Genomic DNA, 57,671 nt, shown 5'->3' on the forward strand with positions numbered 1-57,671 from the left:
ACAAATCATTCTCCGATATTCTTCAGAAAATAAATGTCTAGTTTGTGTTGTAAATAGTTTTTGATTTGATTTCATAAGTTACACTTTTGTGTAAACCTATTTTAGGACAAGACAAACAGTCAGATTCATCTTTATATAATATATGAAAACACACTTTAACAATGAGGAAAGTGTATAAACAAAAAAAGCCTGACATTTCTGTCAAGCTTTTTGCTCCCCCTCTTGGGCTCGAACCAAGGACCCTCTGATTAACAGTCAGATGCTCTAACCAACTGAGCTAAGGAGGAATAACCTTATAGGTTACTATATTTTCAACATTTTAATTTTAGAACTTAAACTTCTTAGCTCGAACCAATCCCGATAGTTATCGGGACTCAGATTAACAGTCAGATGCTCTAACCAACTGAGCTAAGGAGGAATAACCTTATAGGTTACTATATTTTCAACATTTTAATTTTAGAACTTAAACTTCTTAGCTCGAACCAATCCCGATAGTTATCGGGACTCAGATTAACAGTCAGATGCTCTAACCAACTGAGCTAAGGAGGAATAACCTTATAGGTTACTATATTTTCAACATTTTAATTTTAGAACTTAAACTTCTTAGCTCGAACCAATCCCGATAGCTATCGGGACTCAGATTAACAGTCAAATGCTCTAACCAACTGAGCTAAGGAGGAAGGTATATAACCTTTTTTGCGAGTGCAAATATAAAGCGAAAAATGATTTATCCAAACAAAATGTACACTTTTTTACACTTTTATTTTATTATTTTCCGGTGACCAAATGCCAGATGTCGTTACCAAACACTAATGCCATCAATGTCAGCAAAATAACAACACCAATCGTTTGAGCCACTTCTAATGTTTTTTCGGTTGGTTTTTTACGGGTAACCATTTCAATCAGAATAAAGACAGCATGACCACCATCTAATCCCGGAATCGGTAACACATTTAAAAAAGCCAACCAAACTGAAAACATCGCTGTAAACGACCAGAAAAATGTCCAATCCCACGTTGGTTTAAAGATTTTAAACATTCGCAACGGACCACTGACTTGTTTGTAGGCCTCGGTTTTGGTATTAAAAATAACTTTAAATTGTTTAATTTGTCCGGTTAAAGTTGTAATCGTTTTATTAAAACCCGCCGGAATAGATTGTGCAAACGAAACTTCTTTGGTTACATACGCATTTTCTAACGTGGTAAAACGATTCAAGAAGCCAAGTTTTCCTTCTTCCGTTGTTTTAGTTTTAAGAACGAGTGTTTCGTTTCCTCTGATGACTTTTAGATTAACCGAATCGTTTTTATGTAGAGCGATAACCGTATTGTACTCATCAAAATAAGCAACATTTTTGTCATTCACACCGATAATTTTATCACCTTTTTTCAATCCGGCAAGATCGGCTTGCATTCCGGGAACTATCGAATCAACTACCGTTTCTTCACGAGCAGACAGAAAGTTCTTTCCTGCTCTTTTAATTACGTCACGTTTGCCTTCGTCAGACAAATCAAACGTTACTTCTTTTCCATCTCTAAGCACCGTAATATCATCACCAAATAAGATTTCCAAAGGTAATTGCTCAAATTTGGCTTGTGATTTTCCATCCACTTTTAAAATTTGATCCCCGTTTTTTAATCCTAAAATTGTTCCAACCGAGTCGACTGCAATACCGTGTGTGATTTTTGAATTATCAATGAAATTATCTCCGTGATTGATGAACAGACAGGCATAAATTATCCAAGCTAAAAAGAAATTTACGATTACACCACCCATGATGATGATTAAACGTTGCCAGGCCGGTTTGCTGCGGTATTCCCATGGTTGAGGTTCTTGTTTCAATTGTTCCTTGTCCATGCTTTCGTCAATCATTCCGGCAATTTTTACATAACCGCCCATTGGAAGCCATCCAATTCCGTATTCGGTTTCACCGATTTTTTTCTTTACCAACGAAAACCAAGGGTTAAAGAAAAGATAGAATTTTTCAATTTTTGTTTTAAAGTATTTTGCCGGTAAAAAATGTCCTAGTTCGTGCAATATTACCAAAAAAGAAAGACACAAAATTAATTGTGCTATTTGAATTAATGTTTCCATTGATGTGTTTTAAATTTCAAAATCGAGCACAAAAGTAAGGTTTTCACTTTACAATTGAATTGATTTTGTTGAAAGGCATTAGTTTTTTATCAATTTTTTATGAAAAGTCCCTTCGGAAGTAGTAATTGCAAGATAATAAACACCGTTAGATAATGACGATACATTCAACAACGGATTTGTAGTTTCCAAAACAAGTTGCCCTAGGTTAGAATACACTTGAATGTTTTCAAGATTGATGTTTTGAGGATAGTCCACTTTCAAAACTGCCTTCGTTGGATTTGGAAGAAGTTGAATTACATTGGCCACATCAATCGCATTTAAACCCAACGTAGCACTATTATTTCTTGCTATGATATGTCTATTGGGGTCAACATCAACATCCGTCACGATAAATGGAACATTAACGATAAATTGTTGACCATTTGTCGTGTGTTCCAACACCACATCTAACACCTGATTTCCTGATCCATAAAGTCGAATTTCAACAGGCATTTCAAAAAAACTCACACTGGAATGCGATTGACTTTGATTTATCCTAACAGAAGCTTGACCATTGCCGATATTACTTGCCGTGACAGTATAAGTTGGATGTCCTTGCCCGTATACCCAATCTTCAAAAAACTCCGTTAAATCCATTCCGGAAGTGGCTTCCAAGTGCATCTGTAGATCGTCTGTCACCGCATAACCAAACGCTAACAACGGATCGGCTAAGAAGTTTCTTAACCCTTGATAGAAATTTTCATCACCAATTTTCCAACGCAACATGTGCGACACCATGGCTCCTTTTTGATAACTCAAACGGTTGTTGAAAATTCGGTTAACACTTGTTGCTTCCGTGGCCGTTAAGTAAACTGCACCATTGTTAGAGGAAGTGATGTTGTTAATTAAACTGTTTTTCCAATTGACAAAACTGATTGGGCCATCAAAATTTTCGACAACTAATCCGGATAAATAGGTGGCTAAGCCTTCGTTTAACCAAATGTCTTTCCAAGTTCCGCACGTTACTTTATTGCCAAACCATTGGTGAGCCAACTCGTGGGCAATCAAACTTCGTCCAAAACTCCCCATAAAAGATACGGTAGTGTGTTCCATTCCGCCACCCATATTGGTTTGGGCATGGCCATATTTTTCATTGGCATAAGGATAGGGTTCAAACAATTCTTCAAATAAATCCATAATGGGAATTGTAACGGCTAAACTATTTTGTGCCGAAGTTAAATTCTCAGGATAAACATAATTCACAATTGGAAATTCATTGGGTGCCGTTCCTGCTTGTTGCGTAAAAACAGTGTAATTGGTCACTGCAATGGCTATCAAATAGGCCGGAATAAGGTAGTTGTGTTGAAAATGTGTAGTTTTTGTTCCATTCGCATTGTTAACCACACTTTGTTGTACACCATTGGCAACACTCACATACTGTGACGGGGCTGTAATAAATATATCAATGTTGTCAATTTTGTCGTTCAAATCTTGCTTGCAAGGCCACCAATCTCTTGCTGCAAAGGGCTGCGATAATGTCCACAAAACGGGAACACCGCCATGCGTACCAATTGAAAATCCTTGTTCAGTGGTGTTTGGTGCACCTGCATAACTAACAGAAATCGAATTAGTTGTTCCCGACAGAATAGTATTTTGGAAATCAATAATTAACTCTTTAGTTGCGGAATTATGTTCAAAATCTAACGATTGTCCGTTCATCATGACTGAACCTACTGTGATTCTGTTATTGAAATATGGATTGTTTGTATTGGTAATTCTCCCTAAATCAAACGTAATCGAATTCATGTTTTCCAACGCAACAAAATCGGTTGTCACATTTCCGCTGATAAAATAAACAGCAGGATTTACTTCAAATTCCAAACGATGGTAAATCACATCATAATTGGCGGTGTTTGGATTGGCTTGAATATCGAAAAGAGAGGATGAGGATTTTAATTCCGCTTCAGCAATTTCATTAATTTCGCTCAAATACTCTTGTGCAGTAATCGAAAAACTTGCAAAAAGCAAGAGATATAGTAGTATTTTATTCATTTTATTTAAAAATTGATTGCCAAATGTAGAAAATTGTATTGATTTATCATATTTCTTTCCGTTTTTTAGCATTTGTTTAAACGTATTTCATTTTTAAAATCCGTTCTTTTCGTTCCAAAACATTTATGTACATTTGCTTTCGCAAAAAAAACAATTAGTATGTTACAATTAGCTGTTATTCGTGAGAATAAGGAAAAAGTGATTAAAGCGTTGGCTAAAAGAAATTTAGACGCTAACAATTTAGTTGAAACGGTTTTAGATCTAGATGAAAAAAGAAGAGCTACGCAGGTAGAATTAGACAATATTTTGGCCGAATCCAATCTTCTTTCGAAAGAAATTGGCGAAATGATGAAATCGGGCGAAAAAGCAAAAGCTGAAATCGTCAAGAAAAAAACAGCTCAATTAAAAGAGAAAAGTAAAGATTTATCGGAAAAATTGGAAGGATATACCACCGCTCTTTCCGAAGAATTATATAAAATTCCAAACACGCCGGCGGACATCGTTCCCGAAGGAAAAACACCTGACGATAACGTAACGGTTCATCAAGAAGGAGCTATTCCGGTTTTGCACGAAGGTGCTTTGCCGCATTGGGATTTGGTCAAAAAATATGATATCATCGACTTTGAATTAGGTGTAAAAATCACGGGAGCAGGTTTTCCGGTTTACAAAGGAAAAGGAGCTAGACTTCAACGTGCGTTAATTGCTTATTTTTTAGATAAAAACACAGCAGCCGGTTACCAAGAATACCAAGTTCCACATTTGGTAAACGAAGCATCGGGTTTTGGAACAGGTCAGTTGCCTGATAAAGAAGGACAAATGTACCATGCAGGGGTTGATGATTTATATTTAATTCCAACTGCCGAAGTTCCGGTTACCAATTTGTTTCGCGATGTGATTTTGAACGAAAATGAATTGCCGATTTTGTGTACGGCATACACCCCTTGTTTCCGTAGAGAAGCGGGTTCGTATGGTGCTCACGTGCGTGGATTAAACCGTTTGCATCAATTTGACAAAGTTGAAATCGTACGCATTGAGCATCCGGACAATTCGTATGCCGCTTTGGATGGAATGGTAGAACATGTGAAAACCTTATTGCAAGAATTGAAATTGCCGTATCGAATTTTGCGTTTGTGTGGCGGTGATATGGGTTTTACTTCTTCGTTAACGTATGATTTTGAAGTGTTTTCAACCGCTCAAGACCGTTGGTTGGAAATTAGTTCGGTATCTAATTTTGAAACCTTTCAAGCCAATCGTTTGAAGTTGCGTTTTAGAGATAAAGACGGAAAAAACCAATTGGCACACACGTTAAACGGAAGTTCATTGGCTTTGCCAAGAGTATTGGCCGGAATCATAGAGAATTATCAAACTCCGGAAGGAATTGTGATTCCTGAAGTATTGCGTCCGTACACCGGATTTGACCTAATCAACTAAAAAAGTTAATCTTTATACAATCAATGTACTAATTGGCCAAAAAAAGCTATTTTAGTACATTGTTTTTTAAACGCTATGCACAAATTTATTATTCTACTCTTTTTGGTTTACTCGTCAATTGTTTCCTCACAAAATGAACAGTTGGCTCAACATTACTATGAGCGTGGTGAATTTGAAAAAGCATTGTTGAGTTACCAAGATTTATTGAAAAGTCAAGTTTCAAACGGCGTTTATTTTCTTCGTGTGATTGATTGTTATCAACAACTGCTTCAGTTTGATAAGGCAGAAACAGCACTTCAGGAACGATTGACCAAATTTAAAATGGCCAATTTGTATGTGGAATTGGGATACAATTATCAGTTGCAAAAGAATCAAGAAAAAGCCGATTTAAATTATAACACAGCGATTGAAAAAATAAGCGAAAACACTTCTAATGTGTATGGAATAGCCTCTTCTTTTGAAAAGAAAGTATTGTTAGAGTATGCCTTGAAAGCGTATCAAAAAGCCATTTCGTTGGATCCAAGATACAAATTTAATTATCAAATGGCTCAGCTTTACGGGCAAATGGGCAAACAAGATTTGATGATTGAGAAGTATTTGGAAGAAATGTATGAAAATCCGCAAAACAGTGTCATGGTTCAAAATCAATTGACCCGATTTATGAACGATGAAGCGGGAGATTCTTTTAATGAAACCCTTCGAAAAGCTTTGTTGGTCAGAGTTCAAAAAAACCAAGATTTGTTTTGGAATCAAATGTTAAGCTGGTTTTTCGTACAACAAAAAGAGTACGGAAAAGCCTTCATTCAAGAAAAAGCTATTTACAAAAGAGAACCGGATTCTTTTTCTAACATTGTCAATTTAGCTGAGTTAGCTATTGAAGAGAATGAAGATGAAATTGCTAGTGAAATCCTGACTTTTATATTACAAAACACCCAAGATTTAGATTTGCAGATTTTTGCCCAAGAGTATTTAATGCGAATTAAAATTGAGAAAGCCAAAAAAGCGGACTATTCTAAAATTGAATCAGAGATAGAACTTTTATTGAAACAATACGGCGTTAGTCCGTATTCATTGGATTTGCAGCGTTTACAAGCAGAATTTTTAGCGTTCTATCAAAACAATCCCGAAAAAGGAAAGTTAGTTTTGGAAAAAGCGATGCAGTTGCCGTTGAATAAATTTCAATTAGCTGAAGCTAAAATGGAATTGGCGGATATTTTGTTGTACGAAGAAAAATTCAATCAAGCCTTATTGTATTATTCACAAATTGAAGAAGATTTAAAGAACGACGTATTGGGTCACGAAGCCAGTTTGAAAGCCGCCAAAACCAGTTATTTTAAAGCTGATTTTGATTGGGCGTTAACGCAACTGAAAGTTTTAAAATCGGCTTCCACGCAACTTATTGCTAATGATGCGTTGGAATTATTTCTACTAATCAACGACAACACCGTAGCCGATTCGACACGAACCGCTTTAAAGAAATTTTCCAAAGGTGATTTTTACCTATATCAAAACAAAAACCAAGAAGCGTTAACACAATTTCAACAAATTTTAAAAGACCATAAAGGGGAAGAAATTGAAGATGAAACGATTCTGCGAATGGGGCAAACCTATCAAGAATTAAACGATTATAACAACGCTTTGTCGTTTTACCAACAAATCATAGACAATCATCCGGAAAGCATTTACCGCGATGAAGCTTTGTTTTTCTCTGCCGAAATCTATAACAAACACCTCAATCAACCCGAAAAAGCAAAACCACTATACGAAGCCGTTCTATTTAATCACCAGGACAGCATTCATTTTGTGGAAGCTCGAAAGAATTTCAGGCAGCTTCGTGGTGATTCAAATTTATAATATAAAGTTTCTTCAGCCGTCATCTTTCGTATGAATAATAGCTGAAGATTTTCTTAAAAATAATCTATGATTTTATACAACGTAACCATCAACATCGAACAAAGCGTCCACGACCAATGGCTTCATTGGATGCAATCTAAACACATTCAAGACGTTTTAGCCACTGGAAAATTCACTTCTGCCCGAATGGTAAAAGTATTAGTGGAAGAAGAAGGCAGTACGACCTATTCTATTCAATATACCGCAGAAAACAAAGAAAAATTAGACCGCTATTACCTCGAAGATGCTCCGCGATTACGTCAAGAAGGACTCGCTCTTTTTGCGGATAAGATGCTCGCCTTTCGCACAGAATTGCAAGTGATCAGCGAACATTTCCCAACATCTACCTTACAGTAACCTCAGAACCTTAGTACCTTAGTACCTTAGAACCTTAGCTTAAAATGGAAAAAGTAAAAGCAAAAAAACACCTCGGACAACATTTTCTCAACGATGAAAACATCGCTCAAAAAATAGCTGATTCACTTTCCCTCGACGGGTATCAAAACATTTTGGAAATTGGCCCGGGAATGGGAGTACTCACCAAATATTTGCTTGAAAAACCGATTACTACGTATGTGATTGAGATTGATACCGAATCGGTGACGTATTTGCAAAACCATTACCCAAAATTAGACGGAAAAATCATTTCAAAAGATTTTTTAAAATACAATCTATCCGAAGTTTTAGGAACTGAACCCTTTGCTATTATTGGAAATTTTCCCTACAACATTTCTACCCAAATAGTTTTTAAAACGTTAGAACTAAGAAACCAAATTCCTGAATTTTCCGGCATGTTTCAAAAAGAAGTTGCTGAACGTATTTGTGAAAAAAAAGGAACAAAAGCCTACGGAATTCTGTCCGTTTTAACCCAAGCATTTTATGAGGCAGAATATCTTTTTACGGTTTCTGAGCATGTTTTTATTCCGCCTCCAAAAGTGAAATCGGGTGTTTTGCGTTTAAAACGAAAAGAAAACTATCATTTGCCTTGTGACGAAAAATTATTTTTTACGGTGGTAAAAACTGCTTTTAACCAACGTAGAAAAACACTTCGTAACAGTTTAAAAACATACCAACTGTCTGATAATTTAAAAGAAGATAGTATCTTTGACCTCAGACCGGAGCAACTTTCGGTTGAACAATTTATTGATCTCACGCAAAAAATAGCCGCCGATGGAGTTTAAAATCAGCAGAGAATTTCTCAGTCAAATTGAGCAATTAATTAAGGAAAATAAGGAGCAGGAACTACACGACTTGCTGCACGAAATCCACTATGCTGATATTGCCGAAATCATGGAAGAACTCGATGATTACGGAGCTATTTATATTTTTAATACGTTAGATTCTGAAAAAACATCCGAAATTCTTCTCGAATTAGACGAAGAAGTCCGTGTAAAAATCCTTCGTAAACTTACGCCAAAAGAAATTGCCGAGGAGTTAGACGAACTTTCAACTGATGATGCTGCCGACATTATTGCCGAACTTCCACAAGAGCGAAAAGAACAAGTAATTTCAGAGCTGGAAGATGTTGAACACGCCAAAGACATTGTCGATTTGTTGCGTTACGACGAAGATTCCGCCGGAGGTTTAATGGGAAAAGAGCTCGTGAAAGTGAACGAAAATTGGAATGTACTCACGTGTGTGAAAGAAATGCGAATTCAAGCCGAAAACGTTTCTCGAGTTCATTCGATTTACGTTGTAGATGACGAAAATCGTCTCAAAGGCAGATTATCGCTTAAAGATTTATTAACCACATCAACTAAAACGCCCATTAGCGAGGTTTATATTCCAAAAGTAGATTCTGTAAAAGTCGATACCAAAGACGTTGAAGTGGCCCGAATCATGCAAAAATATGACTTAGAAGCCATTCCGGTTGTAGATGAATTAGGACGATTGGTAGGCCGAATTACCATTGACGATATCATCGACGTGATCAAAGAAGAAGCCGACAAAGATTACCAATTGGCTGCCGGTATCTCGCAAGATGTTGAGGCGGATGATAGCATTCTAGAACTTACCAAAGCTCGACTTCCTTGGCTCGTTTTGGCACTTTTAGGCGGATTCATCGCCGTAAAAGTATCCGGACAATTTGAAGGAGCCATGGAGGAATATGGTGTTTTGTTCTTTTTTACACCACTTATCGCCGCAATGGCCGGGAATGTGGGTGTTCAATCCTCTGCGATTATCGTGCAAGGTTTAGCTAACAACACGTTGGGCGGAACCATTTGGCAACGCCTTTATAAAGAAATGCGGTTGAGTCTTTTCAACGGTCTCATTCTCTCCGTCATTCTTCTTCTCGGGAGTCATTTTTTACTCGGAGTAGAATACATTATCGGCATCACTGTCGCCATCGCACTCATTTCCGTAATCGTAATCGCATCCCTCATCGGAACATTTGTGCCCATCACATTAAACAAATACGGCATCGATCCCGCACTTGCCACCGGACCGTTTATTACCACCAGCAACGACATTTTCGGAATTTTAATCTATTTTTCCATTGCAAAAGCCATCTTGGGTTTTTAAAAAGGGAAAAAACATGAACACAGATTAAAGAAATTTAAAAAATCTGAAAAAACAATCTGATTTTAGCAGATTAAAATTTGTATTTTTAGGGTGCCAAAACCTGCTATCCGCCGCCATCTTTTTCAGTCAGGCTTGTTTTTGTAAGCTCAAAATCCCGATAGCTATCGGGACCTTTGGTCGCTTTTTTTGAGCAACAAAAACTAAGCCCGCCTTTCAAAAGGATTCCTGCCTGCCGGCGGGCAAGGTCCGCTACTATCAGGGGCACAAACCGTAAATCAATCCATAAACCATGAACATTCATATCATCGGAGGAGGTAACTTAGGGGTTGCCATTGCAGTAGGATTAGCCAATTATTCCAAAGGAAATCACATCACGATTACCCGAAGAAATACAGCTCAAATTCAGCATTTATCTCAAAACGGAATCATCGTTTCTTCCAACAACATTGAAAACATCGATCAAGCCGATTTGATTATACTTACTATCAAACCCTATCAAATCGACACGGTTTTAAACGAAATTCTACCTCATATTTCCAACAAAATTATCGCTTCTGCAGTCAGTGGCGTTTCGTTGGAAACCTTACAACAAAAAGCAATAGGAGCACATCCTATCGTTCGAATCATGCCCAATATTGCGGCACAATTTGCCGAAAGTGCCACTTGTATTTCGTTTTCAGAACAAAACAAAGAAGCGGGTGAACACGTTGTTTCCCTATTTAACTACCTTGGCACCGCTATCGTCATTGAAGAAAAATTGATGGATGCTGCCACGGTTCTTGGTGCGTGCGGAACTGCGTATGCGTTGCGATACATCCGTGCTTCCATGCAAGCCGGTATTGAAATCGGTTTTGATGCTCAAACGGCTTTAGCCATCGCTTCCCAAACTGCCAAAGGTGCAGCCAAAATGGCTTTGGAAGAAAAAATTCATCCTGAACAATTAATTGACCGAGTTACTACGCCACAAGGGTGCACCATTGTTGGCTTAAATGAAATGGAACATCGCGGGTTTAGTTCGGCGTTGATTCGGGGGATCAAAACGTCGTTGCAGAAGATTAAGGAGTAAAATTTAAATCTTAGTATAATCACATTCATCCGGAACAGTAAAATAACGATCAATTTTAACCGCATTTTCCAATTGCATTTTAAAGGTAATCTCCCCTTTATAATTTTCATGATAAATAATGAAGGGTTTACCATTTGGAATGTTTCGCTCTTTTTTCCATTCTTCATAACAAGTAGGTTCGATAAAAAAAGGGGAAAAGTCAGGGCTATTCTTATCAACGATATAATGAATGGAAACAATTTTTTTCCTTTTTTGGTATTTTAAACCGCGATTGGTTTTTATGGTATAATGATAGTAGGATGTATTGTTAACCAAAGTATCACTCAAATTGATAAATTCATAATTATCCACTTGAAATTTATAAGGGTTTGATGATCTTCGAACACTTTCACATTCATTGTTGATGGTTTCAGCTTTAGAAAACAGATTTTTATCAACTGATGAATTGACGAATAAACCTTCTTTGTCGCTAAAAAACAGATTATAATTCTTTCCTCCATCTTCGTTTATAAACAAAATAAAATTGTTCTCCTTAGCATTAACTATGTAAAACCGAGTTGAATCTTTTTTGATTTTTTGATTTTTAATTTTGTGTGTATTGATTTTTATTTCAAACTCCAAAGCATAATCCAGATGATATTTCTTTTGAGCAAACCCCATTTGACTCAGAGCAATTAAGAAACAAACTAAAAAGTTTTTCATGACTTTGTTTGGATTAGAATTTAAATTCAAAAAGATTACCTTATTTTTGATTATAAATTTATAAAAAATTGAACACAAAAAATATAAAAATCCTTCACCTCGATTCCAATCATCCGCTTTTGTGGGAGCAATTGGAAAAGTTAGGTTTTGAAAATCACCAAGATTATACTTCTTCCAAAGAAGAAATTGAAGCCAAAATTTACGATTATCAAGGCATCGTGATTCGTAGCCGCTTTAAAATTAATCAAACTTTTTTAGATAAAGCTACCAATTTGCAATTTATTGCTAGAGTAGGAGCGGGCTTGGAAAGTATTGACTGTGAATACGCTATTTCAAAAAATATCCATCTTATTGCCGCTCCCGAGGGCAACAGTAATGCGGTGGGCGAACACGCAGTGGGAATGTTGCTTTCGCTCATGAATAAGTTGAACCAAGCCAATCAATCCGTAAAAAACGGAAACTGGCTTCGCGAAGGGCATCGTGGTCATGAATTGGAAGGAAAAACCGTCGGCATCATCGGTTATGGAAACATGGGAAAATCATTCGCTAAAAAGTTGAAAGGATTTGATGTAAAAGTGCTTTGTTGTGATATTCTTCCCAACGTTGGTGACCAAAACGCCAAACAAGTTACGCTTGAAGAACTGCAACAAAAAACAGACGTGCTGTCGCTTCATATTCCTTGGACACCCGAAACGGATAAAATGGTGAATGAACAATTTATCAATGCATTTGTCAAACCGTTTTGGTTTATTAATACAGCCAGAGGAAAATCGGTTATAACAGCTGATTTGGTTAAAGCCCTTCAATCCGGAAAAATTTTAGGAGCGGGGTTAGATGTGCTGGAATACGAAAAGCTCTCTTTCGAAAAATTATTCGAAGGAGAAAAACCGGAAGCGTTCACCTATTTATTAGAAGCTGAAAACGTTTTGCTTTCGCCACACATTGCCGGTTGGACGTTTGAAAGTCATCAAAAATTAGCGCAAGTGATCGTCGATAAAATCAAAAAAATCTATTTCCCAATAGATGAAACGGCGGAACTAAAAAGAGTAACCGGAATTGGCGGCTTCTTTTTTAAAGCAAACGATTCCAAAAGATTAGTGGAATGGTATGGGAAACATTTAGGGTTAAAAACTGATCAATACGGCTCTACTTTTTGGTGGAAAGATAAAGAAGGTAATGATTGTTCAACCCAATGGTCGCCGTTCGCAGCAGACACAACCTATTTTTCTCCATCCGAAAAACAATTTATGCAAAATTTCCGTGTAGAAAATTTAGAAGCACTTTTAGAAAAATTAAAACAAGAAGGTGTTACAATTGTTGGTGATTTTGAGACTTATGATTATGGAAAGTTTGGATGGATTTTAGACCCCGAAGGAAATAAAATTGAACTTTGGGAGCCAATTGATAGTGCATTTCAATAATTTTTATATTTTTATACTTATTTTTAACTTAATCAATCAAAATTTTATGGAGACAACACGACCAACAGAAGACTGGAATAACCCAAATCCAAATGTTCCAAAGGAGGAAAACAAAAAAATTTTAGCAGGTGTTTTGGCCCTGTTACTGGGAAGTATAGGCGTTCATAAATTTATTTTGGGCTATACTAAAGAAGGGATTATTCAGATTATACTTTCGGTTGTTACATGTGGAATTGCGGGTATTGTTCCTTTCATAGAGGGAATAATCTACCTAACTAAATCAGATGAAGAGTTTTACAATACGTATCAATTAAACAAAAGAGCTTGGTTTTAAGTTAAAAAAAAGTCCCTACAGGGACTTTTTTTATTCTTGACCAATCTCATTAATTTCAAGATTCGTATTTTTTGGATCAGAACCATATTTATTTTGACCATAATCACCTTCTGTACAAGCTAAGATAAAACTGTAAATTGGAATTAAAAGATACCAACCACTTTTTCCAACATCATGCATTCTTCTTACTCCAACAGATATAGATGGAATTAAAACTGCTAAAATATAAATAGTGTTAAGAAAAACTGTTTCTAAATAAACATCAACAAAGATGAGGAAATAATAGAAAATCAAATGAAATAATGTGAACATCCAATATTCTTTTCTTCTAGCCCTACCGTTAAAAACAGCATACTTTTTTAATACTTCTAAATAATACTTCATACTTTTTTTGGTTTTTGGTTAATATAAATTGGTTAGTTTTATCCTTTATCTTTTTTTTCCAATTCGGCTTGAAATTCTTCCATCACCGGCTTCACAGTACTTTCCGGAATATCGGAAATTCGAATGTACATTAATCCATCCACGGCATTGTTAAATAGCGGGTCCACGTTAAACGCCACCACACGAGCATTTTGTTTGATGTATTTTTTAATCAAAACCGGTAAACGCAAATTGCCCGGTTCTACTTCGTCAATAATTTTATCAAATTTATTCAAATCGGCTTCCGTTTCATTGAATACAAAATCCTTGTCGGCATCTTTCAGTTTCACTTTATATTCTTTTTTCGGATGAATGTATTGCGCAATGTACGGATCATAATAATGTGATTTCATAAACTCAATCATCAACGATTTCGAGAAGTCTGAAAATTGATTACTGATACTCACGCCGCCAATCAAAAATTTGTGTTCCGGGTAGCGAAGCGTGGTGTGCACAATTCCTTTCCATAACAAAAATAATGGCATTGGTTTTTGTTGATAGGCTTCGATAATGAATGCGCGACCCATTTCGATGGATTTGCTCATCATATCATATAGCTCCGGTTCAAAACGGAATAATTCATGTAAATAGAATCCGTCTATACCATATTTTGCATAAATCTTTGAGCCAAATCCCATTCGATACGCTCCGGCAATCATTTGAGCATCATCATCCCATAAAAACATATGGTGATAGTATTTGTCGTATTGGTCTAAATCGAGCGATTCATTCGTTCCTTCGCCAATGGCTCTAAACGTAATTTCACGCAACCGACCAATTTCATGTAAAATATTGGGAATTTGATCGGCGGTTACCAAGTAAACCTGGTAGTTCTTACTTTGCAACAATCGGCATTCGCTATTGCTTTTGATAACAGCCATTTCTTCCAGAATTTTATCTTGATTGGCTGGTTTGGCAATTTCTTTTGGGCTTTTTGGAAATTTTAAATTTGGTGCAGCCAATAGTTTGTTGCCTTTTTGAAAAGCATTGGCCAACATATAGGTTTTCTTGCGTAAAAATTCAGAATACGCATCCAAATTTTCATACTCATTTTGTTCGGCAACAGAAATTGGTTTTCCAATACGAACTTTTATCACACGTTTTTTCTGCGTTAATAATTCTGATGGTAATTTTGCTGTTCTTAACGTATCACTTAAACTTGACAAAAAGTAAAACAACCGACTGTTTTTTGCATGAAAATAAATTGGCACAACCGGTACTTGGGCTTTTCGAATGACTTTGATCGCTCCTTCCTCCCAAGGTTTATCCACCATTAAAACACCATCTTTGTAGGTAGAAACTTCTCCAGCCGGAAACATTCCGAGTGGTTTTCCATCGCTCAAATGACGAAGCGTTTCTTTGATTCCGACTACACTTGACTTCGCATCTTTGTGATTTTCAAACGGATTTACCGGCATAATATACGGTTTCATCGGTTCGATTCGATGCAATAAAAAATTGGCAATGATTTTGAAATTGGGTTCGCGTTCCAGCATTAATTTCAACAATAAAATACCGTCAATACCACCCAGCGGATGATTGGACACGGTGATGTATGGTCCTTCTTTTGGGAGGCGTTTTAAATCTTCTTCGGGGATTTCAAACTTAATAGAATACTCATCTAAAATAGCATTTAAAAAAGGCAGGTCAGACAAATGCTTATGCCGATTGTATACTTTGTTAAGCATCGAAATCCTTAACACTTTCATTAATAGCCATCCAATAAAAGTGCCAATAAAGCCGTATTTATCAACATTTATTGCTTTGGCAACTTCTTTCGCGGTAACTAAACCCATTCGTTATTTATTGTTTGTTTGGTTTTTGAGCAAGTAACAAATATAGTAATTCTAATAGAATCAATTTCAGAAAATTTTACTAATACCAAAAGTTGTTAAACATTTATTATATTATGCGGAAAGGGTTTTAAAACTCATCGTTTTTTCCCTATTTTTGAAAAACTTTAGATTAGAAATTAATGAAGATTATTTCCTATAATGTAAACGGAATTCGGGCCGCCATCACCAAAGGGTTTTTAGATTGGCTCCAACAAGCAAATCCTGATGTTATCTGTTTACAAGAAATAAAAGCGACTGAAGATCAAATTCCTACAGCAGCTATTGCCGAAGCGGGTTATCCTTATCAATATTATTTTTCGGCTCAAAAGAAAGGGTACAGCGGTGTAGCCATTCTTTCTAAAACAGAACCAAAAAATGTAGTTTTTGGCACCGGAATTCCTGAAATGGATTTTGAAGGTAGAAATTTAAGAGCCGATTTTGACGATTTCTCAGTCATGAGTTTATACCTTCCATCGGGGACAAACATTGATAGATTGGAGCATAAATTCAAATTTATGGATGATTTTCAAGTGTATATTAATGCACTGAAAGTTGACATTCCAAACTTAATTATTGGTGGAGACTATAATATTTGTCACGAAGCGATTGATATTCATGACCCGATTAGGAACGCAACTGTTTCCGGATTTTTGCCGTCTGAACGAAAATGGATTGATGGTTTTATGAAAAGCGGATTCATTGACAGTTTTCGTCATTTTAACAAAGAACCACACCAGTATTCGTGGTGGAGTTACCGTGCCAATGCTCGAAATAACAACAAAGGTTGGCGTATTGATTATCACTTGGTGAGCGAGCCCCTGCGAGACCGGTTAAAAAGAGCAGTCATTCTTCCGGAAGCCAAACATTCCGATCATTGCCCGATTTTAGTAGAAATTGATTAACAAAAACCTCAAATAAATAACAAAATGATTAAAAAAGTTTCATTACTCTTATTAGTTGCAGCCTTGTCTGCCTCATGTGTTTCCAAAAAAGTGTTCAATGAATTGGAAGGAAAATATGCCACTTTAAAAAAACAACAGCGTGAATTATCGGATGAAAATCACGACTTGGAAAAAACAAAAAATCAATTAGAAAATGATTTAAAATTAAATCAAGATGAATTAGCAAAAGTGAAGGCCGAACGCGATAAACTGCAAAATGATTACACGGCTGCTTCCAATAATTTAAAAACATTGCAATCGTCTTATAATGCATTAGAAAAAAATTCGGATGAGGCGTTGCAAGCCAACATGAAGAAAAACAGAGAGTTATTGGCTCAATTGGATGCCAAAGAAAAAGCCTTGGCCGCTGAGCAAGAGCGTTTGAATAAATTGCAAGCCGATTTAAAAGACCGTTCGCAACGGGTAACCGATTTAGAAAACATGATTTCTGCCAAAGAAGAAAACATGCGAAAATTAAAAGAAACCCTTTCTAAAGCCTTGAATAGTTTTGAAGGGAAAGGCCTTACTGTGGAACAAAAAAACGGTAAAGTCTATGTTTCAATGGAAAACAAATTACTCTTCCAAACCGGAAGTTGGGCCGTTGGAACCGAAGGAAAAAGAGCTGTTGTTGAAGTGGGTAAAGTACTCGCTCAAAACCCAGATATCACCGTTTTAATTGAAGGTCATACCGACAATGATAAAATTTTAGGTTCTATTGGTGGCGGAATTGAAAACAATTGGGATTTATCAACCAAAAGAGCAACTGCCATTGTGAACATTTTAGCCGAAAACAAAGGAATTCAGAAAGAAAACCTAACCGCTGCCGGTCGTGGCGAATTTGCTCCGCTAGCAACAAATGAAACAGCCGAAGGCAAAGCTAAAAACCGTAGAATAGAAATTATTTTGACTCCGAAATTGGATGAAATTTCTAAAATGTTGAATGATTTGTAGGGAGGGGCTGAGTTGCTGAGTTACTGAGAGGCTGAGGGGCTGAGTTTAACATAGCTCACTTTGAATATAATATTTAATTTTAGCTCACTGAAACGCTCAGTCAATTGCTGATTGAAAAAAGAAAACAGGCTCTACAACTTGTAAAGCCTGTTTTTTTTAATATTTTAATTCAGAAATTAATATAGTTTTGTATGTATCACAATCTAAATTGTCTCTTTTTTCAGGATCTATTATGCACTTTGGATCTTTAGAGCATCCCCAATTTCTTTGGTTGTCAAACACAAAAACTTCAGGATAGCAATCACTCTTGCCTACGCAAATAAGATAGGTTTGTTCAAACGAATCATTTTGATTGGTTTTGTTGTTAAAATACAATGCGTCTCCAATTAAATTAAGCCATCTTGCAATTCTAACTTTAGAATGATTATCTCTTATTAAAACAAAATAATATTCTTCTTGCAAATCTCCTAAGGTTTTTTGTTTTACTATTTCAACACTATTAAAATGGATAGGTTTGTCAAATGAAATATTTTCTTTTAATTTTTCTTTTAAAAGAGTTGTGTCTTGAATAATCTTTAATTCACCATTTATAATTTTCGCAAATGGTATTTCTAACCCAATATCTTCGTTATGATTTTTAAAAAACGAATAATACGAGCTGAGGATAACAAAAAGGGCGAATGAAATTTTAACACTTTTAATAACCATAAGATTATGTTTTATGTTTGGTATGGTCTTAATTCTATTGCTTTAAATAGGAAAAAAACAAAAAAATAAAGTGCTAAATTACGTTAAAAGTTATAAATTAAACAATAATTTTGTGAGATAAAATGTAGAACAGAGTTTTTTAGTAATATTTTGATAGGTACCTATTTACAGAAACAGAATCAATTTCAATTAAGTTGGATGAGCAATAGAAAGACAAGAGAAATTAAATGAGCGTATTTTGAAAAAAAAGCTTAACATAATAAAGATCAATCGTTAAGTTAAAGTTGCTGCCGAGTTTAATTATTTACAAACTAAATTTAAACCAAAAATAATCTTGACAAAAGCCAAAATAAAAAAATGGAAAAAAGTGCTAGCGGGGTTTTTACTAATCCCTCTGCTTTTTTTTGCCATTATATCAGTAGTTTTAGTGACAAAAAAAGATACACTAGTTGCCGAATTATTAGAAACACTAAACGAAGATTTTAAAGGCGAAATTAGCATAAAAAGTACAAAAATTTCTCCGTTCGAAAATTTTCCATACATCTCGATTGACTTACAGGGACTTAAAGTTTTTGAAACAAAAGACAACACCATTCAACCGATTATTAGTTTGGAAGATGTGTATGTTGGTTTTGATTTATGGACTATTCTGGAAGGAAAATATGATGTAAAAACCATTAAGTTAAAAGGTGGTTTTATCCATGTTGTTCAAGAATTAGACAATTCCTATAACCTTGTCAAAGCGTTTGAATCGCAAAAAGAGATTGACGATTTGGAAGAAGAATTTCATTTAGACCTACAAAAAATTCTTTTGGATAAAGTTGAGATTACCAAAACAAACAAAACGGATAGTGTTTCCATTTATGCTAAATTGGACAAAGCAGTTGTTCAATTTGAAAAAAATCCAACACATATTAATATGGGTTTGGATGCCGATTTCAGGCTCAATATTCTCAAACACAACGACACCACATTTTTCAAAAACAAACATTTTGACGTTAAAACGTCCTTCACTTTTAACAAAGATGATCACAAAATTAAATTTGCCCCTTCAGAAATTCAATTTGAAAATGGCTTGTTTGGTATGGAAGGCGAAATTGATTTTGATGATGATTTTGATGTAAATTTAACATTTGACGGTAAAAAACCCAATTTCGATTTGTTGATAGCGTTCGCTCCAACCGATTTAGCAGAAACCTTAAATACCTACGACAACAGAGGTGATATTTATTTTGAAGCTTCTGTCAAAGGTAAATCCATCAACGGACACAACCCCGCTGTTGAAGCAAAATTTGGTTGCAAATCCGGTTTTTTTGACAATAAAGAAACCAATAAAAAATTAGATCAACTATTTTTTAATGCTTACTTCAGCAATGGAGAAACACAGAATCTATCGTCCAGTATTTTTAAATTAACCGATTTTACAGCCAAACCCGAAGCCGGAATTTTTAAAGCAAACCTTATCGTAAAAAACTTCCTTTCGCCGGAAATTGACATGAAAATTGACTCCGATTTTGATTTGGATTTTCTTACTAAATTCTTCAATTTAAAAGATTTAAGCAATTTGACCGGGAAAGTAGACTTAGCGATGAATTTTCACGACATCATCGATTTGGCTCATCCCGAAAGAAGTTTGGAGAAACTAAATCAAGCTTATTATTCTGAATTGGTAATTTCAAATTTAAACTTTAAATCAGACAGTTATCATCTTTCCATTCGTGATTTAAACCTAAAAGCGACGATGGATGGTAATGATATTATGATGGATTATTGTCGACTAAAAGTAGGTAATTCCGATTTGTCTTTGTCCGGTTTTATCAGCAACATTCCTGCAATTCTTCACAAAACCAATGATGAAGTAAAGGCGAACGTGCAAATTGAATCGAAGCAATTTGACATTAAACAATTGACTTCTTTTGACACCACTAAACTAAAGCCCATTGATGAAAACATCAAAAATCTGCGTTTAGGGTTGCGGTTTCAAGGTGAAGCCAATACCTTTATTCAATCTAAATCGCTTCCGTTGGGTAACTTTTTCATCGAAGATTTTTACGGGAAATTGAGCCATTACCCACATACTTTTCACGACTTTGATGCAAAAGTTTTTATTCATGACAATCATATCAACATTAAAAACTTTGATGGAATGATTGATGATACAGATTTTCATCTCACCGGATCGGTAGAAAACTACAATCTTTGGTTGGCCGATGAAAAAATTGGCGATACCAAATTTGAATTTGATTTAACCTCCAATTTACTCAAATTAAAAGACCTCTTTTCATACAAAGGAGAAAATCATGTCCCCGTAGATTATCGTCAAGAAGAAATTAGGGACTTGAAAATTCACGGAACGCTTGCTCTTCATTATGACAAGGTTTTAAAATCAACCGACCTTGATTTGCAACAATTCAAAGGGAATTTGAAAAAACACCCCATAAAATTGGAGTACGGCAAGGGAAATCTTCATTTTGAAAAGGATCTGCTTACTTTCAATCAATTGAATGCCAAAATTGGTTCGAGCGATTTTGGGTTAAACGGCACTTATTATATTGGATCAAATCCGGAACTTAAAAAAAAGGATGCGTTGATAAAATTCAAATCAAACAACCTTGATTTTGACGAATTGTTTAGTTATTCGCCAACTAATCCAAGTAACGGAAAATCTATTGATCACGATGATGTGTTTAATATTTTTGAAATTCCGTTTCGAAACATGAAAATTCAAACCGACATCAAAAAACTCAATTATCACCGCTATCAAATTGCCAATTTAAAAGGAGATCTTAGGCTTCAAGAGAACCACATGGTTTTTCTGGATAATCTTCAATTAAATGCTGCCGGAGGAATTGTTGACTTAAAAGGTTATTTTAATGGTTCCAATCCAAAACACATTTATTTTAGTCCCGATTTAAAAATTCAAAAAGTAAATTTAGATGAAGTACTTTTTAAATTTGATAATTTTGGTCAAGATCAGTTAGTTTCTGAAAATTTACACGGCATTTTTACCGGAAGAATTACCGGAAAAATATTGATGCATACCGATCTTACTCCTATTATTAACGAATCAGATTTATCGATTGATGTTTCGGTGGTGAATGGAAGACTCGAAAAATTTGGTCCGATGGATGCTTTGTCCGACTTTTTTAAAGATAAAAACCTTTCAAAAGTTCTATTTGATAAATTAGAAAATCGCCTACAAGTAAAAAACGGAACGATGGTTTTACCGAATATGCTTATCAATTCTTCACTTGGATTTATTGAAGTTTCCGGCAAACAAGATGCCGATTTGACTATGGAATATTACGTTCGTGTTCCGTTGAAATTGGTTACTAAAGTTGCTTCTCAAAAATTATTTGGCAAGAAAAAAGAAGAAATTGATCCCGATCAAGAAGACCAAATAATCTACAAAGACCCAACTAAAAAAGTGAGTTATGTGAACTTAAAAATTTCAGGAACGCCTTCTAACTATAAAATTTCTTTGCAAAAAAACAAGGAGTTAAAACAAGGAAAAGGATTTGAAAAAGACGAATCATTTTTATTCGAATCTTTGGAAACCGATAGTTTACATGTTCAGGAACAGGATTCACTAAATTCGTCACACTAAATTAAAATGAACTATACTTTTATTCCACAAACCAACTTAAAAATTAGTAAAATCTGTTTAGGAACTATGACTTTTGGCGAGCAAAACTCCGAAAGTGAAGCCCATGAACAGTTGAATTATGCCGTTTCTAACGGAATTAATTTTATTGATACAGCCGAAATGTATCCCATTGCTGCCCGAAAAGAAACCTTGGGTAGTACCGAGCGTTTCATAGGGAGTTGGTTAAACAAAAGAGGTAAGCGTGACGATTTGGTGATTGCCACTAAAATTGCCGGACCTAATCGCGGAATGGAGTACATTCGGAAACCACTTGATTTTTCTGCCAAAAGCATCAATGAAGCCGTTGAGTTAAGTTTAAAAAATCTACAAACTGATTATATCGATTTATACCAAATGCATTGGCCGGAACGCGTGATGAATATGTTTGGGAAAAGAGGTCTGACCGAAATTGACACTCATTGGAAAGAAAATATAGCCGAAGTTTTATCTGTATATGATAAACTAATCAAAGCCGGAAAGATTCGGCACATCGGTGTTTCAAACGAAGCACCCTGGGCAGTGATGAAGTTTATCAGCGAAAGCGAAAAACACAATCTACCCCGAATTGCAACCATTCAAAATCCGTATTCGTTGCTAAACAGATTATTTGAAGTAGGTTTAACCGAAGTTTGTATGCGAGAAAATATTGGTCTAATGGCCTATTCGCCCTTGGGTTTTGGTATTTTATCCGGCAAACACTTAAACGGAACCAAATCTAATTCGCGAATTGACTTGTTTCCGCAATTTATTCGCTACACCAATGAAAATGCGACCAAAGCTACGCAATTGCACCAAGAATTGGCAGGTGATTTTGGGTTAACCTTAACTCAAATGGCTTTGGCTTTTGTACAACAGCAACAATTTGTGATGAGCACGATTATTGGAGCCACCTCTTTAGAACAACTGAAAGAGAACATTGATACGCACAGCATTATTCTTGCAGAGGAGATTTTGAAAGAAATTGAAAAAATTCATGAAATGATTCCGAATCCGGCTCCTTGAGTTGTTGTTGGTTGTCTGTTGTCTGTTGTCTGTTGTCTGTTGTCTGTTGTCTGTTGTCTGTTGTCTGTTGTCTGTTGTCTGTTTTCCAACAATCCTATAAAGATAATCATAGGCTTTGTGTCTTAACGTCTTTGTGGCTAAAAATACGTCACCACAGCCCTCTCCGAAGGAGAGGGAGACAGGGCGTAGTACTATTGCACTTAAGTAGTAGTAACAAATCTGCTTTAATCCATTATAGCGAAGCTATCAAAATCTGTTTAAACTCGCGTTTTGCAAAGCAAATCCGTTCAACCTGCCGGCAGGCAGGTCCGTGTTCCATTTCCGAGATGTTATTTCACAACCAATTTACTCGTAAAACTACCGCCATTTAGTTCTTCCACCGAAACAAAATATAATCCCGGAGAAAGGTTATCTATGCTAACCGTAGTCGACTCTAAATTATCCATTTTTTTGATGGTCACTCTTTTTCCCATCGAATCATAAATAGATAGTTCATATAAATTCAACAGATTAGCGTTTTTGATGGTAAATGAATTTTCAGCCGGATTAGGGTATATACTCAACCCATTTTGCTCAAAATCATTAGTGCTCAAGCTTGTGTCAATAATTCTAGAAACAATTCCGTTTGAAATTCCGGCCACATATAATTCGCCGTTTATATCTTCTCCAAAACTGGTAAAGTTTCCGCCGAAAGCACTTGTCCAAGTAATGGTTCCTCCATTATTTCCCACCCAGCCAATTCGGTTGGAGCAATAGTCTGCAAAAAAATATTTTCCCACCATATTTGAATACGTAGTACCACGATAAACATAGCCTCCTGTAATCGAACAATTACCACTTCCCAGATTATAGTTGGCTACCGGCATGAAATAATTTGATGCACTTTGACACCCATTTGTATTGTAGGGGATATTAGCCTCATAACAACGCCATCCAAAGTTCAGTCCAGCGGTAAGTGGAGCACTAACTTTATTGATTTCTTCACGTTCATTTTGACCAACATCGGCAATCCATAAATCGCCTGTTTGGGTATCAAAAGAAAATTTCCAAGGATTTCTCATTCCCACACCCCAAATTTCATCTGCACCGGCTACACCCACGTACGGATTATCTGCTGGAATTGCATAGCCTGATTCAACATCCACATCAATACGAAGCATTTTTCCTAACAAAGAGTTGATGTTTTGACCGTAATTATCCGGGTCGCCACCACTTCCGCCGTCGCCCATTCCAATATATAAATAACCATCGGGACCAAAATTAAGTGAACCGCCATTGTGATTAGAAAAAGGCTGAGCAATAGTTAATAAAACTTCTGCACTTGCAGGATTGGCTATGTTAGGGTCGGTGGTGCTTACGGTGTATTTTGCAATCACGGTAGCACCATCACCAGAGCGTGTATAGTTAACATAAAAACGACCATTCGTGGCATAATCAGGGTGAAAAGCCAAGCCCAACAAACCGCGTTCTCCGCCTGCTGTAATGATAGATGATAAGGATAAAAATGGCGTGGTGTTGATGGTTCCGTTTGCATTGACAATACGGATTAAACCGCCTCGTTGCACCACAAATAAACGGGAATCACCTGCATTCACAATAGCAACCGGACTCGAAAAACCGGAAGCAAATGTTTGCAGAGCAATTGTTTGCGAGAAAACACTCGACGCAAACAGTAAAACACCTAATTGTAGAATTTTTTTCATAGTATTTTTGTTTTTGGATTACGTAAAAATAGTAATTTTTTTTTAAATAGTTTTCATTATTAACAGGTTACAAAAAAAACCACCCCAAATTACTTCAAGGTGGTTTAACTACAATCCAACTAAAATTAATTCACCACTTTATAGCCTTTTGCTTTGGCAAAACTGTGAATAGAACTTGCCATGGCATTGCCTAAATCGTCTTGCGAGGCGGTATTTTTAGATTCGTTGTCAATAAATTCTTGTCGCTTTTTGGCCAGTTCCGCCATTTCTTTCTGAATGGTTTCGCGTTCTTTTGCCTTTTGAGTCACAATGGTTTTTATTTCTTCTTTCGATTTGTTTTTAAGCTCCGCCGGAAGTTCTTCGGGTTTAAGTTTTTCAATTGCTTTATCGTCTTTTTTGGCTTTATCCACTAAATCCCAACTGTCGTTTTTATATACTTCTTTCGATTTACTCACGGAACGCTCGGCATAATTGGCTCCGGATATCGATTGAGCATTGGCATCTTGCACTTCTTGGCTTCTTTTTTTCTCGATTCCTTTCGAACCGTAGCCAATGTAGGTGGTGTTTAACCGCACATTGCATTGCGAAATCTGATCGTCATACGGCGTCACGATGTAACGAACTTTGGCGTTGTAATCAATGTTGAAGTATTTTCCTTTGCCAACATCGGCACCGTCTTTCCAAAAAGTAGCAATGCCTTCGGCGGCGTTGCCACAGAAAATGGTATTGATAAAAATGTCTTTTTTCGAGGCATCGGCAATGGCTTCTTTATAGTTAACGCCACCTTGATTAAAGGGTTCGTTACCGGCAATATACACGAGTTTCATGCTTTTTTGATTATCGTCCCAGGTCAATTTATCAGAAGCTTCTTTAATTACGGCTCCGCAGTATTCGCTTCCGCCATTGGTTCGCAGGGCAAATAATTGTTCTGAAATTAAATCTAAATCAGTAGTTAACGGCGTGATTTGTCGAATGTAATTGGATTGCAGACTCAATCCGCTGTTGCCGTATTCGTATAATGCAATTTGAATTTCGGGACTTTTGCCTTCGTATTTTAATGTGGTTAATGTGTTGACGATGTTCCATAAACGCGATTTGGCTTGTTCGATCAAACCATCCATACTGGAGGACGTGTCTAACAATAAAGCGACTTGAATTTTGGTGTCGGTTGTTGCAACCATCGTTGGTTCCGGTTGTTGATTGATCGCTAAAGTTTCTTTTTTGTTCTCGCAATTGCTAAACAGCAAGCAAGACGATAAAAGGGTTAAGGTTAAAATTAGATTTTTCATACTGTTGGATTTATAAGTTAATTAAAATTATTTTTGAAGTGTGTTGATTTCGTTTTCCACCGAAAGAATCATCAAACACGTAGCCGTGCAAAACGCAGGACTGGTGATGCAGTGATGACCGTTCCAGCTGCCGTCTGCATTTTGAATTTGCATCATTCGCCCACCGATATTGTCGTACCATTTTTTCCAATCGTCGTCTTGGTTCACAATCATTGACTCGCCGGTTTGAAGGAAGCTTAGGAATTCTTCGCCGCCGTTGTTGCCAAAACCGGATAACACATCTTCTTTCATGGCGGTTACTTTTGCCGATTGATAGACTTTGTTGGCCACATCATACGACTTTGCTTTTTCTTTTGAATAGCCTAAACGTTCTAAATTTTGTTCGTTTAAAACCGCATCGCGTTCAATTTTACCTTCTGCTTTGGCTTTTTTAAAGAGTTGATCGGCTTCTTTGGCTTCTTCGGCACTGTTTCTCACCGAACTGCTCACGGCATAGAGCATGATTCCGGCTCCGTCTTCGGTTTTAGCTGATTCGCTCTGCGGGTTGTAATTGCTTTTTTGATATTCTCTGGCTTGCTGAATTTTTGCTTTATCTACTTTGATGTCTTTATTTTTAGATGCCATTTCTAAACCCGAATTCGCAAAAGACGATTGCAAAACGCCTGCCCAACCGGATCCTCCCACTTTGCCGGAATCGCCCATTGATTTTTCAATCTTATCAACACAAACTTGAATGCCGTCTTTCACTCTTGTTTTCATTGATTCGTCTTTTATTGTTGGAAGCAATTGATTAAAGAATTGCAAGGTGAGAATGGCATCAATGTGTTCGCCTAATTTTCCCTGAATTTGTGTTCCTCTTATTTGTGTGATGTAAGGGGAGTTTTGGTTTTTATCGATTTCATTCAATAGAAATAAAACCGATTTTTTAAGGGTTTCTTTGTGCTCGCCTTTTTCCATTGAAAAACCACAACGGTACAACGCCATCGCCGACATAGCTGTAGTGGCAGGATCGGAAGATACAGCGTGCGGATTTCTTTCTTTTTGATTGTTTCGGGAACCGGCTCCCCAACCGCCATCGGGATTTTGGGCTTGAATGAGCCATAATTCGCCTTTGGAGATGGTTTCTTCAAATTTCTTGCTTGATTTTACAACGGCAGCACCTTCAACGGATTGTTCGCCCATTAAGGACATAAAAACACAGGGTTTTTCATCGTCTTCCACAATTTTCCGTTGAGCGATTTCTTTTTTGGGAAGCAATTCTTTTGTTGGTTCAGAATCATTTCCCAACAAATAAATAAACGGAACACAACTTACTAAAGCAGATATTCCTAGCATGATTTTTGTTTTCATATTGTATTGATTTTGATTGTTATTAATTTTTTTGGCCGCTGATTCGCTGATTATTTTTGATGATATGCTAAAAAATCAGTGAATCAGTGGCTATTTTTATCATCTGTAAAAAATGATTTTGTTTTTATTTTTTGATAAAATTACTTGACAAGACAATTCAACTTTGATCCACTTGGTGAAACCCATTTCTGACTTGGTGAAATCGTTTTTTAAACCCGATTTTATTTTCGTACTTTACACTATAATATAAATGAGATGTATAATCGACTGAAAATAATACTGTTTGCTTTGCTTTTTCCTTTGGTGATGGTGGCTCAAGACACTACTAAAACCAAATTGGGAAAAACTTCGGTGAGCAAAAAAGCCATTGAACTGAAGGAAACTTTATCAGAAAGTAATCCTACTGCCACAGCGGATAAATATGTGGAATTGGCTAACGAGTTGGATAAAAAAGGTGATTACGCTAAAGCAGAAGATTATCTGAAAAGAGCTTTGCCGATTTATCAAAAGCAAAAGAATAAAGATAAAATAGCGAGTACAACACGTTCGATTGCTCAAATTCAGGAGAGGCAGAATAAAGTAAAAGAAGCCATTGTTAGTTATCAATCGGCGAGTGAAGAAGCGGTGGAAGTGGGTTATTCGAGGGTAAATTCGAATGATGCGAGTCGTTTGCAGAACACCAATCCACGAGTTCAAGCGGATTATTTAGATTCCAATATTAAAATTTTAGAGAAGGAAGGTAAAAAGGAGGAAGCTGCCGAAGTCTATAAACAAAAAGCAGAAGTCGATTTAAAATCGGAAAACAAAGGCATGGCGATTGAAAATTATGAAAAAGCAATTGCCGTTTCTAAAGATAAACCGGAAGAAGTGCTAAAATTGAAAAGCGAGATTTCGAAAGTGTATGCTTCTGAAAACAATTTAGATAAAGCCATTGAAATTACGAAAAGCACGATTACCGAGGCAGAGAAACTAGGAAGTGTTTCACAACAAATTGAGCAACAGCAAACGTTGGCGGGTTTATATTTTAAAAATGAAAATCAAGACGATGCGATTGTTTTGTTGGAAGAAACGTATAATTTGGCATTAAAAAACGGGCGGACATTTGATGCGAAGAAAGCGATGTTGGCTCTTTCGGATTATTACAGACAACAAGGCAATCAAACGAAAGCGATTGAATTGTATGATAAATTTCTGAATGATTTTGATCGGATGGTGCAAGCGGATAGTTCATTGGTGGATTCAAAGATTTTTCAAGTTACCGAAGAAAAAATCAAACAATTGGAAAAAGAACGGGCTTTAAAAGATGAGTTGATTACCAAGAAAAATAAGTTCAATTATGTCTTGATTGGTTCGGTGATTTTGATGTTGATTTTATTGGGATTGATTGCAAAAGCGTTGTTTTCCATCAAAACCAAGAATAAAAAAATTGCTTTGCAATCGTTGCGGAGGGAAATGAATCCGCATTTTATTTTTAACAGTTTGAATAGTGTGAACCAATTTATTGCTCAAAATAATGAGTTGGAAGCCAATAAATATTTGACTTCGTATTCTAATTTGATGCGTAATATGATGGAAACATCGAACAAAGATTTTATTTCGTTATACAGCGAATTAGAGCAGATTAAGAAGTATTTGGATTTGGAACATTTGCGTTTTCAGGACAAATTTGTTTATGAAATTGTGGTGGATGAAAAGTTGGATTCGGATGCGATTTTAGTCCCGAATATGTTGATTCAGCCGCATTTAGAAAACGCCATTTGGCACGGTTTGCGTTACCGAGAAACCATAGGAAAGTTGAAAGTAACTTTTGCGGAAGAAAATCAATTGATCAAAGTTTCAATTGAAGATGACGGTATTGGTGTCGAAAAAAGTCGCGAACTGAAAACACAAAATCAAAAAGTGCACGAATCCAGAGGCTTGAACAATGTGGAAGAACGGATTAATTTGCTGAACGATTTGTATCATCAACAGATTTCGTATACCATTTCGTCGGGAACAGATGGAAACGGAACATTAGTCACGCTTTATTTTTCTAAAACCACTAAGCCAGCATGAACGATTTTCAAAAAATAAAAAGTGTCATTGTCGAAGATGAATCGGCTGCTCGCGAAGCGTTGAAAAATTACTTGGCCAAATATTGTCCGCAAATCGAAATCATTGGCGAAGCACAAAATAGTCGGGAAGCGATTCCGCTGTTGCACGAACTACAACCGCAATTGGTTTTTTTGGATGTAGAAATGCCGTTTGGCAATGCGTTTGATGTGTTGGAAGGCTGCAAAGACTTGCATTTTGAAACCATTTTTGTCACCGCTTTTTCCGAATATTCGTTGAAAGCGTTGAACCAAAGTGCGGCGTATTATTTGTTGAAACCCATCAGCATTGAAGAATTGATTTTGGCTGTAAACAAAGTCCAACAACAATTAATGAAGCAGGATTTGTTTAACCGAAATCAAATCATCGTACAAAACTTTCGCGAACCCAAAATCGAGAAGCAACAAGTCATTTTACCCACGTTAGAAGGATTTGAAGTGGTGAAAATGGAAGAAATCGTTCGTTTGCGTGGCAATGGCAACTTTACCGACATTCATCTGTCTGATGGAACCAAAAAAATGGTTTGTCGTTTTTTGAAACACTTTGATGAAATGTTAGATTTTCCGTTTATGCGAGTGCATAAATCGCACATCATCAATTTGAATTTTGTGAAATCGTATCACAAATCGCTGGGCGGTTATGTCACGCTTTTTGATGAAACAGAGATTGAGATTTCGGTGGGTTATAAGGAGGAGTTTTTGAAGATGTTTAAATAAATACCATTAAATTAGTATATTTATTCAAAAACTACTATTTTTGAATAATATAATGGTATTTTTATGATTAACTCCATATCCATAAAAGAAGTCAAAATCCAAATCGGACAACTTTGTAAGGCCAAAAGAAAGGAATTTAACCTTACCCGAGAACAATTGGCAGATGCTTTGCAAATGTCGAGAGCTACCATTCAAAACATTGAAAGCGGCAAAAATGTAACTTTAGATAATTTACTCAAAATGGCCAATCATTTTCATTTGTTGGAAACTATTTTTGAAGGTGTTCAATCCTTAAAGCATTCTTCATCAGATCCACTTTCACTTTACTAATTATGGCAGCAACACCTTTAATAGCAGTAGATTTTTTTGGAATAGAAATTGGTAAATTGGGGTATGATGCTGATCAAAAAAAATGTTATTTTCAGTACAATGCTGAATTTTTAGATTCCGGAAAGTTTTCAAACGTATTTCCTTTTATTTTCAAACGCATTAAGCCCGTTCAGGTTTTTACCCAATTTGAAGGCGAAACATTTCGTGGGCTTCCACCGATGATTGCCGATTCGTTACCCGATGTTTTTGGTAATATTATTTTTCAAGAATGGTTTTCGAGGAAAGAACCCAACAAAAAGATTTCGCCATTGGAGCAATTGACCTATGTTGCCAATCGAGGAATGGGAGCACTAGAATATCGTCCGATTCAAGATTTACCTGATTCAGCGGCTATTGATATCAACGAAATGGTGCAGGTACTTGAAAAAATAATGCAATTAAAAGAAGAAACTACTGAAAATGTGTTGAATGATTTAGCTTTGTTAAATATCTTCAAAATTGGAACTTCAGCGGGTGGAGCTAGACCAAAAATTTTAATTGCAGAACATAAAAAAACGGGGCAAATCGTAGCAGGGGATAAACATTTTTCAACTGATTATTTTCATTATTTGGTTAAATTGCATTTGCCTGAACAAGCTCCTTATCATCAGGAAAAGGTGGAATATGCTTATTATTTACTGGCTCAAAAGGCCGGAATAGAAATGATGCCTTCTAAATTGATTGATAACAAACATTTTGCAACCCTTCGCTATGACAGAGAAAAAGGCGAAAAGCAACACGTATTAACTGCTTCCGGTTTAACCGGTTGGGATTTTACAAAACCGGAACAATCCAGTTATGAAAACGTGTTTAAATTGGCTGCTTCTTTAAAGGTGCCACACAAAGATTTACAAGAACTTTTTAAACGAATGGTTTTTAATTTGGTCTTTCAAAATATAGACGACCATTTAAAAAATCACAGTTTTATCTACAATAAAGAGGAGAATAATTGGCATTTAGCTCCGGCTTATGATGTGACGTTTGCTTTAAATCCGCTATTAAATTACACTTCTGTTTCAAGAGCGTTATCCATCAATAACAAACGTCAAAATATCAATTTAAAAGATGTTTTACTGATTGCAGAAGAATATGCGATTAAAAATCCAAAAGGAATTGTTGAAGAAATTGAAAAAGTCACTTCACATTGGCAATTGATTGCAAAAGAAGTAGAAATTTCAGAAAAAATCATAACTAGGATTGAAAATGACTTTGTCAATTTGAGCTGATTTACCCAAACAATTCCCCCACCACATCTTCAATTTTCGCCACTAATTTCACTTGAATCAACGTTTCTTTTAACGAAATTTTATTGTATTTCGAGACAAAAATCGTCGAAAAACCTAATTTTTCCGCTTCCAAAATGCGTTGTTCTACTCGGTTCACGGGACGAATTTCGCCGGCTAAGCCTACTTCTCCGGCAAAGCAAAAATCCTTTCCAACCGGAATATCTTCGTTTGAAGATAAAATTGCTGCTACTACTGCCAAATCAATCGCTGGGTCATCCACAGAAATTCCACCTGTCACATTTAAAAAAACGTCTTTTGCTCCCAAACGAAATCCGGCACGTTTTTCTAAAACCGCCAAAATCATATTGAGTCGTTTGGCATTGTAACCGGTGGTGCTGCGTTGCGGCGTTCCGTAAACTGCGGTGCTGACTAAGGCTTGAATTTCTATCATCAATGGTCGCATGCCTTCTAAAGTTGATGCAATGGCCGTTCCGGAAAGTTCTTCGTCTTTATGCGAAATCAGTATTTCAGATGGATTGGCCACTTCGCGTAAGCCTGAACCTTGCATTTCATAAATTCCAATTTCTGCTGTAGAACCAAAACGGTTTTTGAGTGAACGAAGGATTCGGTACACATGATTTCGATCACCTTCAAATTGCAAAACGGTATCCACCATGTGTTCCAGAATTTTGGGGCCTGCAATCGTTCCGTCTTTCGTAATGTGACCAATTAAAAGTACCGGAACATTCGTTTCTTTGGCAAATTTGATCAGTTCTGCCGAGCATTCCCGAATTTGGGAAATACTTCCGGCAGTCGATTCAATATAATCGGTATGCAACGTTTGAATGGAGTCAATAATTACAATTTCAGGTTCAATTTCCTGAATTTGTTTAAAGATATTTTGCGTTTTGGTTTCGGTTAGAATAAAACAATTATCGCCGTTTGGTGTAATCCGTTCGGCACGCATTTTTATCTGTTTCTGACTTTCTTCGCCTGAAACATATAAGGTTTTATATGGTAATTTTAAGGATATTTGCAACAAAAGCGTACTTTTTCCAATGCCGGGTTCGCCGCCTAAAAGGGTTAGTGAGCCTGGGACTAATCCGCCACCAAGCACTCGGTTTAATTCGCCATCTGTGGTATCTAAACGAATTTCTTGTGTGGAATCAATGTCGCTGATTCGGAGTGGTTTAGGCGCTTTTTTAGTTTCGGTTGATGAAGGTTTCCAAGATGACTTTTCTTCTTTTTGAATTACTTCTTCTACAATGGTGTTCCATTCATTACACGCATGACATTGGCCTTGCCATTTAGAATATTGGGTGCCGCAATTTTGGCAAAAAAAAGAGGTTTTAACTTTCGCCATTATTTCAATAGTTTCTTCATTTCTTCCGATTTATCATACATCATATCTTTGTCTAAATCGCCTATGGGTTCTTTTTGAAAAGCACTTAGATAGTATTTTTGTGCTCTTTTATAATCCTCTTTTTTCTCATACATCAACGCCATGTGATAATCGGGAAGCATTGTTTTTTTATAATATTTATCGGCCAAAATAGAAAGTTCATCAAATTCATTATAGGCTTTATTTTTTAAAATTGCCGCCTCAACGGCTTTAAAATCATTTAAACGAATGGGCATTTTTATGTTTAATGATTTTTCCAAAGCATCATATTTTTGTTTTAGGTACTCGACATAACCTGATTCTAATTTCACAATTTTTTCATTAAATTCATATACTGTAATGGGTTGATAAACCGCAAAAAATTGATACAATGCATTTGGAATCGAGTGTAAAACCAATGAATAATGTGAAGCTCCCAAAAATTCATCAAACTTATAATTCAACGTTTCTTTTTTGATAGCTTTTACTTTTTCATCGAGCTCTTTGATGCGTTTTTGAATTTTATTCAAATCACCATCCGCGGTAGATTGATAGTAATAAATTGGTTTAGTAATTGCATTTAATCGTTCAGGAATTCTGTTTTCCATGTCTAAAGCAAATTCCGGACTCAGAGAGATATAGGCGTCAAAAAGCGGATTTTCTTTATATAAAAAGAAATTTAAAAAACCTGCCGTTGTATCGTGTCCGGCAATAATTTTGAAAGGTGCAATTCGGTATGTTTTTTGCAAATAAGGCATTAATTCAGTACCTATAAAATCAAAAAAATTGGCTCCGGTTTCAATTGGCAAACCACTTTCTTCATCATATTCACTGTCGGCATAACGTTCATCTTGTTTATTTTGTGAAATCCCTACTAAAATTACTTCCGGTAAATCATCCCAATAATTTCCAAATTTCAGAGCTCCTTGAAAAGGATCAAACAAATATTCGCCATCCAAAACGAGCAATAAAGGAAATTTTTGATTTTTATCTTTTTCATAAGAGGGAGGAAGTGTGATGTAAATGTCTCTGTCTCCGCCTAATTTTTGAGAAGAAAAGGACTCAACGGTTTTTTGAGCATAAAAACTCAAAGAGCACAGTAAAACGGCAAGAATTTGTGGTAATTTCATCTGTTTTCGGTTTTGGAAATTAAGTAAATAACCTAATTTTATTCGAAAGCAAGATAGTAAATTATTTGTTTTTGTTTAAAATGGGAAGCAATAAAAATGAAAGAGTTCCTAAAATCACCACCATCAAGGTTTGTGAAGTCCATACCAACCAACCAAAAGCAGTTCCGGCAGTTTCGGGAACATTGTAAAGTAGAAGAATTTCTGCCATCAAAAATGGATAGGCTCCGAAACCCGAATTGGTCAGAGTAATGGCAATTCCGCCCACGATAAACGAAATGACAACTGTGCTTAAACTTAAGTTACTCGTTTCCGGCAGGGCAAAAATGGTAATGTAAAACATAAAAAAGTAACTTGCCCAAATCAATAAAGAATGAAATAGAAAAGCCCATTTTTTCTCCATTTTCCATATACTGAAGACACCATCAATTAAACCGGAAATTTTTTGTTTGATTGTTTGTATTACTTTAAACTTAGAATAACGGAACAGCAAAATGACACCAATCATTAAAGTTGTTGCAATTCCTAACATCACTATTAATTTTTGAAATGGAATTTTATCCAACACAAATGCTTTTAAAACATCAAATTCCAGAAAAAAAGCTAAACCAATGAATGATAATAGGAAAAAAGTATCTACCACTCTTTCGGCAATGATGGTTCCGAAAGCCTTGTCAAACGGAACATCTTCGTATTTTTTGAGAATCAAAGCACGTGAAACTTCGCCAGAACGCGGAATAGACATGTTGATGAAATAGCCAATACAAACCGCCATGACATTGGTGGAAATTTTTGGTTTATAGCCTAAATGTTCTAAGGTATATCTCCAACGATAACCTCTTGACCACAAAGCCACGGCACTAATTAACAGGGAAATTAGAATGTAGAAATAATCCGCATTTTTAAACTGTAGTTTAATTTCTTCTACTTGTTTGGGTGTAAACTTATTGTAGGTATAAATAACCAACGCCAATCCCAACAAAATTGGAAGTAAAATAGAAAGCCATTTACCAATTTTCTGTTTCAAGATTAGGTTAACGAATTGTCGTTTTCATTCGGAAATACTAAGGAAGGTTTGAAGGTTTTGGCTTCTTCAAAATCTAAAATTCCATAAGCGATAATGATAATAATATCACCTTTTTGAACTTTTCGTGCAGCCGGTCCATTCAAAGTAATTTCGCCGCTATTGCGATTTCCTTTAATCACATACGTTTCTAAACGTTCACCGTTATTGATGTTTACGATTGAAACTTTTTCCCCTTCTACAAGGTTTGAAGCTTCCATTAGGGCTTCGTCGATAGTAATGCTACCGATATAATTTAAATCTGCTCCAGTCACCTTCACGCGGTGAATCTTGGATTTTACAACTTGAATTTGCATGGTGCAAAGGTAATTAATTTAATGAAATAGTATCAATCAATCGAATGTTGTTGATAAAAACAGCGATAAAAGCACGGTATTTTTTGTTTTTCACTCTACGTAAACAAGGTTTTAGTGTGGCTTCATCGGCAATTTGAAAATATTCTAATGAAAATTGAGGATGCATTTCAAATGTTTTTTTAACAAAATCCGAAACTTCATTAGCAGATTTTGTACCAAATATTTTTTTGGCAGTAGTTAATGTTTTGAAAATTAAAGCAGACTCTTCTTTTTCGGCTTCAGAAAGGCGTTCGTTGCGGGAACTCATCGCTAAGCCATTTTTTTCACGATGGATGGGGCAGCCGACTACATTTACCGGAATGTTGTACTTTTGAGCCAATTTTTTAATAATTTGTAATTGTTGAAAATCTTTTTCCCCAAAATAGGCATTTTTTGGTTGTACGATTTCAAAAAGTCGCTTTACAATTGTTCCTACTCCGTCAAAATGTCCGGGACGATGTTTTCCTTCCATTTGATGTTCTAAGCCATCATAGTTAAAGGACTGTGAAACGGTTTTTCCGTTATAAATATCATCCACAGTAGGAGCATAAATAACAACTTTATCACTCAATGTAGCTATTTTCTGAACATCTCTATCAAGGGTTCTTGGATAATTTTCCAAATCTTCAGGATTATTGAATTGCGTTGGGTTTACAAAAATACTTATCATCACCAACTTGTTTTCTTGTAGTGCTTTTCTTAGCAAAGACAGGTGGCCCTCGTGCAAGGCACCCATGGTTGGCACAAATCCGATACTGGTTTGATCTGTCCAAAAAGGTAACATATAGGCTTTAAGGTCGCTTTGTTTATTGAAAATGAGCATGTAAATTTGATTAGTTCGTTGCAAACTTACTATTTTACTTAAATATCTGCATTAATTTTTGTAATTTTGCATGTTTTTATAACCTAATAAATAAAGTTCAAAACGTATGGAGGATAAGAGGATATTGTATGTATCATCTGAGGTAGTGCCTTATTTAGCAGAAAATGAAGTTTCGATTATGTCTTATGACGTTCCAAAAATGATTAATGATCAGGGTGGACAAATAAGGATTTTTATGCCACGGTACGGAAATATCAATGAGAGAAGACATCAATTGCATGAGGTAATACGATTGTCTGGAATGAATTTGGTGGTGAATGATTTAGACATGCCGTTGATTATAAAAGTAGCATCCATACCAAAAGAACGAATTCAAGTCTATTTTATTGATAATGACGAATACTTTAAACGCAAAGCAACTTTTACGGATGAAGAAGGAAAAATGTATGCCGATAATGATGAAAGGGCCATCTTTTTTGCTAAAGGAGTTGTAGAAACAGTAAAAAAATTAAATTGGGTTCCGGATATCATTCATGTGCATGGTTGGTTGGCATCGCTTTTGCCGGTTTATATGAAACATTATTATAAAGATGAAGCTCTTTTTTCGGATACAAAAATTGTAACTTCTGTTTATGCTCAATCTTTTGACGGGAATTTAGATTTAGAATTAATCAATAAAATAAAATTTGATGGCGTTCCACACGAATCTATTTCCGTTTTAGAACAACCAAATTATGAAAATCTAATTAAAGCGGCTATAGAACACTCTGATGCAGTGATAGTTGCTTCTGAAAACGTGTCTTCAAGTTTAACAAAATTTATAGAAGCAACAGGAAAACCTTTTTTACCTTTCGTCCCGAAAGAGGACTATCCTGAGCATTACACAAATTTCTATAAAAACAAGGTTCTTTAAATTTTATTTATTTTATATGATTTCAAAAAAATTAACACAATATACATCTATTGCAGCACTTGCTTTGTTGCTTTTTTCTTGTGATAAAGATTTTAATACAATTGGAGGAAGCGTAATTGGTGACGACCATTTTCAATTTGGGATAAAAGATATTGATGCTACTGTGGTTGCTTATAATCAAGATTTAGGGGCTGCACAGACCAATAATCTTGTTATAAACCCCTTGGGAATTTATAATAATACAGCGTTTGGCAAAACTACCGCCCATTTTGTAACACAAGTTTCATTACCAGGTACTACTGCTCAAACGTTTAACCCAAACCCGGTAATTGAGGAAGTAATTCTTTATATTCCTTATTTTAGCAGAAAAGGCACAACCGATTCTGAAGGAGTTGCGACCTACGAGTTAGATTCTGTTTATGGTGCGTCTAAGTTAAAACTTAGTGTCTTTGAAAATGGCTATTTTTTAAGAGATTTTGATCCAAATACCCAATTTACTGAAGCACAACGATATTATTCGGATCAGATGTCCGATTTTGAAAACAACAAAAGAGGAGCTGCGTCAGATGGAACATCTATTCCAAATGGAGAACGTCTCAATAATTCTACGAACGTTGCAGAAAACGACCAATTTTTCTTTAATCCAGCGGAAATTTCAGTAACAACAGGAGAGGGTGATGACGAAACGACAACAAAATCGGCACCCGGTATTTATTTGACATTAAATAAAGATTTCTTTCAAAAGAAAATTATTGGCGGGTATAACCAAAATAAGTTGGTGACAAATAACGTTTTTAGCGAATATTTCCGAGGCCTTTATTTTAAAGTTGAAGCCTCAGAGGTTGAGCCGAATGGAAATAGTCTTGCCATGATTAATTTTACCGGGGGAAAAATTACTATAAAATACGAGCAAGATGACGACAATCTTCCAGAAACTGATGGTAGGGAAAAGAAAACGTTAGAACTTTCTCTTACCGGAAATACGGTTTGTTTAACAAATCAAGAAAGAAGCACAAATTATTCTAATGCATTAGCTGCTGCTGATGCGGTGCAAGGCGATGAAAAATTATATATAAATGGGGGAGCAGGTTCGATGGCCGTGATTAACTTATTTAATCGCGATGAAGATGGAGAGTCTGCAGAGTTAGAACAGTATAGAGCCAACGGATGGTTGATTAACGAGGCTAATTTAACCTTTAGAATTGATCGCGATGCAATGGGCAACAATGTCGAACCAAATAGAATTTACCTGTATGATTTAGACAACAAAATTCCTTTGATCGATTATACTAATGATTTCACAACCAATTCTACAAAACCAAAATTTGGAAAATCAATTCACGGCGGAATCATTAGACTGGAGGATGGTAAAGGAGTGTCCTACAAAATTAGAATCACTAACCATATTGCTAATCTGCTTAAGAACCCTGATTTTAAGAATGTTAGATTAGGTTTGGTTGTTACCGAAGCAATTGGAAATGTTGGAAATTATAAATTAAAAAATCAAACAACAACGGGCATTAAAGAGGTGCCAATTGCATCGATAATGAATCCCTTGGGCACTGTGTTGTACGGAAGTAAATCTTCTGTATCTTTGGAGCAAAGATTGAAATTAGAAATTTACTATACTAAACCTGACTAAATAGTTAAACATATGTGTGGAATTGTTGGATATATTGGAAAAAGAGACGCTTATTCAATTGTAATTAAAGGATTAAAGCGTTTAGAATATAGAGGTTACGACAGTGCCGGAATCATGCTTCATGACGGCAACGACCTTAAAATTTCGAAAACAAAAGGAAAAGTAACAGACTTAGAAGAAGTTTCAGCAAAAGACAATAATTTTTTTGGTTCTATCGGAATGGGTCACACCCGTTGGGCAACTCACGGCGTGCCAAATGATGTGAATTCTCATCCACATTTATCAAATTCTGGAAATATTGCCATTATTCACAACGGAATTATTGAAAATTATGAACCGCTAAAAAAGGAATTAATCAAAAGAGGTTTCGTTTTTCATTCTGATACTGATACAGAGGTTTTAGTAAACCTTATTGAAGACGTTCAGAAAAAAGAAAATCTAAAATTAGGAAAAGCAGTTCAAGTTGCCTTAAACCAAGTTGTTGGAGCCTATGCAATTGCTGTTTTTGATAAAAATAAACCAGATGAGATTGTAGTAGCTCGTTTAGGTAGTCCGTTAGCGATTGGAATAGGTGATGGCGAATTTTTTGTTGCTTCTGATGCCTCACCATTTATCGAATATACTTCGAATGCTATTTATTTGGAAGATGAAGAAATGGCGATTGTTCGTTTACACAAACCAATCAAAGTTCGTAAAATTAAGGATGATACCTTAGTAGATCCGTATGTTCAAGAGTTAAAAATGAACTTGGAACAAATCGAAAAAGGAGGCTACGATCATTTTATGCTTAAAGAAATCTATGAGCAACCAAGTGTTATAAAAGATACCTACCGAGGAAGATTACTTTCTAACAAAGGAATCATTCAAATGGCCGGAATTGAAGATAATTTAGAAAAATTCCTCAATGCGGAGCGTATTATAATCGTTGCCTGTGGAACTTCATGGCATGCCGGTTTGGTTGCCGAATACATTTTTGAAGAATTTGCAAGAATTCCCGTGGAAGTAGAATATGCTTCAGAATTTAGATATAGAAATCCAATTATCAATAAAAAAGACATTGTTGTGGCTATTTCGCAATCCGGTGAAACAGCCGATACATTAGCCGCAATCAAGTTGGCCAAAGAAAACGGTGCATTTGTTTTTGGTGTTTGTAATGTGGTTGGTTCTTCCATTTCAAGAGAAACCGATGCGGGTGCATATACGCATGCCGGTCCGGAAATTGGCGTAGCTTCAACTAAAGCCTTTACAACGCAAATCACCGTTTTAACGCTGATAGCTTTACGTTTAGCAAAAGCAAAAGGAACGATGTCAAATTCTGACTATCACCGTTATTTACTAGAATTAGAAATGATACCGGACAAAGTAGCTGAAGCTCTTGAAACCAACGATATCGCCAAAGAAATTGCAGGAATTTATAAAGATTCTCCAAATTGTTTATATTTAGGTAGAGGATATAATTTTCCGGTTGCATTAGAAGGAGCATTGAAATTAAAAGAGATATCTTATATTCATGCTGAAGGTTATCCTGCCGCAGAAATGAAACACGGACCAATCGCCTTAATTGATGAATCGATGCCGGTGGTTGTTATTGCCCCAAAAATGGGACATTATGATAAAGTTGTCAGTAATATCCAGGAAATAAAATCCAGAAGTGGAAAAATTATTGCAGTAGTTACAAAAGGAGATACACAAGTACGAGAATTAGCCGATCACGTGATCGAAATTCCTGAGACGTCTGATGCCCTTTCTCCATTATTAACGACCATTCCGTTGCAACTACTATCGTATCACATTGCAGTAATGAGAGGTTGTAATGTGGATCAACCAAGAAATTTAGCCAAATCGGTTACGGTAGAATAACCAATTTTACACTGTTTTAAAGCGAAGCGAGCATATTTATGTTCGCTTTTTTTTATTTTCTTATTTCCGTAATAAAGTTGCTAAATTGTTAACAAAAGCTTAAAAAATTATATGAACGCATAGTAAATAGTGTTCGTTTTATTAAATTTTTAAAAATAATTCAACAATTGCAGTTGCGGATAATTTAAAAATGGCAATAAAAAAATAGTAATTATGATAAATTAGCTTCAATTTTTTAATAATATCAAAAATATTTGTACTTTGGTAGCGTAAACTAACAAAAACTCTAACTTTATGAAAGTGAAATTAATTCTTCTCACATTGTTTTTTTGTAGCATTTCTTTTGCTCAAACAACAATAACAGGAAAGGTGGTTGACAACACCAATCAGCCCATTCCGGGAGCCAACATCAAAATTGCTGGCGAAGCCATAGGTACTACATCCGATTTTGACGGAAATTTTACCTTAACAACACAAAAAAAACCGCCTTTTAAAATCGAAATTTCTTCCATTGGTTTCTCACCCAAAACCGAAGATATCAGATCAAACAACCAAAAAGTAAATGCTGTTCTGGCAGAAGAAGAAACAAGATTGGATGAAATTGTTGTCTCAGCCTCTAGATCTCCTGAAAGGGTTAGAGAGTCTCCGGTTACAATTGAAAGAATGAGTATAAAAGACATCAAAAAATCAGCGTCAGTCTCTTTCTATGATGGTCTTGAAAACTTAAAAGAAGTACATATGAACACAAGTAGTATGTCTTTCAAATCAATCAATACCAGAGGATTTGCCACAGTAGCGAATACGCGTTTTATGCAATTGGTTGACGGTATGGATAATTCATCACCTTTATTAAACTTTGTGTTAGGAAACTTAATTGGTGTTTCTGAAATTGATGTTCAAAGTGTTGAATTGTTACCGGGAGCCTCTTCTGCATTATATGGTGCAAATGCATTTAATGGTATTTTGTTCATGACCAGTAAAAGCCCATTCACTCACCAAGGAATTAGTGCGTATGCAAAAGTAGGCCAAACGAGTCAAGAAGCGGCAGGAAATAATTTGTATTATGATTATGGAGTACGTGTTGCTAAAGCTTTTTCGCCACATTTTGCTGCTAAAGCAAACTTTACCTTTATGAGTGGAACGGATTGGTTTGCCACCGACTATAGAGACAAGGATTTAGTTAATAATGTAGGAATTGATAGAACAAATCCTAATTATGATGGTATTAATGTTTATGGAGATGTAGTGTCTACCAATATTAGAAGTGTTGCATCAGGGTTGTTGAATGCTGGAGCAATTACACCGGCACAATTTACAGTTTTCAATGCAATTCTACCAAATCAAAATGTTTCCAGAACGGGTTACAATGAAGTTGATATCACTGACAACCAAGTAAGAAACGCTAAAATTGATTTTTCTTTACACTTGAAGCCATGGGCAACTGGTAGTACAGAGTGGGCAAAAGATATTGAGTTCATCTGGCAAAGTAAGTATGGATTTGGTAACACGGTTTACCAAGGAGCAAACAGATACTACCTAAATGGCTTTGAAATGCAACAACATAAACTTGAAGTAGTTGGTAAAAATTTCTTTGCAAGAGGATATGTAACTTCTGAAGATGGTGGTAATTCTTACGATATGGAGTTTACTGCGGTAAATGTAAATAGACAGTGGAAACCAGATGCGACTTGGTTTGGTCAATATGCGGGAGCTTATGTGCAGTCTACTTTAGGAGGTGCTACACCGGCACAAGCCCATGCATCAGCAAGAACTACTGCAGATACGGGCAGATTCTTACCAGGAACACCTGAATTTATTAACGCATTTAATCAAGTAATTGCTGATCCGGATGTGTTAACAGGATCTAAGTTAGTGGATAATTCTAAAATTTACCACGCCGATGCTAATTATAATTTTAGAGATGTTGTGAAATTTGCAGAAATTCAGGTTGGAGGTTCTTATCGTATTTATGATTTGAATTCATTTGGAAGAATTTATACTGATACACCGGAATTTGGTGGAATTGATTATGAAGAGTATGGTGTTTATACCCAAATTCAAAAGAAATTTTTAGAAGATAAATTGAAATTTACAGGTTCTGTGCGTTATGATAAGAGTCAAAATTTTGATGGAAATTATTCACCAAGAGTGTCACTTGTATTCTCGCCGGACGAAAAGAAAAACCACAATTTCAGAGCGTCATTTCAAACAGGATTCCGTAACCCAACAACGCAAGATCAATACATTGGATTCAATGTTGGTAATGCGGTGTTGATTGGTTCTGCACCGGATAACTTGGATCGTTACAGGGAAACATTGCCAGTAACAACTGCTACGGGTCAATTTTTTGCCGGAGGTGATTCAGTTGTTTTAACCGGTCAAAATGCATATTTTAATTCTTATACCGCAACATCTGTGAGACAATTTGCAGCATTGGCTGGTACAGATCCGGTAGCTGCGGCTGCTTTATTAAGAAGAACCGATGTTGATTTAGTTAAGCCTGAAACTGTAAAAGCGTTTGAATTAGGGTACAGAGGTCAGTTCGAAAATTTTTCTTACGACATCAACGGTTACTATAATATCTACAATGATTTTATTGGAAACTTAAACGTAGTTGCTCCTTTATATGGAACAGCTCAAGATGCTCCAAATCCTGGAGCAGGACCAACGGATGCAGGTTTCCAAACATTACATGCAATCCAAACAGGAAACATAAGAGCTTATCAGTTGTATACAAATACAGATATTGAAATCAAATCTTTGGGTTTTGGTTTAGGACTTTCAACAAAAATTTACAAAGACTTTGAGTTAGGAGCAAATTATAATTTTGCAGAGTTTAGCTTCGATCAAGCATTAGATCCAAGTTTTGAAGCTGGTTTCAACACCCCAAAACACAGAGTGAAAGGATCCATTAGTAATGACAAATTATTTAAAAACTTTGGCTTTAATGTAAGTGCACGGTGGAACTCAGAATACTTATGGCAATCCACCTTTGTTGATGGTATAATTGAAGAGGCAACTGTTATTGATGCTCAAATTAATTATTCTATTCCTAAATTAAAAACAATTGTAAAAGTAGGTGCAACTAATCTTGGTATGAGAGAGTACATTCAAGTTTTAGGAGCAGGAGCAATCGGACAACAATTTTTTGTTGGATTAACTATTAACCAATAATCAACGAATTTAAAAGATATGAAAATGATAAAAAATAATAAATGGCTGTTATTGGTTGCGTTAACCATGATAGCTTGTAGTGATGATGACGCAGTAATTGTAAACGATACTGCTGATGGATTGCCTTTAACCGCTGGCAGTGCTGATTTTTCTAAATTTGTTTCCGTAGGAAATTCTTTAACCGCAGGGTTTAGCGATAATGCCCTATTTATTGAAGGCCAAGTAAATGCTTATCCTGCTATTTTAGCAAGTCAATTTGCTTTAGTTGGTGGTGGAGAATTTAGAACTCCATTAATGAATGATAATGTGGGAGGATTACTTTTAGGCGGGAATATTATTTCAGGGCCGAGATTGTTTTTTAATGGAACCGGACCTGCTCCTGTTTCAGGTTTACCAACAACAGAGGTTTCTACTGTTCTTACTGGTCCTTTCAATAATATGGGTGTCCCTGGAGCAAAGAGTTTTCATTTAGTTGCGTCAGGATACGGAAATGTTGCCGGAGTTCCTCTAGGTCAGTCTAATCCTTATTATGTTCGATTCGCTTCATCGCCATCAGCGACTATATTAGGAGATGCTGTAGCTCAAAACCCCACCTTTTTCTCTCTGTGGATAGGCAATAATGATGTATTAAGCTATGCTACATCTGGGGGCATTGGTACAAATCAGACAGGAAACTTAAACCCAGCAACCTACGGCGGAAATGACATTACAGATCCAAATGTGTTTGCGAGCGTTTACTCGTCATTGTTAGATGGTTTAACTGCTGGTGGAGCAAAAGGTGTTGTAGCTAATATTCCTAATGTAACTTCAGTGCCATTTTTTACAACAGTGCCAACCAATCCAATACCGGGATTACCAGGTGCAAATGCCACTTCTTTAAATCAATTGTTTGGGGGAATTAATGCTGCTCTTGCCGGTGCCGGTTTGCCAGCTCGTTACGTTACCTTATTAGCAGATGATGGAAATCCTGCTACTGTTGAGGCAAATCCGTTGTTAATTGTAGATGAGTCTTTAGTTAATATTTCTGCTCAAATTACGGCAGCACTTACTCCTATTTATGGAGCTCCAACAGCGACATTTTTAGGTAATTTATATGGACAAACAAGACACGCAAGTAATGCTGCAGGTTCAAGAGACTATATCTTGTTAACAGCAAGTGGAATTATAGGAACAACTACAGCTTCTGCTCCAGCCCCTTTTAATACAGTGGGTGTTTCTTTTCCAATGCAAGATAATGCAGTGCTTACTGCAGATGAAACGGCTCAAGTTAAAACAGCAACCGATGCATATAATGCAACGATTCAATCGTTGGCAACTGCTAAAGGCTTAGCTTTTGTAGATGCCAATGCAACATTAAATCAAGTTGCTAGTGGAGGAATTAATGCTAATAATTTTACTGTAACTTCTAATTTTGTAACGGGAGGCGGATTTTCTCTAGACGGGGTTCATCCAAGTCCTAGAGGCTATGCTTTAATAGCAAATAAATTCTTTGAAGCAATTAATGCAACTTATGGTTCAAATTTTAAAGTTGTAAACATTGGTAATTATAGAATCTTATACCCTGCTGCTTTATAAATTAAGTAACATACTATTTCAAAACCACCTCTAACCAGGTGGTTTTTTTATTTCTCTACACTATTTTTAGCTCTAGAGATGCATTAGTTCGAATACTTCAAAAAAACCTAAAAAAAACATCCGTTTGGTATTGATTTTATATTTTTAAAAATTATCTTTGCACTCTGAAAAAAGACGTGTTTAAAATAAACATAAATAGCTATTAAATAAATACATAAGCAATGTCAAAAGTAATAGGAAAAGTTGCCCAAATCATCGGACCGGTTGTAGACGTAGTATTCGATTCTAAAGTTGCCGATTTACCAAAAATTTATGATTCATTAGAAATCATTAAAAAAGATGGTTCAATATTAGTTTTAGAAGTACAGTCACACATAGGTGAAGACACCGTTAGAACCATCTCTATGGACTCAACCGACGGATTAAGCCGTGGTACAGAAGTAGAAGGAACGGGTGCTCCAATTCAAATGCCAATCGGTGCAGATATCTACGGAAGACTTTTCAACGTAATTGGTGATGCAATCGACGGATTAGGCAATTTACCAAAAGCTGGTGCAGATGGAATTTCTATCCACAGACCAGCTCCAAAATTTGACCAATTATCAACTTCTACCGAAGTTTTATTCACAGGTATCAAAGTAATCGACCTTATCGAGCCTTATGCAAAAGGAGGAAAAATCGGTTTGTTCGGTGGTGCCGGTGTAGGTAAAACTGTATTGATTCAGGAGTTAATTAACAATATCGCAAAAGGTCACGGTGGTCTTTCAGTATTTGCAGGAGTAGGTGAAAGAACACGTGAAGGAAACGACTTACTTCGTGAGATGTTAGAGTCAGGAATTATAAAATACGGAGAAGAATTCATGCACTCTATGGAAAATGGAGGATGGGATTTATCCAAAGTGGACAAATTAGGTATGAGAGAGTCTAAGGCTACTTTCGTATTCGGTCAGATGAACGAACCACCTGGAGCTCGTGCTCGTGTGGCGTTATCCGGACTTTCTATCGCAGAATATTTCCGTGATGGTGCTGGTTCAGATCAAGGAAAAGACGTACTTTTCTTCGTAGACAACATCTTCCGTTTCACCCAAGCAGGTTCTGAGGTTTCGGCTCTTTTAGGTCGTATGCCGTCTGCAGTAGGTTACCAACCAACATTAGCAACAGAAATGGGTGCAATGCAAGAGCGTATCACCTCAACAAATAAAGGATCGATTACATCTGTACAAGCGGTTTACGTTCCTGCGGATGACTTAACAGACCCGGCTCCGGCAACAACCTTTGCTCACTTAGATGCAACAACCGTATTGTCGCGTAAAATTGCCGAGTTAGGTATTTATCCAGCGGTAGATCCATTGGATTCCACATCAAGAATCTTAACTGCTCAAATCTTAGGTGATGAGCATTATGATTGTGCACAAAGAGTAAAAGAAATTCTTCAAAAATACAAACAACTTCAAGATATCATCGCCATCCTTGGTATGGAGGAATTGTCTGAAGAAGATAAATTATCGGTATCACGTGCTCGTCGTGTACAACGTTTCTTGTCTCAGCCCTTCCACGTGGCAGAGCAATTTACAGGTATCCCAGGCGTTTTAGTAGACATCAAAGACACCATCAAAGGATTCAACATGATTATGGATGGAGAATTAGATCACCTTCCAGAAGCTGCTTTCAACTTGAAAGGAACCATTGAGGATGCTATTGAAGCCGGACAAAAAATGTTAGCAGAAGCATAAAACAATGGATAATTGACAATGGATAATTGTCAATTGTCAATTATCAATTATCAATTAAATTATGATTTTAGAAATAGTATCCCCGGAAGCCACTTTATTTCAAGGCGAAATCACCTCAATCACCCTACCAGGTGTTGATGGTTCATTTCAAATTTTAAATAATCACGCACCCATCGTTTCTATTTTAAACTTCGGTACAGTTAAAATAGTAGCACCAAGTTTCAAAATTAAAAAAGATGTAGCCGGAAAGTTTACCAAACTAAACGATCATACCTACACATTGGAAATCAATTCGGGAACAGTCGAAATGAAAGACAATAAAGTAATCGTTTTAGCCGACTAAACGTTTTCAATGCAATAAATACAAAAGTCATACAGCAATGTGTGACTTTTTTTTATGAGCTATTTCCCGCTATCCGTTACAAGCTTTTTTGTCTTGTTGCTTTTTTCTAAGGCAAAAAAGTAGCTCCCAAGGTCGCTCTTTTTTACCAAGAAAAAATGCAACAATCCTGCAAAAGGCTTTTCACTTCTATCGGGGCTACAACCGCCTTCGAAACAACATTATTCCTTCACAAATTCCATAATATCACCCGGCTGGCATTCCAATATTTCACAAATCAATTCCAACGTCGAAAACCGGATTGCTTTCGCTTTTCCGGTTTTTAATATAGAAAGATTGGCTGTTGTTATCCCAATTTTTTCGGCCAACTCATTCGAACGCATCTTTCGTTTGGCGAGCATGACATCTAAGTTTACTATAATGGGCATGATTAAATGGTTAATTCGTTTTCGTCTTTCATGGTTTTTCCAATTTTAAAGACTTCGGCTAAAACTTTAAAAAATAAACCAAGTCCTAACAAATATAAAAAAGGACCGTATCCAAAGTTAATTTCTACTTTATTTACTGAACTAGAGGCAATAAAGTCAGTCAGTAAATAGACAATTGATGAAACAACCACCAAAGATCCAATTTTATCAAATAAAAATTGGTTGGTTTCTTCAAAAATTAATCGTTTCCTGAAATTGTTCATTAATTTTCGAAAGTAGAATAAAGCAACTAAAAGAATTATAAAGTAAATATTACCAGCTACTAAAGCTATTTTTCCAAGTGGTGATGTCAAATCAATTGAGACAGAAGTAATTTTTATCGGTACATCTATTATTTCATTTGTAAAAATAAAAAAGAACGTAAGAAATAATATGATTGGATAAAACAGTAAGGACATAATCCAAATAAAATCGACAATCGTTTTTAAAATGTATAATTTTCTCATTTTTATTTGTTTTAAATTCGAGACAAATATATAAAAATTATTGATAAACAATAATAAATAATTAAAAAACAACTATAAATTTATATTTCCTATATCTTTGACTTTACAAAACCGGATAAGAAACTTTAAATTCAATGAACCATTTCAACCTCTTTCTTCCAAATTCAACTTTCAATTCGTACATTTGAAAATCAATTCAAAAATCATGTCAAAAGATAAAAAAGGAGTTTACACCGGCATCATCGAAAAAGATGAAAACGGCAATTATTTCTGTGGCGAATATTTGCTAGATTTCAAATACACCGAAGCCAATTTCAAACTCGGGGACGAAGTAAACATCAAAACCGTGATCGAAAATCCAAGCGATATCAGCTATAACAAATACCCAAAAAAATCAAGAAATTTCTTTTTGGCAAACGATAAGAAATAAATTTAAAACCTAGAATCTCATGATGAATTGGGAACAACTTTTATCACTCAAACGACAAGGCGACACCGGCAAACGTTTACGTTCCGAACAAGACGACACCCGTTTGGGCTTTGAAGTAGATTATGACCGAATCATTTTTTCTGCCGCTTTCCGCAGTTTGCAAGATAAAACACAAGTTATTCCACTTTCTAAAACCGATTTTGTGCACACACGTTTGACACACAGTTTGGAAGTTTCCGTTGTTGGTCGCTCGATTGGACGATTGGTGGGAAAAAAAATCATCGAAAAATATCCCTATCTCAAAGAAGCGCACGGTTTTCACATGAACGATTTTGGAGCTATCGTTGCAGCTGCTTGCTTAGCTCACGACATCGGAAATCCACCTTTCGGACATTCAGGAGAAAAAGCCATCGGCGAATATTTTAAAACCGGAAACGGTCAACAATACAAAAACCAACTTACCGCCAAAGAATGGCAAGATTTAATCGATTTTGAAGGAAATGCAAACGGCTTTTCTGTACTCACCGGAAACCGAGCCGGCATCGAAGGCGGATTGCGAATATCTTACGCCACATTGGGAGCTTTTATGAAATATCCCAAAGAAAGTTTACCCAAAAAACCAACCAATGCCATTGCCGACAAAAAATACGGGTTCTTTCAACAAGACAAAGCATTTTTTAAAGAAGTGGCAGAGGAATTAGGTTTGATTCCAAATAAATCAGGTGATGATTTGGGTTTCGAACGTCATCCGTTAGCCTATTTAGTGGAAGCCGCAGACGATATTTGTTATACCATCATCGACTTTGAAGACGGAATTAATTTAGGTTTGGTAGATGAGGATTTTGCCTTAGAATATTTAATTAAATTGGTAAAAGACAGCATTGATGCCTCTAAATACAATTCGTTAACCACCAAAGAAGACCGCATCAGTTATTTGCGTGCCTTGGCCATTGGAAGTTTAATTAACGATGCCGTTCGTGTTTTTATCGAAAACGAAGAAGCCATTTTGCAAGGAAAATTTCCTTATGCGTTAACCGATAAAAGCAAGTACAAAGCTCAAATGGATGATATCATCAAATTGAGTGTAAAAAAGATTTATCAAAGTCAGGAAGTTATCCAAAAAGAAATTACGGGCTATCATATTATCAATAACTTATTGGATAAATTTATCACTGCTTTTAACAATAAACACGAAGGGAAAATGTCGAATTACGACCAATTGTTGTTGAAACTTTTACCGGAAAAATACCGTGTAGAAAAAGATAGTTTATATGAAAGATTACTGCATATATCGCATTATATTTCACTTTTAACAGATGGAAATGCTCTTTTACTCAACAAAATTATTTCTTCAAATAATGGCTAAAAAGCATAGGTAACGCCTATTCCTAAAGCTTGTTTTAATTGTAATTTTGGACCAACAGTAACTTGTTCGCCTGCAATTTCTTCTTTGGCCTTAATGTCATCATCATAAATTAGGTGCAGACCAATATTGGCTTTAACATACTGATTTACAACTAAGTCAACGCTTAATTGCCAGTCTACATCCACATTTCCAAAGTTATTTATGTAATCGGAATATAATGAAAGGCGGTGTTCAAAAAACATATTTTTGTAGAATTCTTTCTTCCAATAACTGTTAAAGAGCATACCAAATTCGGTTCGTGTTTTCCGACCTCTTCTCAATAAATTACCTTCTTCATCATAAATTGCTTTATCTACACCAAATGAACCCATATTGGCTAAACGTTCATCTAAAACAAGCGTTGTTTTTATAGTTAATGGTGAAAAATAAAAATTCATATTTAAATCTTTACGATTGTATTCAGAACCGGCACCTAGAAAAATATAAGCCGGAGCAAATAATCTGGAGACCGGATCATTAGTGTTTGGATAGGCATACCCATCCGTGAATTGCGTGTTAAAATTAAAACGAGCCGAATAGTACCAATTTGAACCAGGTTCTTTTTTGTATCCGTAATTCGATAGAAATGAAAAAGCATCATCTGTTTTGCGAAGTTCCCTTCCTTCTTGTTTGTTGATACCGTATCGAAGTGACATTTCATTATTCCAAATCACGTTTCCTCTAACATATTTTCGTGCAAAATCACCCTTGAGCAAACCTGACACGGAACTATTTCCACCGGCATTCCAATTCACAAAAGCAATTTGACTAAAATCTAAACCAGCGATATTTTTTTTGGTCCAGTAGGTGGTATCTTTCGGAATGGTATCGCTTTCTGTTACAAGTGTTTGAGAAAAAAACAATTGTGATACGGAAAGCATAAGTAATAGCTGAAAAAACCTCATTATTCTGTAGCGTTGATTAGGAACGGCAAAAATGACCATTTTCAATAAGATGACAAAATAGAAACCAAACTTTTCACATTAATTTCACTATATTGTTGTAGTTCTTCAACCGTTCCTTGTTCGATAAATTCATCAGGAACTCCTAGTAGTTGAACGTTGTTTTTGTAATTATATTTTGATTTGAATTCTACAATCGCAGAACCAAAACCACCAATGATTGTTCCGTCTTCAATTGTAATGATACTTTCGTATTCATTAAAAATGGAATGTAAAAGCGTTTCATCCATTGGTTTTACAAATGAAAAATCATAGAGTGAAAATGATTCTGAATTTGAAATTTCAGCAAATGCTAACGTTATATTTCGTCCAATAAAACCATTCGATAGAATCGCTATTCTAGCACCTTTTTTCAATAAAGTGGCTTTTCCGATTTCAATTTTATGAAACGGTTGTTGCCAATCCACAATTTCGCCTCTTCCTCTGGGATATCTAATCGCAATAGGATGATTTAATCCCAATTGAGCGGTATAAAGTATGTTTCGCAATTCAATTTCATTCCTTGGCGAAAAAATAATCATATTCGGAATGCATCGCAAATACGCCAAATCAAAAACACCATGATGAGTGGCTCCGTCTTCGCCCACTAAACCCGCTCTGTCTAAACAAAAAATAACCGGTAAATTTTGCAACGCCACATCATGAATCACTTGGTCATAGGCTCGTTGTAAAAAAGTAGAGTAAATATTGCAAAAAACAACCATTCCTTGTGTTGCCATTCCGGCGGATAAAGTCACGGCATGTTGCTCGGCAATTCCAACATCAAAAGCTCTTTTCGGAAAAGCGTGCATCATAAATTTTAAGGAACTTCCCGTTGGCATCGCAGGAGTTATCCCAATAATTTTTTCATTTTGTTGAGCTAATTCAACTATAGTTAAACCAAAAACATCTTGAAATTTAGGTGGTAAATGACCTTCTTCTTTCAAATGAATTTCCCCTGTAATTTTATCAAATTTCCCCGGAGCATGGTATTTTACCTGATCTTCTTCTGCTTTTTGAAGTCCTTTTCCTTTGGTGGTAATGACATGAAGAAACTTTGGGCCTTTTACTTTTTTCAATCGTTCCAATTCCTGAATAACTGCAAAAATATCATGTCCGTCAATCGGTCCAGAATAATCAAAATTCAGCGACTTAATCATGTTATTCACTTTCGGATTTTTGCCCTCTTTCACGGCAGTGAGGTAGTTTTTTAAAGCACCAACACTTGGGTCGATTCCAATCGCATTGTCGTTTAAAATTACTAACAAATTAGCATCGGTTACACCGGCGTGATTCAATCCTTCAAACGCCATTCCGCTTGCAATAGAAGCATCGCCAATCACTGCAATGTGATGTTTGTTATCACCTTTTAATTGGGAAGCAATCGCCATTCCCAACGCCGCAGAAATGGAAGTGGATGAATGTCCAACTCCAAACGTATCAAATTCACTTTCGCTTCGTTTCGGAAATCCGGAAATGCCATTTAATTGCCGATTAGTATGAAAAACAGCTTTCCTTCCGGTTAAAATTTTATGTCCGTACGCTTGATGACCCACATCCCAAACCAACAAATCTTGTGGTGTGTTGAACACATAATGCAAAGCGATTGTTAATTCTACAACACCTAAACTTGCACCTAAATGACCTTCTTTTACGGAAACAATATCAATGATAAAGTCGCGTAATTCTTGAGCCAATTGAAGCAATTGATTCATGCTTAATTTTCGTAAATCAGATGGAAATTCGATATGTGCCAGTAAATTTTCACGCATGGTGCAAATGTACGAATTGAAATTGTATTTTTGTTTCTATGGAAAATCCTTTCACCGACGAGTATTTTATGAAAAAAGCCCTGCAAGAAGCCGAAGTTGCTTTTGAACAAGGCGAAATTCCCGTGGGAGCCATTATTGTAGTAAAAAATAAAGTCATTGCCAGAACGCATAATTTAACCGAATTACTTAAGGATGTCACTGCTCATGCCGAAATGCAAGCTATTACCTCTGCTGCCAATTTCTTAGGCGGAAAATATTTAAAAGGATGCACCTTATACGTTACTTTAGAACCGTGTCAAATGTGTGCCGGAGCTTTGTACTGGAGTCAGATTTCAAAAATTGTCTTTGGAGCTCGTGATGAGCAAAGAGGTTTTATGACAATGGGAACCAAATTACATCCGAAAACAGAAGTCGTTTCAGGTATTTTAGCTCAAGAAGCATCCGATTTAATGCTGCGTTTTTTTGCTTCCAAACGGAAATAATTTATTCCAAAAATTCTTCTTAAAAATAATTATCTTTAACACAATATTTGGAATACTTTTTGTGTTATTGCAGATAAGTACCCACTCATTTCCCCGTTCCACTTTTAATCATTTTGAACAATGTCAATCAAACGTTTGATGCAACTCCTTGTTGCGGTTGTTGTGCTACACTCTTGTGGCAAAAAAGAATCTACAGAAGATTTTAATTCTGATTTTTCATTGTTTCACGAATATATACTGAATTTCAGTTCCGGTTTGGTTTCGGCCAATTCCGATATTCGAGTAACCTTGGCATTCGATAAGCAGGAATGGCAGCCAAATCAGGAAATCGACAAAAGTTTGTTTGATATTTCGCCGAGTGTGAAAGGAAAAATGGTCGCATTAGCTTCCAACACCATTGCTTTTGTACCCGAAAAACCATTGGAACAAGATACCGAATACCGTATTATTTTCAAATTATCCAAACTCATAAAAACTGAAAAAGGGTTAGAAGAATTCAAATTTTCTATCAAAACTTTAAAACAAGATTTTATCGTGAATGTGATGGATTTGCAATCCTACAGTAGAGAATTAAATTACCTAAACGGAACAATTCAAACCAGCGATTTATTAGATTTTACAACAGCTTCAAAACTAGTGGAAGCCACTCAAGACGGAAAAAAATTAAAGATTAAATTTGATAAATCACTCAGCACTAAAACGGAATTCAAATTCATTATCGACAGTATTCAACGCAAAGTAGAAGATGATAAAATTGAAATTTCGTGGAACGGAAGACCCTTCAACATCGACCAAAAAGGAAGCGTAGAATATGAAATTCCCGGTAAAAATAATTTCAAAATAGTGGGAATGGAAGTAGGTGACGAAGACAATCAATCCCTATTCATCAATTTTTCTGATCCCATCAAAAAAGGACAAGATTTACAAGGTTTAGTTTCGGTTGAAACTGCTCAAACCACCAAATTTTTAATTGAAGGAAATTTATTAAAAGTCTTTTTCAGCGAACCACTCAAAGGCGATTTGTTAGTGGAAGTTTTTCAAGGAATTACCAGTGATGAAGGCTATAAAATGAAAGAAACTTTTTCGCAAAGAGTAGCGTTCAACGAAATGAAACCGAACATTCGCTTTGTGAAAAACGGATCAATTTTGCCAAGTTCAAACAACTTAAAAATCAATTTTGAATCGGCTAATCTAAAAGCGGTTGACGTAAAAGTGTATAAAATTTACCAAAACAACGTACTTCAGTTTTTACAAGATAATAACCTAAACGGAAATCGAAATTTGCGAAAAGTGGCTTCGCCAATCGCCAAACAAACCATCAATTTATTAGATAAAAAACTACCGAATTACAGTAAATGGAATACGTTTGCTCTTGATTTGTCAAAAATTATTACACCGGAACCTGGTGCAATTTATCGTGTAGAAATGTCTTTCAAAAAAAGTTATTCGTTATTCAAATGTTCCGAAATAACGACTGATTCCGGAGAAGATCGAGAGGATGATAATGAAGAAGTACGTTCAAACGACGATGATTATTATGATTATTATTGGTATGATGATTACGATTGGTACGACAGCCAAGATGCCTGCCAAAACGATTATTTCCGTCGTAGACCAATCGGAATGAATGTTTTAGCTTCTGATTTAGGAGTCATTGCCAAACGTGGTGAAAACGGTTCGTACACCATTGCCGTAACCAACATTGTCAATACGCAACCCATTTCCGGTGCTACCGTTGAATTGTATGATTTTCAACAACAGAAAATTGCTTCAGGAACATCTGATGCCGAAGGAATGGCTTCGTTTGAAGTAAGTAAATATGCCTATTTTGCTTTAGTTTCAAAAGATAAACAAACCACATACGTAAAATTAGACGAGGGCTATTCGCAATCGGTCAGTAATTTTGATGTGTCCGGAGAAAAATTACAAAAAGGACTCAAAGGTTATATTTATGGTGAAAGGGGCGTTTGGCGTCCGGGCGATACATTGTTTTTGAGTTTTATATTGAATGATGCCGCCAGCAAATTAGACAAATCGCATCCCATCCAATTCAAATTGAATGATCCAACCGGAAAATTGACTTTTCAATCTGTTCAAAAATACAATGAACTCAACCATTATAAATTCATCATTCCAACCCGAGACAGTCATCCTACCGGAAGTTGGGAAGCGGTGATAAGTGTCGGCGGAGCTCGATTTTATAAAAACATCAAAATTGAAACCATCAAACCGAATCGATTAAAAATCAAAAACAAATTCGATTCCGAAATTTTATCCACATCCAAAATAAATGTCAGCGAAGTAGAAGTAGCTTGGTTGCACGGTGCCGTTGCCAAAGATTTAAAAATGGAAATGCAAGCCAAAATAATGCAACAAAAAACCACTTTTAAAGGTTTCGCCAATTATAATTTTGATGACCCAATTCGTCAATTTGAAACCGAAGAAACGACAATTTATAACGGAAAAGTAAATTCAGAAGGAAAAGCAACCGTGCGTTTTCAACCCAAAGTAAGCAGTCAATCTCCCGGAATGTTGAAAGCCAGTTTGATGACGAAAGTCTATGAAAACGGAGGCGATTTCAGTACCGATGTGATGGCAACAACACTTTCACCTTATCAAACGTATGTTGGTTTAAAAACGCCCGAACCAAATAAATACGGCTTATTAGAAACTGGAAAAATGAACCGCTATGACATTGTCACTGTCGATGAAAAAGGAAATCCAAAATCAGTACAAAACCTGAAAGTGCAAGTCTATAAAGTAGAATGGCGTTGGTGGTGGGATGCTAGTTATGACAACCTTTCCAGTTATGTTTCCTCCAATTCAACCACAGCATTTAAGAATTTCAACGTTAGCACCAATTCCACAGGAAAAGCCAGCGTTCAATTTAAAAACGACGAAAATGAATGGGGTCGTTATTTAATAAGAGTCACCGATGAACAAGGCGGACACGCTACCGGTTCAACCGTAATGATTGATTGGCCCTATTGGTCGGGAAAAACCAGAAATACCGATGCTTCCAATGCATCCATGTTGCTATTTTCTACCGATAAAAAGAATTACGCTGTGGGCGAAAAGGCCAAAATTTCCTTCCCATCTAGTGTCGGCGGAAGAGCGTTAATTTCGTTAGAAAATGGTTCTCGAGTAGTCAAAACCTTCTGGGCAACCACACAAAAAGGCGAAACGAAAGTCGAAATTCCGATTACCGGCGAAATGGCTCCAAATGTATTCGTGCATATCACCTTATTGCAACCGCACGCTTCCACATTAAACGATTCACCGATTCGTATGTACGGAATTGTGCCCATTGAAGTCATCGATAAAAACACCATTCTCGAACCCCAAATTACTATGCCGGAAGTTTTAAAACCGGAGGGAAAAGTCAACATCCGCGTAAGCGAAAAATCAGGGAAAGCGATGACTTATACGCTGGCCATTGTGGATGATGGTTTGCTCGATTTAACCCGTTTTAAAACACCAAATGCGTGGAATAGTTTCTATACTCGTGAAGCGTTGGGTGTAAAAACCTGGGATATTTTTGATGACGTTATTGGAGCGTATGGCGGAAGAATCAACCAAGTCTTCAGCATTGGTGGTGACGAAGATTTAGGCGGAAGCAAAGCCAAAAAAGCCAATCGTTTTAAACCTGTGGTGATGTATTTTGGCCCATACAAATTAGAAAAAGGAAAATCCCAAACGCATAAAATTACGATGCCAAATTATGTCGGTTCGGTTCGAACAATGGTCGTAGCCGGAGATGTAAATTCAAGTGCTTACGGTTCAGCTGAAAAAACAACGCCGGTTAGAAAACCTTTGATGGTCTTAGCTTCGTTACCAAGAAAAATTTCTCCAACCGAAAAAGTAACGTTGCCAGTGACGATTTTTGCGATGGAACCACAAGTAAAAAATGTTTCATTACAAATCAAAACCAACAACGGCATTCGAGTAGTAGGAAGCAGTTCGCAAAGTTTATCCTTC

General features: G+C 36.1%; 46 protein-coding genes, 1 tRNA gene and 1 pseudogene (1 of these 48 running past the window's edge). 28 read left to right on the forward strand and 20 right to left on the reverse strand.

Translation table 11 applies throughout. The features are described 5' to 3' along the window. Positions 1-213: 213 nt before the first annotated feature. From B0I10_RS07210 to B0I10_RS07230, 3 genes are all read right to left on the reverse strand, one after another. A tRNA-Asn gene (locus tag B0I10_RS07210) sits at positions 214-287 on the reverse strand. Positions 288-768: 481 nt separating this feature from the next. Next, complete coding sequence (rseP, locus tag B0I10_RS07225) at positions 769-2,091, reverse strand: RIP metalloprotease RseP (RefSeq protein ID WP_112085839.1); 1,323 nt, start codon at positions 2,089-2,091, stop codon at positions 769-771. A gap of 78 nt (positions 2,092-2,169) precedes the next feature. Beyond that, positions 2,170-4,122, reverse strand: a complete 1,953-nt coding sequence (locus B0I10_RS07230; RefSeq protein WP_112086007.1) for a M1 family aminopeptidase — start codon at positions 4,120-4,122, stop codon at positions 2,170-2,172. A gap of 159 nt (positions 4,123-4,281) precedes the next feature. Here B0I10_RS07230 and serS point away from each other — a divergent pair, with 159 nt between their 5' ends. The 6 genes from serS to proC all read left to right on the forward strand — a co-directional run bounded on the left by serS (position 4,282) and on the right by proC (position 11,035). Further along, positions 4,282-5,553 (forward strand): serine--tRNA ligase, encoded by a 1,272-nt coding sequence (gene serS, locus B0I10_RS07235; RefSeq protein WP_112085840.1) that lies wholly within the window; start codon positions 4,282-4,284, stop codon positions 5,551-5,553. 75 nt (positions 5,554-5,628) lie between these two features. Further along, entirely contained in the window at positions 5,629-7,407 is a 1,779-nt protein-coding gene (locus B0I10_RS07240) for a tetratricopeptide repeat protein (protein WP_112085841.1), read from the forward strand. A 66-nt stretch (positions 7,408-7,473) separates the two neighbouring features. Beyond that, positions 7,474-7,803, forward strand: a complete 330-nt coding sequence (locus B0I10_RS07245) for a DUF4286 family protein (RefSeq protein WP_112085842.1) — start codon at positions 7,474-7,476, stop codon at positions 7,801-7,803. A gap of 44 nt (positions 7,804-7,847) precedes the next feature. Beyond that, positions 7,848-8,627, forward strand: a complete 780-nt coding sequence (gene rsmA, locus B0I10_RS07250) for a 16S rRNA (adenine(1518)-N(6)/adenine(1519)-N(6))-dimethyltransferase RsmA (protein WP_112085843.1) — start codon at positions 7,848-7,850, stop codon at positions 8,625-8,627. Then, positions 8,617-9,969, forward strand: a complete 1,353-nt coding sequence (gene mgtE, locus B0I10_RS07255) for a magnesium transporter (RefSeq protein WP_112085844.1) — start codon at positions 8,617-8,619, stop codon at positions 9,967-9,969. The genes rsmA and mgtE overlap by 11 nt, the downstream gene beginning before the upstream one ends. Positions 9,970-10,258: 289 nt before the next feature. Next, on the forward strand, positions 10,259-11,035 hold the full coding sequence (gene proC / locus B0I10_RS07265; RefSeq protein ID WP_112085846.1) for a pyrroline-5-carboxylate reductase: 777 nt from the start codon (positions 10,259-10,261) through the stop codon (positions 11,033-11,035). Positions 11,036-11,038: 3 nt separating this feature from the next. Here proC and B0I10_RS07270 read toward each other — a convergent pair whose 3' ends face one another. Next, positions 11,039-11,737, reverse strand: coding sequence for a hypothetical protein (locus B0I10_RS07270; protein ID WP_146740322.1), 699 nt, complete (start codon positions 11,735-11,737; stop codon positions 11,039-11,041). A 68-nt stretch (positions 11,738-11,805) separates the two neighbouring features. Between B0I10_RS07270 and B0I10_RS07275 the strand changes: the two are divergent. The 3 genes and pseudogenes from B0I10_RS07275 to B0I10_RS07280 all read left to right on the forward strand — a co-directional run. Beyond that, positions 11,806-12,750: pseudogene (locus tag B0I10_RS07275) on the forward strand (2-hydroxyacid dehydrogenase); the annotation flags it as partial. Between the two features lie 42 nt (positions 12,751-12,792). After that, complete coding sequence (locus B0I10_RS15905; protein ID WP_394336183.1) at positions 12,793-13,158, forward strand: VOC family protein; 366 nt, start codon at positions 12,793-12,795, stop codon at positions 13,156-13,158. Positions 13,159-13,204: 46 nt separating this feature from the next. After that, complete coding sequence (locus tag B0I10_RS07280) at positions 13,205-13,492, forward strand: TM2 domain-containing protein (RefSeq protein WP_112085849.1); 288 nt, start codon at positions 13,205-13,207, stop codon at positions 13,490-13,492. Positions 13,493-13,522: 30 nt separating this feature from the next. On the opposite strand, the gene B0I10_RS07285 is transcribed toward B0I10_RS07280, so the two are convergent. Together B0I10_RS07285 and B0I10_RS07290 are read right to left on the reverse strand one after the other, a co-directional pair. Continuing rightward, the gene (locus B0I10_RS07285) at positions 13,523-13,876 is read right to left on the reverse strand and encodes a DUF805 domain-containing protein (RefSeq protein ID WP_112085850.1); all 354 of its coding nucleotides are present in this window, start codon (positions 13,874-13,876) and stop codon (positions 13,523-13,525) included. A 38-nt stretch (positions 13,877-13,914) separates the two neighbouring features. Further along, a complete protein-coding gene (locus B0I10_RS07290) occupies positions 13,915-15,711 on the reverse strand; it encodes a GNAT family N-acyltransferase (RefSeq protein ID WP_112085851.1) in 1,797 nt (598 codons plus the stop codon). 179 nt (positions 15,712-15,890) lie between these two features. Between B0I10_RS07290 and B0I10_RS07295 the strand changes: the two genes are divergently transcribed. Continuing rightward, positions 15,891-16,652 (forward strand): exodeoxyribonuclease III, encoded by a 762-nt coding sequence (locus tag B0I10_RS07295; protein ID WP_112085852.1) that lies wholly within the window; start codon positions 15,891-15,893, stop codon positions 16,650-16,652. A gap of 24 nt (positions 16,653-16,676) precedes the next feature. Continuing rightward, positions 16,677-17,642: an OmpA/MotB family protein gene (locus B0I10_RS07300; RefSeq protein WP_112085853.1), complete on the forward strand. Its 966-nt coding sequence runs from the start codon at positions 16,677-16,679 to the stop codon at positions 17,640-17,642. Between the two features lie 156 nt (positions 17,643-17,798). Here B0I10_RS07300 and B0I10_RS07305 read toward each other — a convergent pair whose 3' ends face one another. Beyond that, positions 17,799-18,350, reverse strand: coding sequence for a hypothetical protein (locus B0I10_RS07305; protein ID WP_112085854.1), 552 nt, complete (start codon positions 18,348-18,350; stop codon positions 17,799-17,801). A gap of 427 nt (positions 18,351-18,777) precedes the next feature. Here B0I10_RS07305 and B0I10_RS07310 point away from each other — a divergent pair, with 427 nt between their 5' ends. Both B0I10_RS07310 and B0I10_RS07315 read left to right on the forward strand, forming a co-directional pair. After that, entirely contained in the window at positions 18,778-21,957 is a 3,180-nt protein-coding gene (locus tag B0I10_RS07310) for an AsmA-like C-terminal region-containing protein (RefSeq protein WP_146740323.1), read from the forward strand. Positions 21,958-21,963: 6 nt separating this feature from the next. Next, positions 21,964-22,998 carry an NADP(H)-dependent aldo-keto reductase gene (locus B0I10_RS07315; protein WP_112085856.1) on the forward strand — a complete coding sequence of 345 codons (1,035 nt, stop codon included), beginning with the start codon at positions 21,964-21,966 and terminating at the stop codon, positions 22,996-22,998. On the opposite strand, the gene B0I10_RS15650 is transcribed toward B0I10_RS07315, so the two are convergent. The 4 genes from B0I10_RS15650 to B0I10_RS07330 all read right to left on the reverse strand — a co-directional run bounded on the left by B0I10_RS15650 (position 22,968) and on the right by B0I10_RS07330 (position 27,340). Further along, the gene (locus B0I10_RS15650; protein WP_181456914.1) at positions 22,968-23,108 is read right to left on the reverse strand and encodes a hypothetical protein; all 141 of its coding nucleotides are present in this window, start codon (positions 23,106-23,108) and stop codon (positions 22,968-22,970) included. The genes B0I10_RS07315 and B0I10_RS15650 overlap by 31 nt on opposite strands. A 219-nt stretch (positions 23,109-23,327) precedes the next feature. Beyond that, complete coding sequence (locus B0I10_RS07320; protein WP_112085857.1) at positions 23,328-24,701, reverse strand: PQQ-dependent sugar dehydrogenase; 1,374 nt, start codon at positions 24,699-24,701, stop codon at positions 23,328-23,330. A 125-nt stretch (positions 24,702-24,826) separates the two neighbouring features. Next, positions 24,827-25,990 (reverse strand): vWA domain-containing protein, encoded by a 1,164-nt coding sequence (locus tag B0I10_RS07325; RefSeq protein WP_112085858.1) that lies wholly within the window; start codon positions 25,988-25,990, stop codon positions 24,827-24,829. Positions 25,991-26,017: 27 nt separating this feature from the next. Next, positions 26,018-27,340: an ATP synthase subunit B family protein gene (locus B0I10_RS07330; protein WP_112085859.1), complete on the reverse strand. Its 1,323-nt coding sequence runs from the start codon at positions 27,338-27,340 to the stop codon at positions 26,018-26,020. Positions 27,341-27,595: 255 nt separating this feature from the next. On the opposite strand from B0I10_RS07330, the gene B0I10_RS07335 reads away from it, so the two are divergent. The 4 genes from B0I10_RS07335 to B0I10_RS07350 all read left to right on the forward strand — a co-directional run bounded on the left by B0I10_RS07335 (position 27,596) and on the right by B0I10_RS07350 (position 31,742). Then, complete coding sequence (locus tag B0I10_RS07335; protein ID WP_112085860.1) at positions 27,596-29,395, forward strand: tetratricopeptide repeat-containing sensor histidine kinase; 1,800 nt, start codon at positions 27,596-27,598, stop codon at positions 29,393-29,395. Further along, complete coding sequence (locus tag B0I10_RS07340; RefSeq protein ID WP_112085861.1) at positions 29,392-30,147, forward strand: LytR/AlgR family response regulator transcription factor; 756 nt, start codon at positions 29,392-29,394, stop codon at positions 30,145-30,147. Before B0I10_RS07335 ends, B0I10_RS07340 begins: the two co-directional genes overlap by 4 nt. A gap of 63 nt (positions 30,148-30,210) precedes the next feature. Continuing rightward, positions 30,211-30,477, forward strand: coding sequence for a helix-turn-helix domain-containing protein (locus B0I10_RS07345; protein ID WP_112085862.1), 267 nt, complete (start codon positions 30,211-30,213; stop codon positions 30,475-30,477). A 2-nt stretch (positions 30,478-30,479) separates the two neighbouring features. Next, entirely contained in the window at positions 30,480-31,742 is a 1,263-nt protein-coding gene (locus B0I10_RS07350; RefSeq protein WP_112085863.1) for a type II toxin-antitoxin system HipA family toxin, read from the forward strand. Between the two features lies 1 nt (position 31,743). On the opposite strand, the gene radA is transcribed toward B0I10_RS07350, so the two are convergent. The 5 genes from radA to panC form a co-directional block, all read right to left on the reverse strand. Beyond that, positions 31,744-33,105 (reverse strand): DNA repair protein RadA, encoded by a 1,362-nt coding sequence (radA, locus tag B0I10_RS07355; protein ID WP_112085864.1) that lies wholly within the window; start codon positions 33,103-33,105, stop codon positions 31,744-31,746. Further along, positions 33,105-34,253: an alpha/beta hydrolase gene (locus tag B0I10_RS07360; protein ID WP_112085865.1), complete on the reverse strand. Its 1,149-nt coding sequence runs from the start codon at positions 34,251-34,253 to the stop codon at positions 33,105-33,107. Before B0I10_RS07360 ends, radA begins: the two co-directional genes overlap by 1 nt. Before the next feature lie 61 nt (positions 34,254-34,314). Then, a complete protein-coding gene (locus B0I10_RS07365) occupies positions 34,315-35,277 on the reverse strand; it encodes a lysylphosphatidylglycerol synthase transmembrane domain-containing protein (protein WP_112085866.1) in 963 nt (320 codons plus the stop codon). A 2-nt stretch (positions 35,278-35,279) separates the two neighbouring features. Continuing rightward, positions 35,280-35,630 carry an aspartate 1-decarboxylase gene (panD, locus tag B0I10_RS07370; RefSeq protein WP_112085867.1) on the reverse strand — a complete coding sequence of 117 codons (351 nt, stop codon included), beginning with the start codon at positions 35,628-35,630 and terminating at the stop codon, positions 35,280-35,282. Positions 35,631-35,643: 13 nt separating this feature from the next. Beyond that, positions 35,644-36,492 carry a pantoate--beta-alanine ligase gene (panC, locus tag B0I10_RS07375; protein WP_112085868.1) on the reverse strand — a complete coding sequence of 283 codons (849 nt, stop codon included), beginning with the start codon at positions 36,490-36,492 and terminating at the stop codon, positions 35,644-35,646. A gap of 106 nt (positions 36,493-36,598) precedes the next feature. On the opposite strand from panC, the gene B0I10_RS07380 reads away from it, so the two are divergent. The 7 genes from B0I10_RS07380 to B0I10_RS07410 all read left to right on the forward strand — a co-directional run bounded on the left by B0I10_RS07380 (position 36,599) and on the right by B0I10_RS07410 (position 47,732). Further along, a complete protein-coding gene (locus tag B0I10_RS07380; RefSeq protein WP_112085869.1) occupies positions 36,599-37,405 on the forward strand; it encodes a glycogen/starch synthase in 807 nt (268 codons plus the stop codon). A gap of 16 nt (positions 37,406-37,421) precedes the next feature. Beyond that, a complete protein-coding gene (locus B0I10_RS07385; protein ID WP_112085870.1) occupies positions 37,422-39,047 on the forward strand; it encodes a DUF4270 domain-containing protein in 1,626 nt (541 codons plus the stop codon). Between the two features lie 12 nt (positions 39,048-39,059). Next, the gene (glmS, locus tag B0I10_RS07390; protein ID WP_112085871.1) at positions 39,060-40,907 is read left to right on the forward strand and encodes a glutamine--fructose-6-phosphate transaminase (isomerizing); all 1,848 of its coding nucleotides are present in this window, start codon (positions 39,060-39,062) and stop codon (positions 40,905-40,907) included. A 294-nt stretch (positions 40,908-41,201) separates the two neighbouring features. Beyond that, positions 41,202-44,081 carry a TonB-dependent receptor domain-containing protein gene (locus B0I10_RS07395; RefSeq protein ID WP_112085872.1) on the forward strand — a complete coding sequence of 960 codons (2,880 nt, stop codon included), beginning with the start codon at positions 41,202-41,204 and terminating at the stop codon, positions 44,079-44,081. A 24-nt stretch (positions 44,082-44,105) separates the two neighbouring features. Beyond that, positions 44,106-45,656 carry an SGNH/GDSL hydrolase family protein gene (locus tag B0I10_RS07400; protein ID WP_112086008.1) on the forward strand — a complete coding sequence of 517 codons (1,551 nt, stop codon included), beginning with the start codon at positions 44,106-44,108 and terminating at the stop codon, positions 45,654-45,656. A 221-nt stretch (positions 45,657-45,877) separates the two neighbouring features. Further along, on the forward strand, positions 45,878-47,389 hold the full coding sequence (atpD, locus tag B0I10_RS07405; protein ID WP_112085873.1) for a F0F1 ATP synthase subunit beta: 1,512 nt from the start codon (positions 45,878-45,880) through the stop codon (positions 47,387-47,389). Positions 47,390-47,450: 61 nt separating this feature from the next. Continuing rightward, entirely contained in the window at positions 47,451-47,732 is a 282-nt protein-coding gene (locus B0I10_RS07410; protein ID WP_112085874.1) for a F0F1 ATP synthase subunit epsilon, read from the forward strand. A gap of 218 nt (positions 47,733-47,950) precedes the next feature. Here the strand turns inward: B0I10_RS07410 and B0I10_RS07415 are convergent, their stop codons facing one another. Together B0I10_RS07415 and B0I10_RS07420 are read right to left on the reverse strand one after the other, a co-directional pair. After that, on the reverse strand, positions 47,951-48,157 hold the full coding sequence (locus tag B0I10_RS07415; RefSeq protein WP_112085875.1) for a helix-turn-helix domain-containing protein: 207 nt from the start codon (positions 48,155-48,157) through the stop codon (positions 47,951-47,953). A gap of 2 nt (positions 48,158-48,159) precedes the next feature. Beyond that, positions 48,160-48,663 carry a DUF2975 domain-containing protein gene (locus B0I10_RS07420; protein WP_112085876.1) on the reverse strand — a complete coding sequence of 168 codons (504 nt, stop codon included), beginning with the start codon at positions 48,661-48,663 and terminating at the stop codon, positions 48,160-48,162. A 205-nt stretch (positions 48,664-48,868) separates the two neighbouring features. On the opposite strand from B0I10_RS07420, the gene B0I10_RS07425 reads away from it, so the two are divergent. Both B0I10_RS07425 and B0I10_RS07430 read left to right on the forward strand, forming a co-directional pair. Then, positions 48,869-49,093, forward strand: coding sequence for a hypothetical protein (locus B0I10_RS07425; RefSeq protein ID WP_112085877.1), 225 nt, complete (start codon positions 48,869-48,871; stop codon positions 49,091-49,093). A 22-nt stretch (positions 49,094-49,115) separates the two neighbouring features. Further along, entirely contained in the window at positions 49,116-50,459 is a 1,344-nt protein-coding gene (locus B0I10_RS07430) for a deoxyguanosinetriphosphate triphosphohydrolase (protein ID WP_112085878.1), read from the forward strand. Here the strand turns inward: B0I10_RS07430 and B0I10_RS07435 are convergent. Then, positions 50,456-51,379, reverse strand: a complete 924-nt coding sequence (locus B0I10_RS07435) for a DUF3078 domain-containing protein (RefSeq protein ID WP_245942958.1) — start codon at positions 51,377-51,379, stop codon at positions 50,456-50,458. The two genes, B0I10_RS07430 and B0I10_RS07435, sit on opposite strands and share 4 nt — an antisense overlap. 65 nt (positions 51,380-51,444) lie before the next feature. Beyond that, a complete protein-coding gene (locus B0I10_RS07440) occupies positions 51,445-53,211 on the reverse strand; it encodes a 1-deoxy-D-xylulose-5-phosphate synthase (protein WP_112085880.1) in 1,767 nt (588 codons plus the stop codon). Between the two features lie 38 nt (positions 53,212-53,249). On the opposite strand from B0I10_RS07440, the gene B0I10_RS07445 reads away from it, so the two are divergent. Both B0I10_RS07445 and B0I10_RS07450 read left to right on the forward strand, forming a co-directional pair. Continuing rightward, the gene (locus B0I10_RS07445) at positions 53,250-53,693 is read left to right on the forward strand and encodes a nucleoside deaminase (RefSeq protein ID WP_112085881.1); all 444 of its coding nucleotides are present in this window, start codon (positions 53,250-53,252) and stop codon (positions 53,691-53,693) included. 120 nt (positions 53,694-53,813) lie between these two features. After that, a protein-coding gene (locus tag B0I10_RS07450; protein ID WP_112085882.1) for an alpha-2-macroglobulin family protein crosses the window boundary here: on the forward strand, positions 53,814-57,671 show its 5' portion. Its footprint extends 1,644 nt past the window's final position; the window shows 3,858 of its 5,502 coding nt (coding positions 1-3,858); the start codon lies at positions 53,814-53,816; the stop codon falls past the right edge of the window.

Source organism: Flavobacterium lacus (genome assembly GCF_003268815.1).
Taxonomy (GTDB): domain Bacteria; phylum Bacteroidota; class Bacteroidia; order Flavobacteriales; family Flavobacteriaceae; genus Flavobacterium; species Flavobacterium lacus.

Bases quoted from the DNA above. Each gene is read 5' to 3' on its own strand.
- panD (WP_112085867.1), bottom strand. From the start codon at position 35,630: ATGCAAATTCAAGTTGTAAAATCCAAGATTCACCGCGTGAAGGTGACT.
- B0I10_RS07280 (WP_112085849.1), top strand. From the start codon at position 13,205: ATGGAGACAACACGACCAACAGAAGACTGGAATAACCCAAATCCAAAT.
- B0I10_RS07445 (WP_112085881.1), top strand. From the start codon at position 53,250: ATGGAAAATCCTTTCACCGACGAGTATTTTATGAAAAAAGCCCTGCAA.
- B0I10_RS07345 (WP_112085862.1), top strand. From the start codon at position 30,211: ATGATTAACTCCATATCCATAAAAGAAGTCAAAATCCAAATCGGACAA.
- B0I10_RS07335 (WP_112085860.1), top strand. From the start codon at position 27,596: ATGTATAATCGACTGAAAATAATACTGTTTGCTTTGCTTTTTCCTTTG.
- B0I10_RS07385 (WP_112085870.1), top strand. From the start codon at position 37,422: ATGATTTCAAAAAAATTAACACAATATACATCTATTGCAGCACTTGCT.
- B0I10_RS07240 (WP_112085841.1), top strand. From the start codon at position 5,629: ATGCACAAATTTATTATTCTACTCTTTTTGGTTTACTCGTCAATTGTT.
- serS (WP_112085840.1), top strand. From the start codon at position 4,282: ATGTTACAATTAGCTGTTATTCGTGAGAATAAGGAAAAAGTGATTAAA.
- B0I10_RS07400 (WP_112086008.1), top strand. From the start codon at position 44,106: ATGATAAAAAATAATAAATGGCTGTTATTGGTTGCGTTAACCATGATA.
- mgtE (WP_112085844.1), top strand. From the start codon at position 8,617: ATGGAGTTTAAAATCAGCAGAGAATTTCTCAGTCAAATTGAGCAATTA.
- B0I10_RS07425 (WP_112085877.1), top strand. From the start codon at position 48,869: ATGTCAAAAGATAAAAAAGGAGTTTACACCGGCATCATCGAAAAAGAT.
- B0I10_RS07300 (WP_112085853.1), top strand. From the start codon at position 16,677: ATGATTAAAAAAGTTTCATTACTCTTATTAGTTGCAGCCTTGTCTGCC.
- B0I10_RS07440 (WP_112085880.1), bottom strand. From the start codon at position 53,211: ATGCGTGAAAATTTACTGGCACATATCGAATTTCCATCTGATTTACGA.
- B0I10_RS07330 (WP_112085859.1), bottom strand. From the start codon at position 27,340: ATGAAAACAAAAATCATGCTAGGAATATCTGCTTTAGTAAGTTGTGTT.
- B0I10_RS07340 (WP_112085861.1), top strand. From the start codon at position 29,392: ATGAACGATTTTCAAAAAATAAAAAGTGTCATTGTCGAAGATGAATCG.
- B0I10_RS07245 (WP_112085842.1), top strand. From the start codon at position 7,474: ATGATTTTATACAACGTAACCATCAACATCGAACAAAGCGTCCACGAC.
- proC (WP_112085846.1), top strand. From the start codon at position 10,259: ATGAACATTCATATCATCGGAGGAGGTAACTTAGGGGTTGCCATTGCA.
- radA (WP_112085864.1), bottom strand. From the start codon at position 33,105: ATGGCGAAAGTTAAAACCTCTTTTTTTTGCCAAAATTGCGGCACCCAA.
- B0I10_RS07430 (WP_112085878.1), top strand. From the start codon at position 49,116: ATGAATTGGGAACAACTTTTATCACTCAAACGACAAGGCGACACCGGC.
- B0I10_RS07350 (WP_112085863.1), top strand. From the start codon at position 30,480: ATGGCAGCAACACCTTTAATAGCAGTAGATTTTTTTGGAATAGAAATT.
- B0I10_RS07290 (WP_112085851.1), bottom strand. From the start codon at position 15,711: ATGGGTTTAGTTACCGCGAAAGAAGTTGCCAAAGCAATAAATGTTGAT.
- B0I10_RS15650 (WP_181456914.1), bottom strand. From the start codon at position 23,108: ATGATTATCTTTATAGGATTGTTGGAAAACAGACAACAGACAACAGAC.
- B0I10_RS07410 (WP_112085874.1), top strand. From the start codon at position 47,451: ATGATTTTAGAAATAGTATCCCCGGAAGCCACTTTATTTCAAGGCGAA.
- B0I10_RS07435 (WP_245942958.1), bottom strand. From the start codon at position 51,379: ATGCTTTCCGTATCACAATTGTTTTTTTCTCAAACACTTGTAACAGAA.
- B0I10_RS07395 (WP_112085872.1), top strand. From the start codon at position 41,202: ATGAAAGTGAAATTAATTCTTCTCACATTGTTTTTTTGTAGCATTTCT.
- B0I10_RS07230 (WP_112086007.1), bottom strand. From the start codon at position 4,122: ATGAATAAAATACTACTATATCTCTTGCTTTTTGCAAGTTTTTCGATT.
- B0I10_RS07380 (WP_112085869.1), top strand. From the start codon at position 36,599: ATGGAGGATAAGAGGATATTGTATGTATCATCTGAGGTAGTGCCTTAT.
- B0I10_RS07285 (WP_112085850.1), bottom strand. From the start codon at position 13,876: ATGAAGTATTATTTAGAAGTATTAAAAAAGTATGCTGTTTTTAACGGT.
- B0I10_RS07360 (WP_112085865.1), bottom strand. From the start codon at position 34,253: ATGAAATTACCACAAATTCTTGCCGTTTTACTGTGCTCTTTGAGTTTT.
- B0I10_RS07315 (WP_112085856.1), top strand. From the start codon at position 21,964: ATGAACTATACTTTTATTCCACAAACCAACTTAAAAATTAGTAAAATC.
- rseP (WP_112085839.1), bottom strand. From the start codon at position 2,091: ATGGAAACATTAATTCAAATAGCACAATTAATTTTGTGTCTTTCTTTT.
- B0I10_RS07325 (WP_112085858.1), bottom strand. From the start codon at position 25,990: ATGAAAAATCTAATTTTAACCTTAACCCTTTTATCGTCTTGCTTGCTG.
- B0I10_RS07270 (WP_146740322.1), bottom strand. From the start codon at position 11,737: ATGAAAAACTTTTTAGTTTGTTTCTTAATTGCTCTGAGTCAAATGGGG.
- panC (WP_112085868.1), bottom strand. From the start codon at position 36,492: ATGCTCATTTTCAATAAACAAAGCGACCTTAAAGCCTATATGTTACCT.
- B0I10_RS07415 (WP_112085875.1), bottom strand. From the start codon at position 48,157: ATGCCCATTATAGTAAACTTAGATGTCATGCTCGCCAAACGAAAGATG.
- rsmA (WP_112085843.1), top strand. From the start codon at position 7,848: ATGGAAAAAGTAAAAGCAAAAAAACACCTCGGACAACATTTTCTCAAC.
- B0I10_RS07305 (WP_112085854.1), bottom strand. From the start codon at position 18,350: ATGGTTATTAAAAGTGTTAAAATTTCATTCGCCCTTTTTGTTATCCTC.
- B0I10_RS07320 (WP_112085857.1), bottom strand. From the start codon at position 24,701: ATGAAAAAAATTCTACAATTAGGTGTTTTACTGTTTGCGTCGAGTGTT.
- B0I10_RS07420 (WP_112085876.1), bottom strand. From the start codon at position 48,663: ATGAGAAAATTATACATTTTAAAAACGATTGTCGATTTTATTTGGATT.
- glmS (WP_112085871.1), top strand. From the start codon at position 39,060: ATGTGTGGAATTGTTGGATATATTGGAAAAAGAGACGCTTATTCAATT.
- atpD (WP_112085873.1), top strand. From the start codon at position 45,878: ATGTCAAAAGTAATAGGAAAAGTTGCCCAAATCATCGGACCGGTTGTA.
- B0I10_RS07295 (WP_112085852.1), top strand. From the start codon at position 15,891: ATGAAGATTATTTCCTATAATGTAAACGGAATTCGGGCCGCCATCACC.